Origin of the sequence: uncultured Flavobacterium sp. (assembly GCF_963925185.1) — a bacterium.
Taxonomy (GTDB): domain Bacteria; phylum Bacteroidota; class Bacteroidia; order Flavobacteriales; family Flavobacteriaceae; genus Flavobacterium.
The window spans coordinates 1-46989 of the sequence record NZ_CAWURC010000038.1 but is presented as its reverse complement, the minus strand read 5'-3'; the positions used below and the strand labels follow the sequence as shown (position 1 = coordinate 46989).

Below are 46989 nucleotides of genomic sequence, written 5' to 3'. Positions count from 1 at the left end.
TACAAACACAACTGCTATTGCAAGCAACGCCGCATCAATTTTATTAAAAGAAGATGTTTTTAACAAAAGTACAAATGTAGCCACAGATGCTGCATCAGATATAAAATACCCGAGTGTAAAAGCTATAAAAACGTATGTTGACAATCAAATAGCATCAGGCAATGCCGCGACCGCAACCCTAGCTACAACCGCAACTACCCTCGCTACCCCAAGAGCCATTAATGGGACAGCCTTTGACGGTAGTGCTCCAATCACCGTAACGGCAGATGCAAGTACGCTTACCGGATCCACGTTAAATGCAACCGTAACAGGATCCAGTTTAACCAGTGTGGGCACCTTAGCCAACCTCATCGTTACCAACCCAATAGCAGGAAGTGTGACCGGAAGTTCCGGATCTACCTCAGGCAATGCCGCAACCGCAACCCTAGCTGCAGCCGCGACTACCCTCGCTACCCCAAGAGCCATTAATGGGACAGCCTTTGATGGAAGTGCTCCAATCACGGTGACTGCTGCTGCGGAGACACTTACCGGTACAGTTGGGGTCACATCTGGAGGAACAGGAGCTGCTGATGCTGCAACGGCTAGAACCAATTTGGGTCTTGTAATAGGAACCCATGTGCAAGCTCCTTTAGCTGCTGGAACGGACTATTTAACACCCACAGGCAGTGCGGCTAGTTTAACGAACTTCCCAACTTTAAATCAAAACACAACAGGCAATGCGGCGACAGCAACAAAATTGGCCACGGCAATAAAAATAAATACGATAGATTTTGATGGAAGTGCAGACATCACCGTTACTGCTGCTGCAACGGCAGAAACATTGGAAGGAACGACAATAAAATCAACAGTAACAGGGTCTAGTTTAACCAAAGTGGGAACAATTACTACTGGCGTATGGAACGGAAGTAACATTGCTGTGAATAAAGGTGGCACAGGTGCAACAGCTGTAACAGGAACTGGAAAAAATGTATTGTCAAAAAATCCAATAATGGATGGTCTCACGAGTACTGCAAAAATTTTAGTCGGCCCAACTTCAGGGTCTTCTACTTCAGCAATTATTGAAGGTAATTCTACAACTCAGGGATTTTTACCCCCAAGAATGACTGATTATCAAAGATCTAAAATTTCAAACCCAGTTGCAGGTTTAATTGTATGGTGTAGAAATTGCGGTAGCAATGGAGAACTTAACGTGTATAATGGCAGTAGTTGGACAAATATGACTGGAGGCACTACTGGAGCTGCAGCAGCTGTAAAAGAGGTAGGAGAACCTTATCTTGGAGGAATAATTTTTTATGTTTTAGTATCAGGCGATCCTGGTTATGATGCGGCCACACCTCATGGATTAATAGGAGCTGACCCAGCTCATTATACTGCAACTACAAAGAAATGGTATGACACTACAACTACAAGTGTTTCTGGTACCTCACTTTTAATTGGTCAAGGAGCTGCTAATACAGAAGCTATCATAGGTACCTTAATAAATCCAGCAAATTATGCTGCAGGTTTTGCAGCAGCTTATAGAGACGCAAATAGTTATTCTGACTGGTATTTGCCAAGTAGAAATGAAATAAAAAAGTTTTACGATCAAAGAAGACTTTTTGTGGATATTTCTTTTGATATTGGCGATCCAGCTTTTTGGACTTCTTCTGAGTACGACGCAAGATTGGGATATGTGTTGGATTTTGGTGATGTTAATGATCTTAGTGCTGTTGCTCAGAAAAACAACTCTTTATATGTTTGGCCAATTAAGTCCTTTTAGGAATTTCAATAGGTTTAAAAAAACTCATTCGGACAGGAGATCTCATCTAGTTATCAAGATTACTCTTAACCTATCTAACCACAAACCAGTGCGAAAAATAAACCCAATCCTTATTACGCTTTGTCTCGCTTTAGGTGCGCAAGGACTTCAAGGTGCCGCAGGTAGGATTGGACTTATACCTTGGTACTAACAAGCTCTTCTAATTCCGGATCAGTCACCTTTGCTGCGACTGGATTTACTTTTACATACATGGGTACTGGTGTTATGATCTCCGGCAAAAAATACATCTATTCTTTTATTGTAGTTGGGATTGATATTTATGTAACTATGGCTACCCAAAACTAACTTATATGAAAAAGGCAATATTATTTTGTTTTCTACTAAATTTTTGTTCAATAAATATAATTCATGCGCAACTATTTGGTTGGCTAATAATAAGTTCAAATGCTTCCTCTTTGCCAATAATAACCACCACCGCAGTCAATACGATTTATTCTACTACTGCTAGTAGTGGAGGTGTAATAGTTTCGGCGGGAAATTCTGAAATAACAGCTAAGGGTGTTGTATATAGTACAACCCCACTTCCAACTATAGCGCTAACTACAAAAACAAATAATGGGACAGGCACTAATACATTTACATCAACTATTACTGGACTGCAAAAGGAAACGACATATTATTTACGTGCTTATGCTACAAATAGTTACGGGAGGACAAGTTATGGTGATGAAATCTCATTTACTACACTAGCATTATCAATTGGCGATGCATATCAAGGCGGAATAATTTTTTATATTTTACAGCCTGGTGGGTCTGTCAATAAGGAGACCACCTCGGAAATTAATTATGATCCAAACGTTGTGCATGGGTTAATCGCTGCAAATACAATGAGTAGTGCACAATTTAATAATGTGAAAAATGGGGTGGGGCCTACAGGTAGCCGAAGAGCTATAGGAGATGGACTGAAAAATACACTTGATTTAATAAGTTTAAATCCGGGTTTCCCATTATTCGCAGCGAGTGAGGCTAGACTCTTTAGAGGTGATGGATATGAAGATTGGTATCTTCCATCAAAAGATGAAATGGCAAATATTTATATAAATAGAAGTTTTTTTAATGGAATTTCTGGGGATTCGAAAAATTTTTGGACTTCTTCAGATAAGGGATATAAATTAGAGGGTTATTTATATACCTGGGGGGATAATGCTAGACTGGCGCCAAGAAGTAGTAATGGTTATGTAGTTTATGTACGCTCTTTTTAAAATAATCACCCCTTGCACTTCCAATTTATTTTAATAAGGAGAAGTTAATTAGTATTGAATAAGAAAAAGAATCAAACCAAGAAACTAATGAAAATGACCAAGTTAAACAGAGATTTTAAAAAATTCTAAATCGAACTTAGTTCTAGTGATAATCTCAGGGCAAAGACAGGGGCTGACCTAAGACGTAATGTGAAGATTAATGTATATGATACTAGTAAACGGTTCAGATCGGATAGGAAAGTGAATTATCTCTTTTGGTTATTAGGTAAGATGTAAATGGATATTTTATAAAAAAAGGTATGCTGAGCCCCATTTTTAAACAAAATATCCAATTAAATCAAGATAGTTTTGCACATATAAATTATCGATTATCCTGAATAATTTCTTCCAATAATTTCTTGGCGCGAAGCAGTTTGATTTTGACGTTGTTCAAAGGTTCGTCAATTTTGTTGGCAATTTCCTGATAACTCATCTCCTGAAAATAACGCAGCTGGATTACTTCCTGATAATGGGGCTTGAGTTCTTTAATGAATTGCAATAACTGCGAAAGGTTTTGCTCTGTAATCAATTCATCTTCTGCTGATGGAGTTGTGTCAGCAATATTATAGGCTTTTTGGCTTTCTTCATCAGTAATTTCGATGAAAAGTGATGATTTCTTTTTTCGTAATAAATCGATTTGTACGTTTTTTGCAATGGCAATCAGCCAAGTGTTGAACTGGAATTCAGGATTGTAACCGGCAATTTTGTCAAAGGCTTTGGAGAAAGTTTCAATAGTAATGTCTTCGGCATTGGTTTCATTTTCAGTGCGTTTCAATATAAAACCGTACACTTCATTCCAATAAAAATTCAATAGAAAAGTAAAGGCCGCTTGATTGCCTTTTTTAGCTTTTTCTATTTGTAGATTTATTTCCAATATACGGGTTTTGAGAAAATATTCGTGATAAAAATATTTAACTGTGTGAAGATAAGTACAATTTCAATAATTGGATACCAATACATCACATCTTTTTCTTTTAATTTTCCTGCCGAGAAACCAAGGCTTACCCAAGTAAACAAATATCGAAATCCAATTAAACTTAAAACAAGGATCCATTGGTATTGGAAAGCCAGTAAAACAAGAGCCAAAATCAAAAACAACAATTGTGAGATATAGAAAAGTGCCAGCTGAATTCTGTCAAATGATTTGTATAATTTGGCAGTGGAAACATGTCTTCTTTTTTGGGTAAACCAAGCTTTAAAAGTCGTTTTCGGTTGCGAATAAGTAAAACTTCCTGGTGCATAACAAATCGTCGTGTTCTTGCTTGTTGCTACTTCATTGATGAATAAATCGTCGTCGCCAGAGCGTATTTTTATATGATTTATAAATCCTTTTACATTATAAAATTCTTCTTTTTTGTAAGCCAGATTTCTGCCAATTCCCATATATGGATGTCCTGCTTTTGCCCAAGAAAAATACTGGATTGCAGTTAGCATTGTTTCAAAACGGATGATTTTGTTCAGGAATGAATTAGCCACTTTTTCATAAGCTCCATAACCCAAAACTACTGTTTTGTGCAATGTAAATTGAGAACTCATCGACGTAATCCAGTCATTAGAGGTAGGATAACAATCAGCATCAGTGAATATTAAATAGTCTTTTTGGGCGGCTTTTATTCCAAGTGTTAAGGCGTATTTTTTGTTTCCCCAAAAAGCTTCGTTATTTTCTACTTTCACCAACCTGACATTCGGATATTTTTTTTCGAATTCTTCGAAAATTCCCAAGGTGTCATCGCTTGAAGCGTCGTCAATCAATATAATTTCATAATCAGGATAATCTTGTTCGGCAAGAATTGGAACAAATCGAATAACGTTTTCTGCCTCGTTTTTGGCACAAACTATTACGGAAATAGGGATTCTTTTTGGAGTTATTTTTTGTGCTTTGGCGAAAGAAAATTTCCCAAAAACAAAAAGATAATAGGCAAGTTGAATCACAACTATACCAATAAACGCGTAAAAAATAAAGTTTAACATATGTAGGATCTCCTTTTTTTTAAAATCTGTGCGAAGGTAATTATCAATTGTCACACAAGCAAACATTCTTTTTGCGAACTGGAGAGTAATTATTCATCACCAAACTGCAATTCCTTTTTTTGTTTAAATCACGTTTACTTCGGCTTCAATGTGAATGCCAAAAGTCTTGAAAATTGTCTCCTGAATATCCTTTGAAACATTCAAAATTTCCTTTCCAGTTGCGTTGCCATAATTCACTAAAACCAAAGCTTGATTTTTATGAATTCCTGCATCGCCAAATCGTTTTCCCTTGAAACCGGCTTGTTCTATGAGCCAGCCTGCAGGAACTTTGACTTCGGTTTCAGAAATTTCATAGTATTTCATTTCTGGAAATTGCTGGTGAATTTTCTCGAAATCGGTTTTCAAAATAATTGGATTTTTAAAGAAACTGCCGCTGTTTCCTAATTCTTTGGGATCTGGCAACTTGCTCTGTCTAATGGAAATTACGGCATTGCTCACGTCTTTTAAAGTAGGAGTTACAATGTTATTTTTTGCCAATTCTACAGTAATGTCACCATAGGAAGTATTGATTTTATGATTGCATTTCGCCAGTTTAAAAACCACTGAAGTGATGATGTAATGGTCTTTCGCCTCGTTTTTAAAAACACTTTCTCGGTAACCAAAATGACATTCGGCTTTGGTAAACGTTTTCATTGCTTGGTTTTCAATTATCATAGCTTCACAAGAATCGAAAGTGTCTTTAATTTCGGTTCCGTAAGCGCCAATGTTTTGTATTGGAGTTGTGCCTACATTTCCCGGAATGAGCGACATGTTTTCCAGTCCGCCAAAGTTTTGGTCGATGGTCCAAATCACAAATTCGTGCCAGTTCTCGCCAGCCTGACTTTCGACCCAGACAAAATCATCGGTTTCCTTGATGATTTTTTTGCCTTTCAAATCAATGTGAATGACCAATGCATCAATGTCTTTAGTCAAAAGCATATTGCTTCCGCCGCCAAGAATAAACTTTTTTTGAAATTTATTTTGTTCCAAAACGGCTCTTAAATCAGCCACATTGTGAACGGCAATAAATTGTTTTGCCTTGGCTTCAATGCCAAAAGTATTGTAGTCTTTTAAAGAAAAATTATTTAGTATTTCCATAAAATAATATTTAAAATTAGCAACCGCAATTCAGAAATCTAATATAGGTTAGTCGTTTTTTGTTGTGTTAATTAAATTGCCAAATTTTTTAACCCTTTCATCCTGGCAAGTCCTTCAGCACAATAGGTTTCTTCTAGCAAAAGTATTTTTTTGAGAATTTCATAAATTATTCTTCGGAAGTTAATGCGCGATTAATAAAGTCGTTCAGGGGTTTCAGTAAGATTAGTTTTTCACTCATTTTTAAAACGAAATCTTCTTTGGAAACTTCGTTAATATCAAATTTATGGGAGGTTTCAAAACTTTTTAATTTTAAAAATTCTATTGCTGGATGGTCTTTTTCGTATCCTCTTGGAGGGTTTTTTAAAATATTTTTTTCGTTTCGGTCAAAATCACTAAATTCTTTTTTGAAGTTTTTAGCATTGAGAATTTCTTCTAAATCATCGTAGAAATAAGCAATTTCTTTTCGTACTTTTTTTAAATCTTCGGCTTCGGGGCAATAAAACCCTCCGGCTATAAAACTGTTTCCTTTTTCGATATGAATATAATATCCGGAACGATTCCAGCCTTTTACTCCGCTTGATAGCCAAATGCCTAAATGTGTCTTGTAAGGCGATTTGTCTTTCGAAAACCGAATGTCCCGATTGATTCTGAATGTGCTGTGTTTGATTTCTAGCATTTCCAGTGAAGGGTCCATTGGCTTCATCGTGTCGAGAAAATTACCTACTAATTGATGGTAGTCTTTTTTGAAAACTTCGTATCGTTTTTTGTTGTCTAAAAACCAATCCCGATTGTTATTGACTTTTAAATCTTCTAGAAATTGCAAACTGTCCTTTGAAAGCATATTTCGCTTAGTATTGTAATTGTTTTTTTAAGTCTTCCTCGCTGATATAGCCAGAATGTTTCCATTTTACTTCCTTGTTTTCATATAATATAAGAGTGGGAAGTTCATTAATTTTCATTTCATTAATTAAGGTTTTGTTTTCATCTGCATCTAATCGGATGATAACCACTTTATCGACCAAGTCTTTTTGCATTTGCAAAAGGTAAGGCGCCATTTTTTTGCAAGGGGCACACCATTCGGCATAGAAATCAATCAGTACTTTTTTATCTGTATTTAATAATTCAGCATATTCCTGGCTAAACATTCCGATGATTTGACTACTTGGTTTCGACATTCCGGCAGCATCCCATTTCATTATCCCACCACTTAATTCGTATATTTTTTCGAATCCTAATTCAGTTAATTTAGCAGCTGCTTTTGTACTCCTTCCACCACTTTTACAATAAACAAAAACCCGTTTCGATTTGTCTAATTTTTTAGTACCTGACACAAAATCATCTCCAAGCCAATTTACGTTTATAGCATTTTCAATATGTTCTGATGCAAATTCTTCGGGAGTTCTTACATCTAAAATTTGGGGTTTTGAAGTTTCATTTATTTTTTTTTCGAAAACTTCTGGAGTAACGATCTCGATATTTTTTGATGGTTGTCCATTGCAAGATGAAATTGCAAAGGATATGAAAAGGAAAAATAAGTGTTGAAATTTCATGGTGATTAGGTTTTAAATTTAAAGATGCTAAAATAAGTCATTCTCATTTGTGATCTAGAAAGAATGAGTTAAAGAAATTCTAAATTAGTCTAGTTTGTATTATCCGCTTTTGTTATAGGTACCTTTTTTTTTGTTGCTTTATAGTTTTGGACTCTCATAAGGGAATTTTTATTTATGTCTTCCCAAAACAAATTTACGTCGCCAGTATGGTAATTCCGCATCAAAAAAACTAAATATCTATAAGGAAAATGAGGTGCCGATATCCAGATTACACCATCTGCAAGATGAGTTGCAAAACTATTTTTATACATTTTTCCATTAGAATATAAAAAACCTTTGTGGAGTTCCCTTTCTGCAATTGCTGTTGTGTCCCAAGTCACGGGATTAATCACAGCTTTTCCTTTATACCACTTATAATCGTTCTTGTCATATTTTCGTTTAAAGGTGTTCCAAGTTACAAAACCTCCAATTTGACTGGGTTGATCCATAAAAGGAACTGTGCCAAATTGGTTTTTATCAAACCCAATTCCTGGAACATAAGCTGCAACCAATTGATTTTGCAAAGACTTACCATCAAAAAAATCGTGTAATAATGCTGCAATATGTGTGCTTCCTTGGCTATGTCCTGCCAAAATGATTCCACGACCATGATTATAATGTTCTAAATAATATTCGAATGACGCCTTCACGTCAGAATAAGAGAGTTTTAAAGCCGTGGTTCCACCATTTTTAAGATTGGAATAAGAACGAATGTGCGCTTGTCTATAATAAGGCACATACAAATCACCTGAACTCGCCCATGCCGAAGCTTGAAAACGGACAGCTGAATTGAGTACTTTTGCCTTTTGAATGCTGTCATCTATCGGAACGTTCCATCTTTCGTCCTTGTCCGAAATAATTAAGGTTGGGTAAACATAAAACACATCAATTGAATCCTGTGGATTTTGCACGGGATAATCTTTCAAACTGGCAGGGTAATTTCCAGGTAAAACTGCCCAATTTTCAGCATGAGAATAATCTATTACTCCCAATAACGTGTTTGAAATAGCACTGTTTTTTTCTGTGGAAGTTGTTATGGAATTTTTATTTTTTTGCGACTTGCAACCAGTAAATAGAAAACCGACAAACAGCAATAACAGAATTTTATTTTTCATTTTAGAATGTTTAACTTCACGTAAATATATGAATTATTGAAAAACTATAGATTAAATATCTTATAAGTTTGATGAGTCGATTTTACAATTTTCTCTGTGCGATCTGGATGTGTATCTGAAATAAACAGTTGTCCGAAAGTGTCACTGTTGACCATTTCTATTATTTTAGCAACTCGACTTTCGTCCAATTTGTCGAAAACATCATCAAAAAGTAAAATGGGTTTAAAGCCGCTTTGGGTTTTTAAAAATTCGAATTGCGCCAGTTTCAAGGCAATTAAAAAAGATTTTTGTTGGCCTTGAGAGCCAAATTTCTTTATTGGATAATTATCAATTTCGAACGATAAATCGTCTTTGTGAATTCCCACACTAGTGTAATGCAAAGCTCTGTCTTTATTAATGTTTTCCTGTAAAAGTAGTAACAAATCATTGTCAAATAAGTGACTTTCATAAACGAGTTGAACTTTTTCCTGTGACCCCGTTATGGCTTGGTGATGCGTGTTGAAAATGGGAATAAATTGTTCGATAAATTCTTTTCGTTTTTCGAAAATGTATTTTCCAAAACTATTTAGTTGTTCGTTGTAAATAGAAAGCGTGTCGTTTTCGAAAACATAATTTAGCGCAAAATATTTCAATAAAGCATTACGCTGACTCATTACTTTTTGGTATTGGATAAGCTGTTTCAAGTATTTGGAATCCAATTGTGAAATAACGCTATCCATAAATTTCCTTCGGGTTTCGCTTCCTTCAACAATTAAATCCCTATCGGCAGGAGATATTATTACCAAAGGAATGAAACCAACGTGCTCCGAAAATTTATCGTAGATTTTGCCATTGCGTTTCAGTATTTTTTTTTGTCCTTTTTTTAAACTGCAAATAATTTGTTCGTTCCTTTCGTTGATTTCGAATTCGCCGTCAATCACGAAAAATTCTTCTCCATGTCTTATATTTTGAACTGCTTGTGGGTTGAAATAACTTTTCCCGTAAGATAAATGGTAGATTGCATCAAGCACATTTGTCTTTCCAATTCCGTTTTTGCCTACAAAACAATTTATTTTGCTCACAAATTCAAAACTTGCCTCGGAAAAGTTCTTATAATTGAATAAAGAAATGTTTTTTAAATACATTGGTAAAGCTTGCTGATATTGAAAATCTTCCTGATTTCAGGTATTTTTTTTTAAGTGGGTGCAAATTATTGAAAAATATCGATAAAAGTGGTTTTAGATTTGAATAAATATTATATTTTTGCCACTCACTAAATTAAAATTTAAATGGCTACTTACAATAAAAGAGGATATAAACCCACAAAGGAAAAAGAAGGAAAAGAAGTTACCGAAAATATAAACGTTCTTGAAAAAAACAGCACAACTGCAGGTGTTTTTTCAACATTAGACGAAACTGCTTCAAAAACAGAGGATTTTGTAGCCAAAAACCAAAAAATCATTATTGGGTTCGTTGCAGCGGTTGCTTTAGTAACTATTGGTTATTTAGCGTATGAAAAATTTGTAGCTGCACCAAAACAAGATGAAGCCGCTAACGAAATGTTTGTTGCTCAACAAAACTTTCAAAAAGCTACTGACGGGGTAGCAAGTGATTCTTTATATAAATTATCTTTGAATGGTTCCGAAGGAAAATTTGGTTTTATTAAAATTGCCGACGAATATTCAGGAACTGATGCAGGAAATCTTGCTAATTATTACGCAGGAATTGCTTATTTAAATACTGGAAAATATACAGAAGCTATTGATTATTTAGGTAAATTCAAATCGGAAGATGTTGTTTTAAATGCTTTGTCAAAAGGAGCAATTGGAGACGCTTATTCTCAAAATAACCAGCCAAAAGAAGCTTTGGAAAATTATGTAAAAGCAGCTGAAGCTAATAAAAATGATTTTACTACGCCACGTTTCTTGTTGAAAGCAGGAAAAATGGCTTTGTTAACAGGAAATAAAGAAGATGCACTTAAATATTTCACAGACATTAAAGACAACTTTGAGAACTCTCCAGAAGCTGCCTCGGTAGATGTTTTAATAGGATTAGCACAGTAATATTAATTTAGGATTTTTCATTTAGATTTGGTATTTTTATACTTTAAATTCTGAATGTTTTTCCATATTTTTTATTTCTAAGTAAAATGGCAACTATAAATAAAAACTTATCTGAATACGATAAAAACTCAATCCCAAATGCGAAAAATTTTCGATTTGGGATTGTTGTTTCTGAATGGAATGACACCATAACCGAAGGGCTTTGTTTTGGGGCTGTTACAGGACTTTTGGACAACGAAGTGCCATCAGAACATATAATTCGCTGGAATGTTCCTGGAAGCTTCGAGCTGATTTATGGCGCAAAAAAAATGCTGCAAACCCAAAATGTCGATGCTGTAATCGCCATAGGTTGCGTAATCCAAGGAGAAACCAAACACTTTGATTTTGTATGCGAAGCAGTTTCACAAGGAATAAAAGACTTGAACGTAGAAACCGATGTTCCCGTTATTTTTTGTGTTTTGACTGATAATACAATGCAGCAATCCATCGAAAGAAGTGGAGGAAAACACGGTAATAAAGGAACCGAAGCAGCTGTTGCAGCCATAAAAATGGCTTATTTAAGGCATCAAGCAACCTTTAATCCCGAATTCAAAAACCAACAATTATTGACAACCGGTCCATTGCAAATCGAAGGTTTGAAGATGATAGAAGAATAAAACAAATTATACACATCTAAAGCCCATACTATTCTATTGATGGTATGGGTTTTTTTTTGTTTTATTTATGATTAATCCCAATAGAAATTTATTAAATTTGTGAACTTTGGGTTTAAACTTTAAACCTTAAACTTTAAACCATTTTTTTAATGCCAAGCATCATTCAATTACTTCCTGATCATGTTGCAAATCAAATTGCTGCTGGAGAAGTCGTTCAGCGGCCTGCTTCGGTTGTCAAGGAATTGTTGGAAAATGCTGTTGATGCTGGAGCTAACGACATTAAATTAATTCTGAAAGATGCCGGAAAATCATTGGTTCAGGTCATAGACAATGGTTTGGGAATGAACGACACTGATGCCCGTTTGTGTTTTGAGCGACATGCGACTTCAAAAATTCGCAAAGCCGAAGACTTATTTTCTTTGCATACTAAAGGATTTCGTGGAGAAGCATTGGCATCGATAGCCGCAATTGCCCATGTGGAATTGAAAACTAAGCAAGATCAAGACGAACTGGGAACGCATATCGTTATTGAAGGCAGTAAGTTTGTGTCACAAGACGTAGCAGTTTTACCAAAAGGAACCTCGTTTGGCATCAAAAACTTATTTTTTAATATACCGGCTCGTCGTAATTTTTTGAAGTCAGATACAGTCGAATACCGACATATCATTGATGAGTTTCATCGTGTTGCATTGGCACACCCAAATATATATTTTACTTTTTATCACAACGGAAGCGAAATGTTTAATTTGCATCCGTCAAGTTTGAGACAACGAATCGTCAATGTTTTTTCTGGTAAAACAAATGAAAAATTAGTTCCTGTTAATGAAGAAACCGAAATAGTGAATATTCAGGGCTTTGTTTGCAAACCAGAATTTGCTAAAAAAAATCGTGGTGAGCAGTTTTTCTTTGTCAACGATCGCTTTATAAAAAGTGGGTATTTGCACCACGCCGTAATGGCAGCTTATGACGGAATCCTGAAAGATGGAGCGCAACCCAGTTATTTTTTATATTTGACCGTACCTCCAAACACCATAGATATTAATATTCATCCCACAAAAACGGAGATTAAGTTTGATGACGAATCTACTTTGTATGCGATTTTGCGCTCTTCGATAAAACACAGTTTGGGACAATTTAATGTGGCGCCCATTTTGGATTTTGAGCGTGACTCTAATTTAGACACACCCTATCATTATAAAAATTTGGAAAGTACCACACCAACAATTCAAGTGGATGGTAATTTTAATCCTTTTTCTGAAGAAGATAAAGCCAACAGGCACTTCACGAATTACAGGAAACCGGAAGCCACGGCTAATTGGGAAAGTTTGTATGTAGAGTTAAAACAGGATTCGGAAGAAGAGGGAACTATGACTTTCGAAAATGATGAAGTTACTTCGTCTCTATTCAATAATGACGATGTGGAACAAGCCGTTCATAAAACGCATCAAATCCATAAAAAATATATTGTGAATCCCATAAAATCTGGGATGATAATCGTGGATCAAAATCGGGCGCATCAACGGATTTTGTACGAACAATTTCTTACGAATATTACGGTTAATTTGGCGTCAAGCCAACAATTATTGTTTCCGTTGCATTTGTATTTTTCGAAAAGTGAAATACGATTGATAAAAGAATTAAAACCTTCTTTAACTAATACAGGTTTTGTTTTCGAGGGGACTAACGATGACAGCGTTGTTATTTCAGGATTGCCAGTTAATGTTACGGAAAGCGAGGCTTCGCTGGTTTTAGAACAATTATTAAGCGATTTACAAGATGGGATTCCCGAAAGTAGTTTTAGTCAAAACGACACGATTGCCAAATCTATGGCACGGAGTTTAGCAGTAAAAACAGGGACGTATTTAACACAAAAGGAACAAGAAAACTTGGTAAACGGACTTTTCGCCTGTAAAGACCCCAATGTTTCCCCATTTCAAAAACCCACTTTCATCACGATGCGTGTGGAAGACTTAGACAAAAAATTTGCACTATGAGAAACGTAACCGAAACGGTAAAACAACTATTAATTATTAATGTCCTATTTTTTATTGGAACATTAATATCAGGAGATGTAGCCTATAAATTTCTGGCTCTTTATTTTCCCGAAAATCCAGATTTTCATGCTTGGCAAACCATCTCGCATATGTTTATGCACGGTGGTTATATGCATATTTTTTTCAATATGTTTGCCTTGTATTCGTTTGGATCCGCGTTGGAACATTTTTGGGGTGGTAAAAAGTTTTTATTTTTCTATATTTCTTGTGGTTTGGGAGCTGCAGCAGTAAATACAGCCATAAATTACTATTACTTTCAAGATGGTTTAAACACTCTTGTAGCCAATGGATTTCATAAGGCGGAAATTTTAGAAGTTTTAAACCAAGGAAAAATAAATACTCAATGGCAGGAACTTTTATCAGTTTCTGATTTTAAAAATCTCACATCTGCTTATCTTGGTTCGGTTGTTGGCGCTTCTGGTGCAATTTACGGAACTATTGTGGCTTTTGCTTTTATGTTTCCCAATGCTGAACTTGCTTTAATGTTTATTCCGGTTCCAATAAAAGCAAAATATTTTGTTCCAGGATTGGTTCTAATCGATTTTTATTTAGGAGTTTCGGGTGGTGAATCTATTTTTGGAGGTGGAGGAATCGCTCATTTTGCGCACGTAGGTGGCGCATTATTTGGTTTTATCATTATGTGGTATTGGAAGAAAAATCAGTTTAATAGTAATCGTTGGAATTAGCAACAAAATCTAAACTCTAAAATGAGCAGTATTATTGATGACTTGAAAATGCAGTATAAATTTGGTGGAATAACTCAAAGGTTGATTTATTGGAATGTGACTTGCTTTCTGATTTCATTGGTGTTTTTTTATCAATTCAGTGTTGGGGTTTTTTATTTTCCCAATTGGATTGCACTTTCTTCTGATCCTTCGGTTTTTATTTTAAAACCGTGGACTCTCTTGACATATGCTTTTCTTCACGATGGATTTGGGCATATATTTTTTAATATGATTGTTTTGAATTTCTCTAGCACTTTATTTCTTACTTTTTTTACTCAAAAACAATTGCTAGGTTTGTACGTTTTGAGTTTAATATTTGCTGGTCTTGCCTTTGTTTCTGGGTATTATTTTCTAAATTTTGCAGCTTCTATAGTTGGAGCTTCAGCTGCGATTATGGCAATTTTAGTCGCTACAACGACCTATCAACCCTTGATGAATGTGCGGTTGTTACTCATCGGAAACGTGAAACTTTGGCACATTACTCTAGTGATTCTTGTAATTGACCTAATGCAAATTCGTGTTGAAAATACAGGGGGGCATATTGCGCATTTGGCGGGTGCTTTTTTTGGCTATCTTTTTGTTGTACTACTTCGCAACGGCAATGATTTGAGTACGATAGTTTCAAACATAATAGATTTTTTCGTTAATTTGTTCGGAAAATCCAAATCTACTCCGTTCAAAAAGGTGCATAAAAATTACAAAAAGTCAATAGAGAAACCTATTTCAAAAATAATTACAAAGGACAAAACGCAACAACAAATAGATGAAATATTGGATAAAATTAGTCGTTCTGGATACGAATGTTTAACAAAAGAAGAAAAAGATTTTTTGTTTAAAGCGAGGAAGTAAGTGTTCAGTAATCAGTTTATCAGTAATCAGTAAAAAAATGAAAAACCTTTCTTGGTTTAATAAAGTGATGTTTCTTCTGAATATAGTGTTGACCGTGTCAACATTCATTGCGTACGTTTTACCATTTTTGGCACCGAAACTTTTCCCTTTTATGTCGGTGCTTACCTTGTTTATGCCGCTGTTTCTTATTTTGAATGTGTCGTTTTTTCTTTATTGGGCTATTCAATTCAAAAAGAGAATGATTTTGTCAGGTTTGGTACTTTTAATGGGAATTACCTTTATCAATAAATTTTATAAATTTTCGGCCAAAGATTATCCAAATGACGATAAAGGTTTTGTCGTGATGAGTTATAACGTGCGTTTGTTTAATGTTTTCAGATGGTTGGACAGTGAAGATGTCCCAGAGAACATCCTAGCATTTATTAATGATAAAAACCCCGATGTCCTTTGTATTCAGGAATATTCAAATTCGGCACATATTGATTTAAAAGTTTATCCCCATCGTTATATTTTTATGGAAGGAATTAAAATCAAAACAGGTCAGGCTATTTTTTCCAAATTTCCTATTATTGACCAAGGGCATATCGAGTTTCCTGACTCGAATAACAATGTTGTTTTTGCCGACATTAAAATTGGAAAAGACATTGTCAGAGTTTATAATATGCACTTGCAATCTATAAAAATATCTCCAGATGTAAGCGAAATAAACGAAAACATAGACGGTATAAATCAAGAGAAATCTCAACTGCTTTTTTATAGAATAAGCAAGGCTTTCAAAAAGCAACAGCAACAAGCCGAGATAATAAAAGAGCATAAAAAAGAATGTAAATATCCTATTATCATTTGTGGCGATATGAATAATAGTCCTTTTTCTTATGTTTATCGTAACATAAAAGGGAAGTTAAAAGATAGTTTTGAAGAGGCGGGAAAAGGTTTTGGAGCCACTTATAAATTCAAGTATTATCCCGCCAGAATTGATTATATTTTCGCAAATGAAAAAATGACGGTCAAACATTTTGATAGTTTTTCCGAATTTGAAAACTCTGACCATTACCCAATTATGGCTAAATTGTCAATCGAATAAAATTTTTAAAAATTTATTTAATAATTATTTTTTGCTTTTTTAAATAATCTAAAGCGTATTTTCCCTCATTAAATAATAAGTCCAAAACACTTAAATTATTCAAAAATCCATGTTTTTCTCCAAAAACTTGAGTGTACGATTCAAATTTGGAATCTTCTTTTTTTCCGTTTGCCAAATTTCTAAAATCTATAATTTTTTTAGAATCAATTTCGTGAAAATATTCTTGGGTGTTATTGTAATCTAATTTCATCCTCAGAGATTTTGAAATAAATGCTATGGTTTCGAAATTTAAGTCCAGTAAAAAAGTGTGTTTTTTTTCAAAAAGGGGGCGAATATCATCTTCAAAATATTCAAAAAATGGCGAACTTCTATAGGCTGCTTCCAATGATTTGAAATGCTGTTTTTGCCAGTCAAAATCAGTCTCTATTTTGACGTTCTTTGTTTTTTGGTGACGCTCAGCTGAATGCTTTACGGGAATATTTAATAACTGAATTCCATTTGGACTGTAAATATAAGTCCGGTTGCGATTCGTTTGCTTCTGAAAATTATCTTCTATTTCGAAAGTGATGCTATTTCCCTGAGCCATCGCTACAAAATGACTAATTGAAGGGAAATAAGTGGGATGAAATAAGCCACCTAACCCCAGAAGGGGGAATTCCTCGATTGTGTTGAAATTCGCCATTTTGTTTGTAGTTCTAAAATTGAATCTTTTTAACTTAACAGGGGTTTATTATCAAATGCTAAAACTCCCCCTTAGTGGGTTGGGGTACTTTTTCTTTTTTTCCAAAAATAGTCACCTACAAAAAAGACAAGTAAACCTAGTAAGAATAATTTGAAGTAAGATTGTGGTTGTCCATCACCGTCAACGGTGGTAAACAATCGTTCCCATCGAATTTTACTGAATCCTTTACCATTAGAGTCCCAGCTCATCCAGATGAAAACAGGTTTTCCAACTACATGGTCTTCAGGTGTATAACCAAAATAACGTGCGTCTAATGAATTATGTCGGTTGTCTCCCATCATCCAATAATAATTTTGTTTGAAGGTATAAGTTGTTGTTTTTTGGTCATTGATATAAATAGCATCACCAACTATTTCCAATTTATTCCCTTCATATTCATTAATAATTATTTTATAGAATGACAATGATTCTTTATCCAAAGCAATGGTTTTACCTGCTTGTGGAATATAAATTGGTCCAAAGTTATCACAACTCCAATTGTTTGTCACCGATGATTTCCCATCCTGAAAATCAGGAAAAATACCATCTTCAGGCCCTTTTCTAATTTCTCGTATAACTGCAGTAATCCCCGGTACATTTCTCATCCTTGCAGCATTTGTAAAGGTTAGGGCTGTTATTCCAATGGTATCCTTTTGCGTACTTACATAATTAACCCCGTCAGTAACATTCATATCTTTGAATAGATAGTCAAAATTAATTGGCGTTTTTCCATCTAAAACAAGTTTATAAGAATATTGAGGTTTTGCTCTATCAGGCACAATCAATTCTTTGCCATTAATAAAAACAATTCCATCTTTTATTTGCAAACTGTCACCAGGAATACCTACACAACGTTTAACATAGTTTGTTTTTTTGTCAACCGGCTTATCATATCTCTTGTCAGCTGCAATGTACATATTGAACAAAGTGTCTCTTGGCCAATTGAAAACAACGATATCATTATTTTTTATTTTTTCAAAACCTAGAAACCTACAATACGGCATTTGAGGCCAACTTAAATATGATTTTATTTTGGCAAACGGAATCGAATCGTGAACCATTGGCAAAGCAACCGCAGTCATAGGTACTCGTGGACCATAATTTATTTTGCTCACGAATAAAAAGTCGCCAACTAATAATGATTTTTCTAAAGAGGAAGAAGGAATCGTATAGGGTTGTATCAGATATGTGTGAACCAATGTGGCAACAATAATCGCAAAAAGCAAGGAGTTTATTGTATCGGCTGTTTTACTTTCTGGGTTCAAACTTCTATCAGAAATGTGTTTTAATTCCTGGGTATAATTAACATAAATAATATATAAACCACAAGTAATTATTCCTAAAAAAGTGTCTAAACTTGACCTTTTTCCAAAACTTCTTAAAGTTTCGACCCAAATAACCGGAAACATAATCAGGTTGATAATAGGAATGAAAAGCAACAGCGTCCACCAAGTAGGGCGTCCGATAATTTTCATTAAAACAATAGCATTATATACTGGAATTGCTCCCTCCCAGCTTTTTCTTCCGGCAGCTACATATAATTTCCAAGTTCCTAAAAAGTGAATTACTTGAACCATCAAGAAAAACACAAACCATTGATATAACGTCATATTATTTTTGTTTAAAGTTTAAAGTTTAGGTAGTTCAATTTAAAATTTCAAACCTAAAACGTGAAACAAGTTTATTTTAAGTCTAATACATCTTTCATAGTGAAAACACCTTGTTTTCCCAAAATCCATTCTGCAGCAATCACGGCGCCAAGAGCAAAACCATCTCGATTTTGTGCGGTATGTTTTATTTCAATTTCATCCACGGTGGACTTGTAAGTAACGGTGTGCGTTCCCGGAACATTTTCGGTTCTTATGGCTTCAATATGAATCTCGTTTGTTTTTGGGTGTTCTAATGTCCAATTAGTGTAACTGCTGTTTTCTATAACACTTTTCGCCAATGAAATTGCCGTTCCACTAGGGGCATCCAGTTTTTGGGTATGGTGAATTTCTTCCATTTCAACTTTATAAGAATCGAGTTTGGCCATCATTTTTGCTAAATATTCATTGAGTTCAAAGAAAACATTCACTCCTAAACTAAAATTAGAACTCGATAGAAAGGCACCTTTTGTTGCTCCACAAAGCGAAACCATTTCGTCATAACGATTCAGCCAACCCGTTGTTCCGGAAACTACTGGCAAATTATCATAAAAACAACTCGATATGTTATCAACAGCAACGGTTGGAATACTAAAATCGATGGCGACATCAGCATTCGAAAGTCCTTCATACGTATTGAATTCGTCTTTTCTTAAAACAATTTCATGTCCTCTTTCTATAGCAATTCTTTCGATTGTTTGCCCCATCTTACCGTATCCTAAAAGCGCTATTTTCATTCTTTTATTTCTAAAAATTATAATTAAATGTTAGACCCAAATTTGTATTTAATGTTACATCATTCCTATATAAATTTGGGCTAACCGATAAATTTTCGTTTACATTAAACTGAATCAAAGCTGCATCAACATTCGCATCTATAATATTTAAGACATAAAATCCAACAGCTATTAAAGCGGATAAATCTCGATTTCTCTGATAAAATTTTTGACCTGATATTAGCCGGCTATTGTCCAAATAGGAAAATTTATCATCAGTGTAACCTTCTAATCTTCTTTTGTAGGCATTCCTGTATTGGTTGTATTTTTTGTAGCTGTCAGAATAAAAATAAAGACTGGTTCCAATGGCGCCATAAACTAATGGAATTTTCCAATATTTTTTGTTATAAGCCTGACCTAGTCCTGGTAAAATAGCTGAATAGAAGGCGGCTTTTGCTGGCGTCAAAGGGTCAATATCATTTGATTTCAAAGTGTCTTTTGTGGCTAGGACAGTGTCAGTTTTCTTTTGTGAAAAAACGTCAGCATTTCCTGAAAAGAAAAGAATTAACATTATGAAAGCGATTTTATTCACTACTCTTTAATTAATTTAATTATCCTGTCGAAGTCTTCTTTAGAATGAAAAGGAATGGTGATTTTACCTTTACCATTTCCAGCTATTTTCACATCTACTTTTGTCCCAAAATAATTATTGAAATTTTTTTTCTCTGAATCAGAAATTTCAAATGATGTTGAATTTGTTTTAGCGGTGGGTTTCGGTTTTAGACTTTCTTGGTAATTTTTCACCAAGGCTTCGGTTTCACGTACTGATAAATTTTGGCTTACTATTTTTTGGTAGATATTGGTTTGAACGTCTTGATCTTCAATATTGATTATTGCTCGACCGTGACCCATACTGATAAATCCGTCACGAATTCCAGTTTGGATAATTGGATCCAGTTTCAAAAGTCTCAAATAATTGGCAATTGTCGAACGTTTTTTTCCCACGCGTTCGCTCATTTGCTCCTGTGTCAATTGAATTTCATCAATCAATCTTTGGTATGAAAGCGCTATTTCTATTGGATCTAAATCGTGGCGTTGAATATTTTCAACCAAGGCCATAATCAGGGATTCGTTGTCGTTTGCAATTCTGATATAAGCAGGAATGGTAGTCAATCCTACCATTGTAGAAGCACGAAGACGTCTTTCTCCCGAAATTAATTGGTATTTGTTAAAGGCTAATTTTCGAACGGTAATGGGTTGAATAACGCCCAATTCCTTAATGGAAGAACCTAATTCGCGCAAAGAATCTTCATTGAAATTGCTTCTAGGCTGAAACGGATTGATCTCGATGGTATCAATCTCAAGTTCAATTATATTCCCAACAACTTTGTCGGCATTTTTATCGTTTACAGATTTTATATCGTTGTCCGGATCTTTCAATAAAGCCGATAATCCTCTTCCTAACGCTTGTTTTTTTATTGCTTTTGCCATAAAATTATTTGCTGTTTTTCTTAATAACTTCTTGTGCCAAATGTAGGTAATTTGTAGCTCCTTTACTCGTAGCGTCGTAGTTTATGATGCTTTCGCCAAAACTTGGAGCCTCACTCAGTTTCACGTTTCTCTGAATTATCGTTTCAAAAACCATATCGTTGAAGTGTTTTTGTACCTCCTCGACCACTTGATTAGACAAACGCAATCTGGAATCAAACATCGTTAAAAGCAATCCTTCAATGTCCAAATCTGGATTGTGAATTTTCTGAATACTTTTTATAGTGTTCAACAATTTTCCTAAACCTTCGAGTGCAAAATATTCACATTGAATTGGAATTATTACGGAATCGGCTGCAGTCAAAGCATTCAAAGTAAGTAAACCAAGCGATGGCGCACAATCGATAATGATATAATCGTAATCATCTTTGATACTTTCTAATGCTTGTTTTAGCATATATTCCCTATCATCCTTGTCAATCAATTCGATTTCGATGGCAACAAGGTCAATATGAGATGGAATCACGTCCACATTTGGTGCCGAACATTTTATAATAGCTTCCTTAGGAGTGTTACTATGTTCGATTATTTGATAAGTTCCAATTTCGACTGTTTCAATGTCAATTCCCAATCCAGAAGTGGCATTAGCCTGAGGATCAGCATCGATAAGCAACACTTTTTTTTCTAAAACACCCAGTGAAGCAGCTAGATTTATCGACGTTGTAGTCTTTCCAACACCACCTTTTTGATTAGCAATCGCAATGATTTTGCCCATTTGTTTTTTCTAAATTTTGAATGGTAAAAATACAATTATTTATCGTTACTGAAAATCTATTTTGTTAACATTTGTTAAGGCTTGGTAAGCAGTTGTTTTTAGGAATAGAGTTATTTCGTTTTTAATTTTTTTTTCTGGAGCTTTTTCCTGCTTTTCGCTGCAATCTTTTTAAGGCTTCCAGCCTTTCAAAGGCTGAAAGCCTTAAAAAAAAAGAGGACCCAATGAGCTCTCCTTTTTTTCAATTATATTTCCTCTGCCGTCTGCAATCGAAACTTGCTAACTTCTCTTTTTCGCTTTAATCATCATTTCCAATTGATCCCAAAGTTCCTCCGGAATAGCTTCTAACATATTAAATTCCCCGGCACCTTTCAACCATTCTCCTCCATCGATAACTACAACTTCACCATTCATATAGGCTGAAAAATCGGAAACTAAATAAGCAGCTAAATTGGCCAATTCTTGATGATTTCCTACCCTTCCTAAAGGCACTTTTTTAGCCATATCAAATTTTTCAGCTAAGTCGCCAGGCATCAATCTGTCCCAAGCTCCTTTTGTTGGGAATGGTCCCGGAGCAATCGCATTGGATCTAATTCCGTATTTTGCCCATTCCACGGCAAGACTTCGAGTCATTGCCAAAACTCCCGCTTTTGCGGCAGCACTCGGCACTACATAAGCGGAACCGGTAAAGGCATACGTCGTCACGATATTCAATATTGTCGAAGTGGTTTGTTTGGTGTCAATCCAATGTTTTCCGAAAGCGAGCGTGCAGTTTTTGGAACCCTTCAACACGATGTCAATCACCGTATCAAAAGCGTTGGCCGACAATCTTTCGGTTGGCGAAATAAAATTTCCTGCCGCATTGTTCAATAAAACATCTACTTTTCCATAGACTTTCAAAACTTCTTTTAGCATATTTTCGACTTGGTCATAATGACGCACGTCACATTGAACCGCAAGACACGTTCCGCCAGTTTCGGTTTCCAGTTCCTTGGCCGTATTTTGCAGTTTTTCTAAATCACGCGAACTGATGGCTACTTTAGCACCCAGTTCCATAAAATATTTTGTCATTGCTTTGCCAAGACCACTTCCGCCACCTGTTACTACAATCACTTTGCCTTCGAGGGCATTATCACGAAGCATTTTTGCTGATAAATCCATAAGTTAGTTTTTAGAATTGTAAATATAAGGAAAAATAATTAGTATGCACGCATAGTAAAAACAGAAAAACGTATAACGATTTTCGGCTAGGCTATTTGGTGTTTTTTTTAGTACAAACGTTAAATAGAATTCCTAATGTTGAGCCTTGCACAAATATTTCATAGAAGCACTTCAGCTGCCATATTGAAAAAATGCTGTTTTGCGTTTGTTTTTCTTTATTTTTTTTTAAATATCATAGTCAAAATTCTTGGAATTGTATTTTTGTCGTTTTCGTCAAAATATTCGTTGATGTCTATTAACTGAAAATTATGTTTTTTGGCTGAATTTATATAGTCTGTAATGTTGTGATTAAAGCAAGTTACTACTTGAAGTCCATCAGCTGTTTCAAATCTTGCTTTTGTTCCGTTGTATTGTTTGAATGGATGCAATTCTCCAATGTAAATTATTCCATTTAAATTGATGGCTTCATTAAGTCTTTGAAATATTATATCTAAGTTTTCAATATGTTCTAATACAAGACTAAAAGTCGCTAAGTCATATTTTTTGTTGTCTGTGAAGCTCCATTCTTTGTTTATGTCAGCTTGAACAAATTTTACATTTTCTGAATTAATTTTCTGTTTAGCTTTCGACAACATTTCTTCCGATAAGTCAATAGCTAAAATGTTTTCAGCAATAGATATTAACCATTCTGTATTTTTTCCTGTTCCACAGCCTATTTCTAAACAATTACCAAATTTTTGTTCTTTTAAGTTTTGTCTAAGTGAAATTGCTTCTAAATCTCTGGTTTTATTTTCATTTGTGTCATATAATTCTGACCAAATTTTGTACGCTTCTTTTACGTTCATTTTTCTCTTTTTAGTTCTATAACGATTTGGTTTTACAATGAAGTATAACATCTCCCGGCTAAGCCGGGAGATGTTGGTAGAGAAGCCCGGAAGGATTTTCTACCATCTCGTTTATATGTATTATAGAATCATACAAAGACACCCAAATAGGGGTAGGTATGTATGACGAGCTTCATACTTTATTTTACTTCAAAAATATAAATAATTATTTATAAATGATCAAACTGTGCACAATCTTTTAGCAGCGTTTTCTAGCGTTTTATCATCTTTCGCAAAGCAAAACCGAATCAGTTTTAAGTCTTTGCCATCGGCATAAAAAGTAGAAATTGGAATGGCAGCCACACCGTGTTCAACGACTAAGCGCTTGCAAAAATCTAGATCATTTTCATCTGAAATAGCAGCATAAGAAACGACCTGAAAATATGTTCCCTCACAAGGCATCAATTCAAATCGGCTGTTTTTGAGTAATTTTCTAAAATAGTCTCTTTTTTTCTGATAGAATTTTCCAAGTTTATCTACCGAAATCACATCTATATAGTCGCTTATTGCCGCTTGAGCGATACCATTTACACTAAAAACCATATATTGGTGTACTTTTTTAATTTCTTTCATTAAATATTCTGGAGCAACGAGATAACCTATTCTCCAGCCAGTTATATGGAAAGATTTTCCAAAAGAGGAAACAATAATACTTCTATCTGCTATTTTTTTTCTTGAATGTATGGAAATGTGCTTTTGCTCGAATGTGATGAATTCATAGACTTCATCGGATAACAACAAAATGCGTGGGTTTTTTTCGAGCAAATTTTCCAAAGCTAAAAAGTCATTTTCTTTCCAAACTTTCCCCGTGGGATTGTGAGGGCTATTTATGATTAACATTCTGGTTTTGGTGGTGATTGCTTTTTCAATTCGCTCCCAATTGGGCGAATAATCATCGTTTAATTCTATACGAACGGCTTTGGCATTACACAATAAAGTGGGTGCTTCATAATTATCAAAACTAGGATCAAGAATGATGACTTCATCATCTGTTTTTATTAATGCCAAAATTGTTGTAAAAAGGGCTTGTGTTGCTCCAGTTGTAACTAAAATTTCGGTTTCGATCAATACTTTTCGTTGATAGAAATCTAGAATTAGTTTTGCAATTTTGGTCAAAAGCGGCGAATAACCTGCAATTGGCAAATATTGATGCACGTCTTTTTTAACAACTTCGGCCACGATAGTAGCTAATTTTTCATCCACAGCAAAATTTGGAAATCCTTGTGCTAAGTTTATAGCATTGTGTTCCGTTGCCAATTTAGTCATTGCAGCGAAAATGCTGGGGGTTACGTTGGGGAGTTTAGACATAATCTGATTTTAATACACCTGACAGTTTTTTTAGAACCCGTCAGGTGTGGTATATTTAATTTAGCAATATCTCCAAAATACTAATCGCGGCCTCACTAATTTTTGTTCCGGGACCAAAAACAGCTACTGCTCCGGCATCGAACAAGAACTGGTAATCTTGGACAGGAATCACGCCTCCCACGATGACCATAATATCTTCTCGCCCATATTTTTTGAGTTCTTCAATAACTTGTGGCACGAGGGTTTTGTGTCCTGCGGCTAGTGAGGAAATTCCAAGAATATGCACATCGTTTTCTACAGCTTGCTTGGCGGCTTCGGATGGTGTTTGAAAAAGAGGACCTATATCGACATCAAAACCCAAATCGGCATAACCCGTAGCGACTACTTTCGCTCCACGATCGTGTCCGTCTTGCCCCATTTTGGCAATCATAATTCTAGGGCGACGGCCTTCTTTTTTGGCAAATTCGTCGGCTAGTTGTTTTGCTTTTTCGAAGCTGCTGTCGTCTTTTATTTCTTTGCTATACACGCCGCTAAAGGATTTAATTTGTGCTTTATATCTTCCGAAAACCGTTTCTAAGGCTGTGCTAATTTCGCCAAGAGTTGCTCTATTTCTAGCAGCTTCAACGGCTAATTCTAGTAAATTGCCTTCGCCGGTTTTGGCACAAAAGGTTAATTTTTCGAGTGAAAGTTGTGTGTTTTTGTTGTCACGATTTGCTTTTATTTTTTCTAATTGTTCGATTTGTTGCCTACGAACCATTTGGTTATCAACATCCAATATTTGCAATGGATCTTCTTTTTCCAATCTAAATTTGTTGACACCCACAATAATATCTTGACCACTATCAATTCGTGCTTGTTTTCTGGCTGCTGCTTCTTCAATCCGCAATTTAGGAATTCCGGATTCAATCGCTTTGGTCATTCCGCCCAATTCTTCGACTTCTTCGATGAGTTTCCAGGCCTTTTGCGCAATTTCGTTGGTTAAACTTTCCACATAAAAACTACCTGCCCAAGGGTCTACAGTTTTGGTTATTTTGGTTTCTTCCTGTAAATAGATTTGGGTATTTCGGGCAATTCTTGCCGAGAAATCCGTTGGCAATGCAATGGCTTCGTCCAAGGCATTGGTGTGTAACGATTGTGTTCCGCCTAATGCAGCAGCTAAACCTTCGATGGTTGTTCGCGCCACGTTGTTAAAAGGATCTTGCATTGTTAAACTCCAACCCGAAGTTTGGCAATGGGTTCGTAAAGCCAATGATTTTTCGTCTTTGGGGTTAAATTGTTTGACCAATTTTGCCCAAATCATTCGACCGGCACGCAACTTGGCAATTTCCATAAAATGGTTCATTCCTATCCCCCAGAAAAAAGATAGGCGAGGAGCGAAGTCGTCGATTTTCATTCCTGTTGCCAGTCCAGTTCGGATGTATTCTAAACCATCAGCAAGTGTATATGCCAACTCAATATCAGCAGTTCCTCCGGCTTCTTGTATATGATAACCCGAAATGGAAATCGAGTTGAATTTCGGCATTTTTTTACTGGTATATTCGAAAATATCGGCAACAATTTTCATCGATTTCGCTGGCGGATAGATGTAGGTATTTCGAACCATAAATTCCTTCAAAATGTCATTTTGAATGGTGCCCAAAAGTTGTTCTGGTTTCACTCCTTGCTCTTCGGCAGCTACAATATAGAAAGCCATAATAGGCAGAACCGCTCCGTTCATTGTCATCGAAACAGACATTTCTCCTAACGGAATCTGATCGAATAATACTTTCATATCTTCGACAGAATCGATGGCGACTCCCGCTTTCCCAACATCTCCCACCACGCGTTCGTGGTCTGAATCATAGCCACGATGTGTAGGTAAATCAAAAGCTATGGAAAGCCCTTTTTGTCCTGCGGCAAGGTTTCTTCTATAAAAAGCGTTGCTTTCCTCTGCAGTCGAAAACCCTGCATATTGACGTATTGTCCAGGGACGGCGCACGTACATAGTGGTGTATGGACCGCGTAAATTTGGTGAAAAACCAGCTCCAAAATTAAGATATTCGAGATTTTCGATGTCTTGTTCTGTGTAAGTTTTTTTTAATGAAATTCCTTCGGCAGTTGCAAACACGTCAGTTTGTGTTTGTGTTTTTTTAGCAAATAACTTTTCAATTTTGATATGCTGTAATTTTTTTCGCATTACTGTTCAATAATTTTAAAAGTCCATCGATTGTCCGAATAATTAGAATTGAGTCCTTCAAGCAAACCAGCACTAATTGTTACGCTAGAGCCAGTTGTAAAAAGTAAGAACGCCCAATTACTTCCGCTTGAGGCAGCAACTAATAAACTACCCACAACAGCTAGTCCTGCAACCAAGACTACTGTTTTGATTGTTGCCAAGACTTTTGGTTGTTTTTTTATACTTTGTATGCTGTCAATTTCTATAGATTGATTCTTGATGACAATGGTTAAACTATCCGAAAACTTTAGGTTTCCAATGTATTTTTTACCGTCCAAAGTTCTTATTTTGCCGCGTTGATTTTCTTCGAAAATTTTTACTTTCGAAGTCTTGATGTTGGTGATTTCAACAACTTTTTGCTGTGAAAAAACGGCAAATAAAATAAAAAAAATCAATAAATATAATATGCTTTTCATTGTAAATAGATTTAATTATTTTTCTTCTTTAACTCTGTCATATTCCATTTGTTCGGCCAAACGTTTTTCGATTATGGGCGTAATTAAGGTTTTTCTTGGTTTTATTTTAACGAAAGGGAACAGTTCTAAATCTTCTTTCATTCTGTCATTTTTGTTTGGATATTTATTGGTTCCCAGGAGGATTTCTTTTCCGGAATCGAATAATTCCTGTTCCTTGTCGGCACTTTCTTGGATTTTTCTTTTGATGACACCTTCGTTAAGTTGTTTGAGAAAACCACCATTGGCTTCGATATCTTTGAATAAAGTTAATGCTTTTTCGGCTAATTGATTCGTTAAACTTTCTATGTAATAACTTCCGTCGGCAGGATTGTTGACTTTGTCGAAATAGCTTTCATGTTTGAGAATCAACAACTGGTTTCTGGATATTCTGTCGCCAAATTCGTTATCTTTATGATATAAGGCATCGTAAGGCAGATTAGCAACGGCATTAGCTCCGCCAAGAATGGCACTCATGCATTCAGTTGTGGTGCGCAGCATATTTACGTTATAATCGTAGATTGTTTTGTTTCGTTTTGTGGGTAAAACCAGCAAATGACAATCTAATTTGTGGTTGTATTCCTTGGCAATTAGTTTAAAAAGCAGTCGTAAGGCACGGAGTTTTGCAATTTCGAAAAAGTAATTAGATCCTACCGAAACTTCAAAAACAATGGGTTTGTTTATTGTCGAAATTTTGTTAAAATATTCGTTGGCGTGAGCGAGGCTATAGGCAATTTGCTGAACCATATTGGCACCGGCATTTTGATATAAACCACCATCAATACTGATAAACGAAACGGAAGATGTTGCCGCTGAAATCAAATTGAGTGTGTCGAAGTTGTTTTTTTCTTTGTTTGTAAACCAGTTTCCTTCTTTGGCTAATTGCCCAATAGGATCTAGATTACAGAATATCGTAGCGTTTTTTTGTTTGGCAATTGCGTCGATTTTCTTCATGAAATCGATTGAAATAAACGATAAATTTAAGTACGTGATTGCTTTTTCTAATGGTAGATTTTCTAGTAATTTTTTAATGTCAGTTTTTTCGTCTTCAATCGTAAATCGGATGCTTTCTGCACCACGATTAATGCTGTCGACGGCTCGAAGAATTGATTTTTTAAGGTCGTGAACGAATATGTTTTGGCAAATATTAAATTTTTGGGCTTTTGTATTTACATCTACAATTCCTTGAAATTCATCTTTGTGGTAAAAGGGTTTAACCTGAATGTCTTCTGGTGAATTCCAAATCAAGGTTTCATTATAGTCGGCACCATCGAGCTCAAACTGGATGCGTTGTTTCCACTGTTTGGAGGAAATTGGGTTAAAATCTTGGAATAGTTTTTCCATTTTTTAAAAATCTATTTTTTAATATTTTTTTCAATTGTGTCGCCTTCGAATTCGATTAAATAGATGTCTTCGCTATCTTTTTTCATATAGTATTTTTCCCGGGCATATTTCTCTATTTGCTCTGGGTTTTTGAGCTGTTTGATGTTTAGCTGGTCTTTCTTAATTTCGTCCTGATAGTATTTTTTGTTGTCCTGAAGTTCCTCGATTTGTTTGTCCAAAATGTGATGGTCAAAATAGGAATAGTTGTCCAAGAAAATCATCCAGGTCGAAAAAAATAACAAAACCCAAATGTATTTGTTGCTAATAAATTTGAACCAGGATTTGTCTTTATAGGATTTCGTCATTTGTAATTATTTTTATTTAAGCCCCCGATTACGGTAAAAATAGATTTTTGTGGTTTTTACCAATAAAATTATTACTTCACTTAATTTTTATTTTTACTGGAGTTAGCAAACTTCATTTGTAGCGTAAAACGGGAACTAGCTCCTGAGAAAACTACGCAATAAATTTACAATAATTTTATAGAATCCGTTGGTTTATTACTGCACGAACCACATCGATGGCGACAGTGTTGAATTTGTCATTTGGGATGATAATGTCGGCAAAGGCTTTAGTAGATTCTATAAATTGCTGGTGCATAGGTTTTAAGGTAGTTTGATAACGGTTTAAAACCTCTTCCATGTCGCGCCCACGTTCTGCAATATCACGCTTTAAACGACGGATTAAACGCTCGTCAGAATCGGCATGTACAAATATTTTAATATCAAATAAATCGCGAAGTTCAGGGTTAGAAAGAATCAAAATTCCTTCTACAATCATTACTTTTCGTGGATGTGTCACTATAGTATCGTCGGTTCTGTTATGTGTGGCAAAGGAATAAACAGGCTGGTTGATCGTGTTTCCAGCTTTGAGTTCCTTGAGATGTTCGACCAGTAACTCGAAATCGATTGCTCTGGGATGGTCAAAATTTGTTTTAGAGCGTTCTTCGTAGCTCTGGTTTTTGGATTCTTTATAGTAGGAATCTTGGGCAATAATCCCAACTTCGGTATGTGGTAATTCATTCATTATCTGATGAACTACAGTTGATTTTCCTGATCCTGTTCCGCCGGCAATTCCAATTATTAGCATAAAATAGTTATATTGTGTTTTTCTGTTAACAAAAATAGGGTTTTATCTTTTTAGATTTATATATTTTTACAAATTACAAAAACGGGTTTTTTATTGTTTTATAAAAACAAAGTCCCTTTTGCTGAAAAAAAGGGACTTTATGGATTTTTTCTTTTTGGTTTAAAAAGAAATACGTTTAGATTGTAAGATCTTTCTCAATATTAGAAAAAAGCTTTTTTTATTTATTCCAAAACTTTTAATATAAGTTTCCCCAATTTATTACCGCTAAAAAGGCGCAGAAAGGTTTCGTGAAAATTTTCAATTCCGTCATATATGTCTTCATTACTTTTAAGTTTTCCGTCTTTCATCCATTGTAAATAATCGATAATAGCTTCATCATATTGTTTTGCGTAATCAAAAACAACCATTCCTTTCATAGTTGCTCTATTTACTAATAATGACATATAATTACCTGGTCCTTTTGGTTTTTCAGTAACATTATATTGTGAAATGGCTCCGCAAATTACAACACGCGCATGCATTCGTAATTTTAATAGGGCTGCATCTAAAATTTCTCCACCCACGTTATCAAAGAAGATGTCAATTCCATCTGGGCAGTGTTTTTTTAAGCCACTATAAATATTTTCACTTTTATAGTCGATAGCTGCATCAAAGCCCAATTCATTTACCAGATAATCACATTTGTCTTTGCCGCCAGCTATTCCAACTACACGACAGCCTTTTATTTTAGCAATTTGACCTACCAAACTTCCTACTGCACCGGCTGCTCCAGAAACCAGTACTATGTCCCCTTCTTTTAATTCCCCTACTTTAAGAATTCCAAAATAGGCTGTCATGCCTGGCATTCCCATAGTACCTAGATACATTGGTAATGGAGCTATTGTCGGGTCTATTTTATGATATCCTTTTGCATTGGTAGTAGTAAATTGTTGCACTCCGCCCCAACCTGAAATAAAATCCCCCACTTTAAACTTTGGATGGTTATGTGCTTTTATAACTTCTCCTACTGTTCCAGCACGCATGACGTCTCCAACTACTACTGGCTCTATGTACGATTTTCCGTCTCTCATCCAGCCTCTCATAGCGGGATCTAAAGAAATGTAATGCTGCTTAATTACCACTTCGCCTTCTTTTGGTTCTTGGATTTCAACTTCTTGAAATATCCACGTTGATTTAGTTGGAAGCCCATCTGGGCGTTGTGCTAAGAGTACTTGCTTGTTCATTAGATTTTGTCTTTAAAATTCGTTTAATTATGTTTTTTATCCGATGGCACCATTTTGTCATTTTGTTCAAAAGCTAAATTGACTTTTAAAGTAGGTTTGCTTTGTGGATATAATTTTTTTTTCTAAAATAGTCGTTTTAAATTTATTGCTTTCAATTTGACAAACTGCTTCTCAATTCCTTCAAACTATATCAAAACTTGAAGAAAAGTAAATCAAGCAGCAATTTACAATAATTAATGAATTATCTACAAATATTTGAAACTCTAATAGGGCTATTTATATTTGAGTTTCAATAAAATGGATTATGGGTAAATAATTTGGGCGCTAATTTAGTAACTAAGGGGAAGAAATATTTAAAAAGCTGAAGACACTGTTTGCATTTATCTTGAATTTGTTTGTGTCGTAGTATGCTGTACCCATTTTTCCGACAGAAATCTCAACGATTTAAGATAGGTTTTTAGTTTAATATTCCATCATCTTGGCTGAACCCAACGTTTTAGCGACATTTCTACTCTTTGGCTGTCTACGGTTATCCGGACATAGATTGGAACTGTATCGTCTTTGGTTTTATTAACCCGAATAATAAACTGTATTCCGAAGGTGTTTTTTGAAATCATAACTCATTTAATTTAAGTTGTTTTAAAGCGATTTAATCGCTCTTGAAGAGAACAGCACGAAACAGTTCACCCAAATGATTCCAAAACAGTGCAAATGAGTACAAAAATGGGAGGAGTCTAATTCTCAGCAACCCTGTTATTTAAAGGAGTTTGCATCGTTCTGGTGACCTAAAAGTAGGTTTTAATTTGGTTCACCGTTTAGGTCTCATTTTATTTGAAATAACTTAAATTAGTTTAAATTACAAAAAATAGAAAAGGCTGTAAATCATACGATTTACAGCCTTTTGATATGGATTGACAACATAGTTGTCGGGGTGGCAGGATTCGAACCTGCGGCCTCCTGCTCCCAAAGCAGGCGCGATAACCGAGCTACGCTACACCCCGAAAGCGAGTGCAAATATAAAACTAATTTTGGGTTTGACAAGAGATAATATAAAATGAATGTTATTATTTTTAAATAGTAAAAAGGGATTGTTTTTTGACCTAAAAATTTAATAAAAAACATACATTTGTAGCTTTAAAAAAGCTAAAAAATACATTATGTCTATTACAATCGAAAAAATTAAATGCCTTATTATAGGTTCTGGCCCAGCAGGTTATACAGCTGCCATTTATGCTGCAAGAGCTAATATGAATCCGGTTTTATACCAAGGAATGCAACCTGGCGGGCAACTGACGACCACTAACGAGGTAGAAAATTTCCCAGGTTATGTTGATGGAGTTTCAGGTCCAGAAATGATGGTTCAATTGCAAGCTCAAGCGGAACGTTTTGGTGCTGATATTCGTGATGGCTGGGCAACCAAGGTTGATTTTAGCGGTGATGTGCATAAAGTGTGGATTAATGACACCATCGAATTGCATTGTGAAACCGTAATTATTTCAACTGGTGCATCGGCTAAATATCTAGGATTGCCATCAGAACAACATTATTTAAAAATGGGTGGCGGAGTTTCGGCTTGTGCGGTTTGCGACGGGTTTTTCTACAGAAACCAAGATGTTGTAATTGTAGGTGCGGGAGACTCCGCTTGCGAAGAAGCTCATTACTTGTCTAAATTATGTTCAAAAGTCACGATGCTCGTTCGAAGCGAGAAGTTCAGGGCTTCAAAAATTATGGAAGCTCGCGTTCGCAAAACCGAAAATATTACAATTTTAATGAACCACGATACCGTTGAGGTTCTAGGAGACGGTCAAGTAGTTACTGGCGTGAAAGCAAAAAATAAAACTACGGGAGCTATTTTTGATATTCCTGCCACCGGTTTCTTTGCAGCCATTGGACACAAACCTAATACGGATATTTTCAAGGACTTTCTAACTCTTGATGAAACGGGATATATTATCAATGTTCCAGGAACTTCAAAAACAGCTGTCGAAGGAGTTTTTGTGGCTGGTGATGCTGCTGACCATGTTTACCGTCAGGCGATTACTGCTGCTGGGACAGGATGTATGGCAGCTCTGGATGCCGAAAGATATTTGGCTTCAAAAGAATAATTCAAAATAAAAGAAGTCTCAATGTAATGATTGAGACTTCTTTGTTTGTGTTTATTTTGTTGGTTTCTTAATCAAGATCGCAGAATCAATAAATCGTTTGATTTCGATTTTAGGGTTACCATAGATTTTGATTTCTGAATTTCCCGAAACATCAATATTTAGATTTCTATTGACATTGACACTGCCACTTGAAAAGCTTTCGGCAATTAATTCGGCATTTTTTAAAACAAGATTGTTTGCTGTGAAATCAGCATTATTATCGAGGCGAATAATGGCATTAGTCACATCGCCTTCCAGATTTGCTTTCGATTTTTGGTACAAATCACACTTTAGATCTATGGCGTTAATCAAAGCTTTTAAAGAAGCATTTTTACTCAATTCGATGGTTGCGTTTTCAGATTTTAAGTTCAATTCCGTTTTCGATTTCCCGTCTGAATACAAGATGAAATTTCTTGAATTAACGTTTAAATTTAATTTAGAATTATCGAAAGTTTTAAATGTAATGTCATCCAATTGAATTTCCTGAATGGCATTTATAACAGATTCGTTTTTAGATATCACCAGATTCAAATCCTTTGTATAGGTAATTCGCACGATTAGTTTTTTGTAATTTATAGCTTCTTTTGATGTATTTATTCGAAGCGTATTCGAGCTTGAATCTATGACAATAATACTTTGAAGATTGTCGTCAGCTTCGATTTTTAATTCGCTTTTTTCGCCTCTATCCAGAAACACTTCAATATTATCGCCCACTTCGAGCGCATCAAAATTGTTAATTTTCTTTTGTTCAATGGTGACAATTTTGGATCCTTTTACCTTTTCTTTTTTTTGCGCTAATGCAACTGTGGAAATTAATAGAATTAGAAGTAGAGAAGTGTATTTTTTCATTTTTGGTTGAATTAAGTATTATACAAATATAGAAAAATCATCCACTTTTGATGAATGATTTCCCTGATTTTTGGTAAATTAAATTCTTATTCTTGTTCGACGCTTCCGCCAGAACTTGTTCTTTTTTCTATTCTTTTTGGCGTGACATTATAGTTTATGTCTCCACCACTCGAAGCTTTCGCATCCAAATTTACAATTGGATGTACATTTATCGAACCCCCACTCGATGCTTTGGCAATCACCTCATTGACCAACAAATCTTTGGCATCAATAGTACTTCCACTAGAAGAATTTGTCTCCAATTTCAATGCTTTTCCATCAATATTTATGGAGCTTCCGCTGCTTGCTTTGCAATAAATGGCATCAAATTCGAGACTCAAATTAACATCAGCTGCGCTCGATGCTTTTAAATCAATGTTTTCACCTTTTAAGGTATTCCTGCTTTTAATAGTAGAAGCACTTGAAGCTTGTAATCCATTAATTATTGGCATTTTTACGATAACTTTTCTAGATTCAACATCGATTAAAGAACTGTATTTACAGGCGATGATTAGGACTCCATTTTCTACTTTTGTAGTAATCTCATTTTGTAAATTGTCATCGGCTTCTACAATAATTTCGGTTTTTCCGGACTGTTCCACCTCAAGATCAATAGCGTTGCTAACTTCAATGCTCTTGAAACTTCCTTGTACCATTCGATTTTCTGAGGTCACGTGACCACTTCCTGTTATTGATTTCAAATCTCTTGAAAAGATACAAGAAGAAAAAAATAAAGCAATCAACGTAACAATAATAAATTTTGTAATAATCGTGATGACTTTTATCATGGCTAATTGGTTTTGATTATAACTCCGTTTTCATCAATACTTAAACTGCTTGAATTAGTTCTTGTTTCAATTATATTTTTTCCGTTTATTTTTAAAATAACTTCTTTTATGGTGTCATTTTCGTTGCCATCCTCAAGGTCATTGTATTCGTTTTCAGGACAATTTTGGCATTTTATTTTATTGCTTTTGACTTTGTAAACTGCGTCTGTGTAATCAGGATTCCATAAAAAATAGTTTCCATCTGTACGGTCATAATTTGCCATTGATTTGTCAATTCTTAAAATAGTTTCTTGTGGCAAAAATAATGTAATTTCTATTTCTTGGTCTCGAAATTTATTTTTCAAATCCGTCAATAGATAATTATCAAAAATTAATTGGTTTCCAATGATTTTGTAACCGTATTTTATTTGTTCGGCCCTTTGTTTTGCTTCGGACATAGTTTTTCCATTTGCCTCTTTTTCAATTTTTATATAAGGTAACTTCGCCTCTGTTTTTTCTATTTTAAAGCTTATATTGTTCGAATAGATTACATCTGTTTTAGTAGAATCTTGGGTTAATTTGAAATCAGTATGTTCCTCTACATTTTTAGCAAAATAATCATTGTGCTTGAATTTGATATAAAGGGTGTCAGTTGGTTTCAGGTTAAGATTTTCTTTTTGAACCACTCTTCCATCAATTGCAAAGGCTGATGCTTGCTTTATTCCAATGGCAATTGCTAATGAAACCGATATTAACCAAACAGCGAGCAAGGTATATTTCGCAATAGTTCCAATTGATTTCATATTTGGCGACAATAGTTTGAAACCCAATATAGCTAAGAAAAAGAAAGGAATTCCAACCGCAAAAAACATCAATAATCCAAAAGTCCAAACGGGATAATCTGTAAAATTACCTGCTTCAATAAAGTCTTGCCACGGCACACTAATAAAAGATGATGAGCCCAAAGTGAATACACCAATGAATAAGGCAACAAGTGTTATTAACCCTGTCATTATCAAAATTACTCCAAGAAATTTAGAAAAAGCTCTCAAAACCGCAATGATGAAATCACCAAAATAACTTCCTATTTTTTCAGCTCCCGTTTTTATCTGATTGCCATATTTGTCATAATCTACATTTTTTAGTTTTTCGGAAACGGTATCAAATTCTTCACGAACCTTTTTTTCTATGTTCGAAATAGTTACTGGTTCCCCAGTCATTTCTAGTTTTTGGGCAGTTGTTTTAGCTTCTGGTATTACAATCCAAAGAATTATATAGGCTAAGAAACCTGTTCCTCCAGCAAAAAGTAATATCAAAATAAAAATTCGTAACCAAACTTTATCTATTCCAAAATAATATCCCAAACCGGCAAGAACACCACCAATCATCCCGTGTTCTGTATCTCGATACAGTTTTCTTGTTTTTGAAGAAGAATAATTTGTTGAAGGATTTTCCGTTCCTTCTTCATCAATTCTATAATCTTCGGGTTGACCCATTACCGTAATAACTTCATCAACGTCTTTCATCGCCACAACATGTTTCTCCGATTTTTGTTTTTCAGTCAACAATTCAGAAACACGCATTTCAATGTCTTTTATGATTTCGTCTTGTCCAGAAGAATTAGATAACGAACGTTTTATGGCATCAAAATACCGTGTTAACTTTTGATATGCATCTTCATCAATATGGAAGAACATTCCGCCTAAGTTTATGTTTACAGTTTTGTTCATGACTATTTTTTTTGTTTTGTGATTAGGTTTACGGCATCGGACAATTCAGTCCAGGTACCATTTAATTCGTTTAAAAATGCGTGTCCAATTTCGGTCAGGCCATAATATTTTCTTGGCGGACCTGATAAAGATTCTTCCCAACGATAGTTGAGTAATCCGTCATTTTTTAATCGGGTGAGCAACGGATAAACCGTTCCTTCCACAACCAGTAATTTTGCGGTTTTCAAGGTGTCCAATATTTCCGATGTATATGCTTCTTTATCTTTTAATACAGACAAGATACAAAACTCGAGAACACCTTTACGCATTTGGGCTTTTGTATTTTCAATGTTCATGATTCTCTCTTTGTTTTTTGTATTTAATTAAACTGTTCATTTATTGATTGATGATTTTTTATTGCGAGGCACGAAGCAATCTTTTAATTGTAATGCCTAGTTTATTGAGCTTTATCCAGCTTTCCGTTGCAATCTTTTTATTTTTTAAAGAAAAAAAATAAAAAGGATTTTCACTTCAATCTGGGCTATTTTATATAGTATCGACCCGTTTTATTTTATAAATTTAATGGTCAACGGATAGTTGTATTTTTCTCCATTCGATGTTTTTACCGCGGCATAAATGATCAAGAAGAATTCCGTAACCTTCAAACCAATAAAAGTGAAAATTGCAATTAATGCCACAATTATAATTCCACTTATGTTCTCTAAACTCAAATGATCAACAAAAAAGTCATGGTCTTTTAGTATTGCGTCGAAAGAAATGTTGCTAAAAACTGTAAGTATAAAAATAGGGATTGCAATCATGGCAAGAACTAATGAATATAATAACAAACTCAATTGAAAATTAAGTACTTGTTTCCCATTATAATCTATAAATTCTGATTCCTCTTTTTTTGAACTCCAGATCAATATTGGAAAAATATAATTCCCAAACGGAAAAAAAATACTGACTTAAAGTGCTCAAATGAATGAAGGTTGCTGTGTTATTCTGACTTGTTGTTTCCATGATGTAAAAATATATAGTAATTTCTTATGCAAATATATATCTATTAGACGGTATCTTGTATTGCATAGTATTATATATTAACAAAAATTTAACGTTTTTATTAGGCTAAATATTTAATGTTTTTTTTTAAAATCTCATAGAATAATGTGTTTAAGTAGAATTTTATAAATAATAGTAGTGTCTAAAACTTATTATTTTTTTTGTTATTTTTACAAAAAAAATATAAATAATGAAAATTTCAGTTTCTAGTTTAAATAAATTCCTGCTCTTCAAACTCCCATCCGCATTTATTTGTGGTGTTAGGGTGAAACAAATGGATGAAGAAAAGTGTACAGTAACAGTCAAACATCGCTGGATTAACCAAAACCCATACAAATCTATGTATTGGGTCGTTCAAGGCATGGCCGCAGAGCTAGCTACAGGCGCTTTGGTTATGCTTCAAATTCAAAAAAGTGGTAAAAAAATATCGATGTTGGTAGCCAACAATAAAAGTAACTTTAGTAAAAAAGCTACAGGGAGAATAACTTTTGTTTGTAATGACGGCCTATTAGCACAACAATCCATTCAAGAAGCAATTGCAACAGGAGAAGGTCAAGCGTTTTGGATGAAATCTATTGGAACGAATGAAAAAGGAGAAAAAGTTTCCGAAATGGATTTTGAATGGACCGTCAAGATGAAAATGGAATAAGGAGGAATTCTGCTTCAAATAAAAAAAGCTTCGTTAATTAAACGAAGCTTTTTTAATATTAAGGTATAGTGAATTAATAATTATTTAGAAGCCTGCAAGCTAACCTTAAGTTCAAATTTAAAATCTATTAAATAATTGAATCTGTACAAATTTATACAAACAAAAACGTGTTAGTCTTAAAATTATATTAAATTTTCCGCAAATAAAAAACTTCTTTTTTCTACCCCAAATATTAAATTGTAGCCCTCAAATAAAAACAGTGACAATTTGACATTTTTAAAGATTTGGCAGTACTTTTGCAATCTAAACGAAAGTATAAAAATGAAGTTTAAGAATATTTTTAAAAATAATACGAGAATGACTACTGAAAACACTATAAATGAAGAAATTGTTGATCAAGCCCCAATTGATAACAATGAAAATAATTCCGATACCTTAGACTCCACTATTGAAGAGAAAGTAGAAGAAATAACAAGAGAAGAGCAATTGTCTCAAGATTTAGTTTCCGAAAGAGATAAATTTCTTCGTCTATTTGCTGAATTTGAAAACTACAAACGAAGAACTACAAAAGAGCGTATCGAGCTGTTTAAAACTGCAAACCAAGAAGTTTTGTCTGCCATGCTTCCAGTTTTGGATGATTTTGACAGAGCATTGACCGAAATCAAAAAAACCGATGACAATATTTTAATTCAGGGTGTTGAGCTCATTCAAGAAAAGCTAAAAAACACTTTGGTTTCAAAAGGCTTAGAAGAAGTAGACATAAAAGCGGGAGACACTTTCGATGCTGATTTTGCCGAAGCAATTACTCAAATTCCTGCTCCATCTGCCAAGATGAAAGGAAAAATTGTAGATGTAATAGAAAAAGGATACAAATTAGGCGATAAAATCATTCGTTTTCCAAAGGTTGTAATTGGAAATTAAATCCTAAATCAAAAAATGAAAAAAGATTTTTACGAAATACTAGGCATTAGTAAAAGTGCAGATGCTGCCGAAATAAAAAAAGCATACAGAAAAAAAGCGCTCGAATTTCATCCTGACAAAAATCCTGGAAATGCTGCTGCAGAAGAGAAATTTAAATTGGCTGCCGAAGCTTATGAAATATTAAGTGATTCTAATAAAAAAGCAAAATATGATCAATACGGTCATCAAGCTTTTGATAATGGTGGCGGTGGCGGTCACGGAGGTTTTGGTGGTGGCGGAATGAATATGGATGATATTTTCAGTCAATTTGGAGATATTTTTGGCGGAGGATTCGGCGGAGGTAGTTTTAGAGGTGGCGGATCACGTCGTGTGAAAGGAAGTAATCTTCGCATAAAAGTGAAGCTGACTCTCGAAGAAATTGCCAATGGCGTCGAGAAAAAAGTAAAAGTAAAAAGAAAAGTCCAAGCTCCCGGAGTATCCTATAAAACGTGTTCTACCTGTAACGGTCAAGGTCAAGTAATGCGAGTAACAAACACCATTTTAGGCCGTATGCAATCCGCTTCAACATGTCCTACTTGTGGAGGTTCAGGTCAAATATTGGACAGAAAACCAGCAGATGCAGACTCGCAAGGAATGATTCTTGAAGACGAAACAGTTGCTATAAAAATTCCTGCAGGTGTGGTTGATGGAATGCAATTGAAAGTTTCCAACAAAGGAAATGACGCCCCTGGAAATAGTGTTCCCGGTGATTTAATTGTTGCCATCGAAGAAATTGAACATGAGTTTCTGAAACGTGAAGGCGAGAATTTACATTACGATTTGTATATTAGTTTTGCCGAAGCAGTTCTCGGAATATCAAAAGACATCGAAGCTATAAACGGAAAAGTGAGAATTAAACTCGAAGAAGGAATTCAATCCGGTAAAATCCTAAGATTAAAAGGAAAAGGAATTCCTAATATCAACGGTTATGGAACAGGAGATTTGTTAGTTCACGTAAATGTTTGGACACCTAAAATACTTAACAAAGACCAAAAACAATTTTTTGAAAAAAATATTGCCGATGAGAATTTCATTCCAAATCCTGAAAAAGGCGACAAATCCTTTTTTGAGAAAGTCAAAGATATGTTCTCATAATTTTTAATTATGTGAATTTTTCCCATCCTTGTGAAAATAGGGGTGGGTTTTTTTGTTTTATTTAACAGCTTATTAGCGCTATTTTCCTATTTTTACAGACCCGAGATCATAAGGCCAAACAGATGAAATAAATCATAAATTAGAATGGGTAATATACTTGAAGTTAAAAACGTTTTCAAAAAATATGGTGATTATGTGGCGCTTAACGAAGTTTCACTTACGGTTCCAAAAGGAAGTATTTATGGACTTCTGGGGCCAAATGGAGCTGGTAAAACATCACTAATCCGAATTATCAATCAAATCACAATGCCCGATAGCGGCGAAATCATCCTTGATGGCGAAAAATTAAGCCCAAATCACATTCAACACATTGGCTATTTGCCAGAAGAACGAGGATTGTACAAATCTATGAAGGTAGGCGAACAATGCTTGTATTTAGCTCAAATGAAAGGACTATCTAAAGCCGAAGCAAAAAAGCAATTAGAATATTGGTTCGAAAGATTGGGAATTCAAGGTTGGTGGAACAAGAAAATTCAGGAACTTTCAAAGGGAATGGCGCAGAAAGTACAATTCGTAGTTTGCGTTTTGCATAAACCAAAATTATTGATTTTCGACGAGCCTTTTTCAGGATTTGATCCTGTAAATGCCAATATAATCAAGGATGAAATCCTCGAATTAAGAAACCAAGGTTCTACCATAATCTTCTCCACGCACCGGATGGAAAGTGTCGAAGAATTGTGCGACCACATTGCATTAATTCATAAATCGAATAAACTAATTGAAGGAAGATTAAATGATATTAAACGTAAATTTAGAACCAATAGTTTTGAAGTAGGTATTTTGTCTGATAACATTGAAGGGTTGATGTACGATATCACACAGAAATTTAAAGTGGGTCAAACTAATTTTAAATCATTAAACAATGAATTAAAATTAGAAATTCAGCTAGGAAATGCAACCCCAAATGAACTATTGAATGTTCTTGTACAAAGAGGTCAAGTCACTCATTTTATGGAAAAAATTCCAAGTGTAACCGATATTTTCATTCAAGCAGTTAGCGAAAAGTAATTATTCTATGACTCTAAACTTATAACCCTTTTTAATGAGCATCATATCACTAATAATACAAAGAGAATTTGTCGCTAAAGTGCGCAATAAATCATTTATAGTAATGACTTTCTTGAGTCCGTTACTTTTTGTGGGAATTGCTGCTTTTGTAGGCTATTTGAGTACGATGAAAGCGGATACAAAACGAGTTGCTATTCACGACGAAAGCGGTTTGTTTATTAATGAATTTAAAGCCCTGAACAGCAAAGATGGAGAATATGTTTACCAAGATTTATCATCAATTGACGTCAAATCTTTAAAGGATAGCATCACAAAAGAGAGCTTCGAAGGATTGCTTTATATCCCAAAAGTGGCAAGCGCAAAGGAATTAGAAAATAAAATTCAGTTCATATCAAACGAAAGTCCAAGTATTTCATTCATAGAAAGCGTGCAAGGAATAATTGCAAAAAAACTTACCCACGATAATTTTGAAAAAGCCAAATTAGACACGTTAGCAATTAAAAATGCCCAAGCTAAAGTTAGCATAAGCCTTGCAAAAGCTTCTGGGGAAGAAAGTCTAAAAGGACTCAACGAAATCAAAATTGCTATTGGTGGCGCATTTGGCTATCTCATTATGATGTTTATCATTATTTACGGAAATATGGTAATGCGTAGCGTTATCGAAGAAAAAACGAATCGCATTGTCGAAATCATTATTTCCTCGGTAAAACCGTTCCAATTAATGATGGGGAAAATCATAGGAACATCATTAGCAGGATTGCTACAATTCTTTATTTGGGCAATTCTTGGATTGATATTTATGTTTGCCGCTTCCGCTTTTTTAGAAATTGATGCTAGTCCAGCAGCTAAACTTCCACCAGATGTGATTCAAGCCGCACATCAAGAATTTGCAGGAACCGCACAAATGTACATTAAGGAATTATGGGGATTGCCCATCGCTACAATTCTGATATGTTTCGTGATATATTTCATAGGAGGCTATTTTTTATACAGCTCGTTTTATGCTTCAATTGGAGCCGCAGTTGATAGTGAAACCGACTCGCAACAGTTTCTTTTGCCAATAATAATGCCATTAGTTTTGGCAGTTTACATTGGGTTTTTTACCGTTATGAACGATCCACACGGCACAGTCGCTACTGTATTTTCGATGATTCCACTTACGTCTCCCATTGTCATGTTGATGCGAATTCCGTTTGGCGTACCTTGGTGGCAGTTGGCCATTTCCATCACCTTGCTTTTTGCAACCTTCTTTTTCGTGGTTTGGTTTGCATCAAAAATATATCGAGTAGGAATATTAATGTACGGCAAAAAACCAACTTGGAAAGAATTATACAAATGGTTGAAATATTAAATAATCAAAAATGAGCAAGATACTTATAATAGAAGACGAAGCCGCCATTCGAAGAGTACTCACAAAAATACTTTCCGAAGAAAGTGACACCTATATTGTAGAAGATGCCGAAGATGGAGTTCAAGGTTTGGAAAAAATAAAAAACAACGATTACGATCTTGTGCTGTGTGACATCAAAATGCCAAAAATGGACGGAGTAGAAGTGCTTGAAGCTGTCAAAAAAATAAAACCCGAAATCCCAATGGTTATGATTTCCGGTCATGGAGACATGGAAACTGCCATTCAAACGATGCGTTTGGGTGCTTTTGACTACATCTCGAAACCGCCTGATTTAAATCGATTATTGAATACCGTTCGTAATGCTTTGGACAAAAAACAACTCGTTGTTGAGAATAAATTTCTCAAGAAAAAAGTTAGCAAAAATTATGAAATGATTGGCGAAAGCGAACCCATAAATCATATCAAATTGATGATTGAAAAAGTCGCTCAAACTGAAGCCAGAGTTTTGATTACGGGACCCAACGGAACCGGAAAAGAACTAGTTGCTCATCAATTGCACGAAAAAAGTCAAAGAGCTATTTTTCCTTTAATCGAGGTAAATTGTGCTGCAATTCCTAGTGAATTGATCGAAAGTGAATTGTTTGGTCACGTAAAAGGCGCATTTACATCGGCGGTGAAAGATCGTGCCGGTAAATTTGAAGCTGCTGATAAAGGAACTATTTTCTTGGATGAAATTGGCGATATGAGTCTTTCGGCTCAAGCCAAAGTGTTACGTGCTTTACAGGAAAGTGTGATTACTCGCGTTGGTGCAGATAAAGACATCAAAGTCGATGTTCGCGTGATTGCCGCCACTAATAAAGACTTAAAAAAAGAAATTACCGAAGGTAGGTTCCGGGAGGATTTGTATCATCGATTGGCAGTGATTCTGATTAATGTTCCTTCGTTGAATGAAAGACGAAATGATATTCCAATACTGATTTCACATTTTGCCGAAAAAATTGCTACAGAACAAGGAAATGTGATCAAACATTTCTCGGCAGCAGCAGTCAAATTGTTGCAAGAATACGATTGGACAGGAAACATCCGCGAATTGCGTAATGTGGTTGAACGATTAATTATCCTTGGTGGAAACGAAATTTCTGAGAATGATGTACAGCTATTTGCATCTAAGTAGACCAGCTAATAACCAAAAGGCATTAGTTTTAGAATAATGTCGATGAATTTAAATTTCACTAATGGCTTATGCCTTTTGCCAAATTACTAAATAATGAAACTAAAAAAAATAAACGAAAATCTTCAACAAGCACTTATTGAAAACGGTCTGACCGAAGCTAATGAAATGCAACAAGAAACATTTTCGACACTAAAAAGTGGCGCCGATTGTATTATAATTGCTCCACAAGGAAGTGGAAAAACGACAACCATTGTGCTAAATGTAATTCAAAAATTAACAGGTGCAAATGAGGAATCACCTCGTGCCTTGATTATTGTTGAAGACAAAACCAAGGTTTTAGAAATGGAAACACTTTTCGAAAAATATGGAAAGCATTCTAATTTAGAAGTTTATGGTGTTCATGACAAAGGCGATATGGAATACGATAAGAATTATATTTCGACCGGAATCGACGTTTTGATTGGTACGCCAAACAAATTGGGTGAAATGTTTACCACGGCAGGTTTTAACATAAACCGATTGCGTATGTTTATTCTTGATGATGCCGATCCCATTTTGAAACTGCGTCACGAAACCAAAATCATGCGTATTTCGAATAGTATTACCAAGACACAACGCATTATTTTTTCGGATGTTTACACAGAAAGAATAGAAATTCTTGCCGAAAAAATGCTCGTCGAGCCTTTTGAATTCGATTTTGAGGAAGACGAAGAAATAGAAGAATAAATTTAAAAATAAAATAGTATGGGATTGATGAAAGTGTTTTCGGGAAGTGAAATTTTGGCGCTAGCCTTACAACAAAAAATAGAAGAAATATCTGTGAATACTGTAATTAGAAACAATAATCAATCCAATGTTTTGCCAAGTATATCAAGTACAAAACCAGTTGAATTGTTTATTCAAGAAACAGATTTCTCAAAAGCAAATGAAGTGATTGAAGAATTTAGGTTGAGTTTATAAGAATTTAGCAACATATCACAAAGTAAATCGAAAACTTTTTGGATTGAATAACTTGGGTCAGTAAAATTTATTTTATTCTTAAAATGGATGGAGAGATTCTTATTTCTTTGAACTTTTATCCTTTTTTTTACTATTTATAATCAATTCTTTTTCTGGAATAGCTGTTATAAAACTTATTTTTTGTAATAATGTTACTAAAGTAATTTCTCTTCTTTTTACAATTGATGAAAAATTTTCTGAGTTGTTTCCATTCACAAATAAATGATTGAGATCATTTAGCGATTCAAATCGCAATGCGTTTTTTGCCAAATAGTTTAATAAGAGAAACTCTGGTTCCTCCAGATTTACTATCAATTTTTTTGTATTAGTACTTACCCGTTTCTTTTATTAAAGCGATTCCGTTAAAGGGTAGTAATCTATACTCTTTGTTTTTATTAAAAAAGATTGCAATTCCTAATACCAAAAAAGTTTTTCCTTATATGGAATAACTTACATAATGCCATAATTTATCAGGATATCCAGTATGATTGTATTTTGTTTTTCTTGGAGGTTTCCTTTGTAAAGGATAGAATCCTTAAGAATTAATATTGACAAGGTGGGTTTTGCGTCTTGAAATAAAACGCAATTCTCATCAAACTGAATGTCTTGAGCTTCGATTTTATTGACGAAAAGTAAAAGAATACAAAAGAATAGAAACCTAATCATAAAATTATTTTGCTTTAAATAATTGTACCCAACGGGTTATATTAATCAATATAAAGTCTTAATAGTTTTAAGGAAATTCGATTTTTTTTATTTAAAGATTAGTTACAAAGGGTATTATAATAAACCCATATCTTTGACTATAGCAATAAGGTGTGCCGAATTCTTTGCATTAAATGAAATTCTAAGTTTATTAATGTTTTTCTCTATACTACTTTCGCCAAAGGGTTTTATTTTCAATTTTTTGAAGTCTTTTGAGATTTCATCTAATCTATAGCCAAAAGACACTAATTTTAGAAGGGAATGGTCATACTCTGTAATATTAACTGAATACTTATGGTATAATAGTGCTTCAAATTCTGATACAGGTTTAATTTTCTCAACAAAAGTAGCTTGAATCGCCTTCTCTAATTCAATCAGGCTGTTTCTTCCTTTGTAAACAAAGGCGTTGATGTTATAATTATTAAAAAGGGACTGTATTCTATATGTTTTTACTTCTTCTGAGAATACAATTATTTTAATATCTGGTTGTATTTTTTTTATTGCCGATATTAATTCCTCACCTGAATTCAATTTAGAATTTCTGTAATCATCTTTGAAGTTCAAACTGCTAATTAATAATTTATAGGGTTTATTATCATAAATTGCTTTTTTAATTTTCAAAAAAGCATCATCGCAACATTTAGCCTCATTAGTCTCAAAAAAATTATTTTTGTTAAGAGTTTGCTGAACTGATAAACTGATGCAGTCAAAATAATCTGCTATTAAAACTTTATTATTCATAATTATTGGGGATTAATTATAGTTTTTTTTCAAAATTTTCAAGTCTTTTGGATAGTCATTTTATTATTTCAAATTTCAAAAAAATTATCTAAAGCTTATAAAATAACATGCGAAAATGTACTTTCTTGTATTTTAAATAATATAAAAATGTAACTATTAACCCGTTGGGTGTAATTATTAAAAACGTCTATTCGATTGTTTTTTGTGCAGTAAAACGGAACAAAAAATGTATCGAGAATCGTTTTTAACGAAATTTTTCTTGTTCTCGATACGATTTTCATACAAAAACTAATCACACCGACTAAAAATTCCCATTAAAAACTAATTACACCCAACG

48 protein-coding genes and 1 tRNA gene are annotated in these 46989 nt (G+C 34.6%); 17 read left to right on the top strand and 32 right to left on the bottom strand.

Annotation, left to right across the window (positions count from 1 at the left end; translation table 11 throughout):
- Together AABM59_RS09045 and AABM59_RS09040 are read left to right on the top strand one after the other, a co-directional pair.
- Positions 1 to 1759: hypothetical protein (locus tag AABM59_RS09045; RefSeq protein WP_338408644.1), on the top strand; the 1759-nt coding region annotated here is incomplete at its 5' end.
- A 350-nt stretch (positions 1760 to 2109) separates the two neighbouring features.
- Positions 2110 to 3021: a hypothetical protein gene (locus tag AABM59_RS09040; protein ID WP_338408643.1), complete on the top strand. Its 912-nt coding sequence runs from the start codon at positions 2110 to 2112 to the stop codon at positions 3019 to 3021.
- Between the two features lie 361 nt (positions 3022 to 3382).
- Here AABM59_RS09040 and AABM59_RS09035 read toward each other — a convergent pair whose 3' ends face one another.
- The 7 genes from AABM59_RS09035 to recF form a co-directional block, all read right to left on the bottom strand.
- The gene (locus tag AABM59_RS09035) at positions 3383 to 3934 is read right to left on the bottom strand and encodes a sigma-70 family RNA polymerase sigma factor (protein ID WP_338408642.1); all 552 of its coding nucleotides are present in this window, start codon (positions 3932 to 3934) and stop codon (positions 3383 to 3385) included.
- Positions 3925 to 5031, bottom strand: coding sequence for a glycosyltransferase (locus AABM59_RS09030; RefSeq protein ID WP_338408641.1), 1107 nt, complete (start codon positions 5029 to 5031; stop codon positions 3925 to 3927). The genes AABM59_RS09035 and AABM59_RS09030 overlap by 10 nt, the downstream gene beginning before the upstream one ends.
- A gap of 123 nt (positions 5032 to 5154) precedes the next feature.
- On the bottom strand, positions 5155 to 6168 hold the full coding sequence (gene murB, locus AABM59_RS09025; RefSeq protein ID WP_338408640.1) for a UDP-N-acetylmuramate dehydrogenase: 1014 nt from the start codon (positions 6166 to 6168) through the stop codon (positions 5155 to 5157).
- A 166-nt stretch (positions 6169 to 6334) separates the two neighbouring features.
- Entirely contained in the window at positions 6335 to 7009 is a 675-nt protein-coding gene (locus tag AABM59_RS09020; protein ID WP_338408639.1) for a DUF2461 domain-containing protein, read from the bottom strand.
- 7 nt (positions 7010 to 7016) lie between these two features.
- Complete coding sequence (locus tag AABM59_RS09015; protein WP_338408638.1) at positions 7017 to 7718, bottom strand: thioredoxin domain-containing protein; 702 nt, start codon at positions 7716 to 7718, stop codon at positions 7017 to 7019.
- A gap of 89 nt (positions 7719 to 7807) precedes the next feature.
- Entirely contained in the window at positions 7808 to 8872 is a 1065-nt protein-coding gene (locus AABM59_RS09010; protein WP_338408637.1) for a DUF3089 domain-containing protein, read from the bottom strand.
- A 44-nt stretch (positions 8873 to 8916) separates the two neighbouring features.
- Positions 8917 to 9996: a DNA replication and repair protein RecF gene (gene recF, locus AABM59_RS09005; RefSeq protein ID WP_338408636.1), complete on the bottom strand. Its 1080-nt coding sequence runs from the start codon at positions 9994 to 9996 to the stop codon at positions 8917 to 8919.
- Between the two features lie 144 nt (positions 9997 to 10140).
- Here recF and AABM59_RS09000 point away from each other — a divergent pair, with 144 nt between their 5' ends.
- The 6 genes from AABM59_RS09000 to AABM59_RS08975 all read left to right on the top strand — a co-directional run bounded on the left by AABM59_RS09000 (position 10141) and on the right by AABM59_RS08975 (position 16282).
- Entirely contained in the window at positions 10141 to 10914 is a 774-nt protein-coding gene (locus AABM59_RS09000; protein ID WP_338408635.1) for a tetratricopeptide repeat protein, read from the top strand.
- 86 nt (positions 10915 to 11000) lie between these two features.
- Positions 11001 to 11570, top strand: a complete 570-nt coding sequence (ribH, locus tag AABM59_RS08995; RefSeq protein WP_338408634.1) for a 6,7-dimethyl-8-ribityllumazine synthase — start codon at positions 11001 to 11003, stop codon at positions 11568 to 11570.
- Positions 11571 to 11719: 149 nt separating this feature from the next.
- A complete protein-coding gene (gene mutL, locus AABM59_RS08990) occupies positions 11720 to 13564 on the top strand; it encodes a DNA mismatch repair endonuclease MutL (RefSeq protein ID WP_338408633.1) in 1845 nt (614 codons plus the stop codon).
- A complete protein-coding gene (locus AABM59_RS08985; protein WP_338408632.1) occupies positions 13561 to 14310 on the top strand; it encodes a rhomboid family intramembrane serine protease in 750 nt (249 codons plus the stop codon). The genes mutL and AABM59_RS08985 overlap by 4 nt, the downstream gene beginning before the upstream one ends.
- Before the next feature lie 21 nt (positions 14311 to 14331).
- Entirely contained in the window at positions 14332 to 15198 is an 867-nt protein-coding gene (locus AABM59_RS08980) for a rhomboid family intramembrane serine protease (RefSeq protein WP_338408631.1), read from the top strand.
- A gap of 37 nt (positions 15199 to 15235) precedes the next feature.
- The gene (locus AABM59_RS08975; protein ID WP_338408630.1) at positions 15236 to 16282 is read left to right on the top strand and encodes an endonuclease/exonuclease/phosphatase family protein; all 1047 of its coding nucleotides are present in this window, start codon (positions 15236 to 15238) and stop codon (positions 16280 to 16282) included.
- A gap of 13 nt (positions 16283 to 16295) precedes the next feature.
- On the opposite strand, the gene AABM59_RS08970 is transcribed toward AABM59_RS08975, so the two are convergent.
- From AABM59_RS08970 to AABM59_RS08890, 17 genes are all read right to left on the bottom strand, one after another.
- Positions 16296 to 16964 (bottom strand): WbqC family protein, encoded by a 669-nt coding sequence (locus AABM59_RS08970; RefSeq protein ID WP_338408629.1) that lies wholly within the window; start codon positions 16962 to 16964, stop codon positions 16296 to 16298.
- 71 nt (positions 16965 to 17035) lie between these two features.
- Positions 17036 to 18613: a signal peptidase I gene (gene lepB / locus AABM59_RS08965; RefSeq protein WP_338408628.1), complete on the bottom strand. Its 1578-nt coding sequence runs from the start codon at positions 18611 to 18613 to the stop codon at positions 17036 to 17038.
- Between the two features lie 71 nt (positions 18614 to 18684).
- Entirely contained in the window at positions 18685 to 19386 is a 702-nt protein-coding gene (gene dapB / locus AABM59_RS08960; RefSeq protein WP_338408627.1) for a 4-hydroxy-tetrahydrodipicolinate reductase, read from the bottom strand.
- Positions 19387 to 19396: 10 nt separating this feature from the next.
- Positions 19397 to 19936 carry a DUF5683 domain-containing protein gene (locus AABM59_RS08955; protein ID WP_338408626.1) on the bottom strand — a complete coding sequence of 180 codons (540 nt, stop codon included), beginning with the start codon at positions 19934 to 19936 and terminating at the stop codon, positions 19397 to 19399.
- A 20-nt stretch (positions 19937 to 19956) separates the two neighbouring features.
- Entirely contained in the window at positions 19957 to 20856 is a 900-nt protein-coding gene (locus AABM59_RS08950) for a ParB/RepB/Spo0J family partition protein (protein ID WP_338408625.1), read from the bottom strand.
- 4 nt (positions 20857 to 20860) lie between these two features.
- Complete coding sequence (locus AABM59_RS08945) at positions 20861 to 21628, bottom strand: AAA family ATPase (RefSeq protein ID WP_338408624.1); 768 nt, start codon at positions 21626 to 21628, stop codon at positions 20861 to 20863.
- 276 nt (positions 21629 to 21904) lie between these two features.
- The gene (locus AABM59_RS08940) at positions 21905 to 22786 is read right to left on the bottom strand and encodes an SDR family oxidoreductase (protein ID WP_338408623.1); all 882 of its coding nucleotides are present in this window, start codon (positions 22784 to 22786) and stop codon (positions 21905 to 21907) included.
- 215 nt (positions 22787 to 23001) lie between these two features.
- The gene (locus AABM59_RS08935) at positions 23002 to 23631 is read right to left on the bottom strand and encodes a class I SAM-dependent methyltransferase (RefSeq protein ID WP_338408622.1); all 630 of its coding nucleotides are present in this window, start codon (positions 23629 to 23631) and stop codon (positions 23002 to 23004) included.
- Positions 23632 to 23850: 219 nt separating this feature from the next.
- Positions 23851 to 24978, bottom strand: a complete 1128-nt coding sequence (locus AABM59_RS08930; protein WP_338408621.1) for a methionine aminotransferase — start codon at positions 24976 to 24978, stop codon at positions 23851 to 23853.
- Positions 24979 to 25033: 55 nt separating this feature from the next.
- The gene (scpA, locus tag AABM59_RS08925; protein ID WP_338408620.1) at positions 25034 to 27154 is read right to left on the bottom strand and encodes a methylmalonyl-CoA mutase; all 2121 of its coding nucleotides are present in this window, start codon (positions 27152 to 27154) and stop codon (positions 25034 to 25036) included.
- Positions 27154 to 27609 carry a hypothetical protein gene (locus AABM59_RS08920; RefSeq protein WP_338408619.1) on the bottom strand — a complete coding sequence of 152 codons (456 nt, stop codon included), beginning with the start codon at positions 27607 to 27609 and terminating at the stop codon, positions 27154 to 27156. Before AABM59_RS08920 ends, scpA begins: the two co-directional genes overlap by 1 nt.
- 15 nt (positions 27610 to 27624) lie before the next feature.
- Positions 27625 to 28989, bottom strand: a complete 1365-nt coding sequence (locus AABM59_RS08915; RefSeq protein WP_338408618.1) for a methylmalonyl-CoA mutase subunit beta — start codon at positions 28987 to 28989, stop codon at positions 27625 to 27627.
- Positions 28990 to 29000: 11 nt separating this feature from the next.
- Complete coding sequence (locus tag AABM59_RS08910) at positions 29001 to 29333, bottom strand: septum formation initiator family protein (protein WP_338408617.1); 333 nt, start codon at positions 29331 to 29333, stop codon at positions 29001 to 29003.
- Between the two features lie 175 nt (positions 29334 to 29508).
- On the bottom strand, positions 29509 to 30117 hold the full coding sequence (gene udk / locus AABM59_RS08905) for a uridine kinase (protein ID WP_338408616.1): 609 nt from the start codon (positions 30115 to 30117) through the stop codon (positions 29509 to 29511).
- Between the two features lie 221 nt (positions 30118 to 30338).
- Complete coding sequence (locus AABM59_RS08900) at positions 30339 to 31340, bottom strand: NADP-dependent oxidoreductase (RefSeq protein ID WP_338408615.1); 1002 nt, start codon at positions 31338 to 31340, stop codon at positions 30339 to 30341.
- A gap of 473 nt (positions 31341 to 31813) precedes the next feature.
- On the bottom strand, positions 31814 to 31957 hold the full coding sequence (locus AABM59_RS08895; protein ID WP_338408614.1) for an Arm DNA-binding domain-containing protein: 144 nt from the start codon (positions 31955 to 31957) through the stop codon (positions 31814 to 31816).
- A gap of 309 nt (positions 31958 to 32266) precedes the next feature.
- A tRNA-Pro gene (locus tag AABM59_RS08890) sits at positions 32267 to 32341 on the bottom strand.
- 156 nt (positions 32342 to 32497) lie between these two features.
- On the opposite strand from AABM59_RS08890, the gene trxB reads away from it, so the two are divergent.
- Positions 32498 to 33445, top strand: coding sequence for a thioredoxin-disulfide reductase (gene trxB / locus AABM59_RS08885; RefSeq protein ID WP_338408613.1), 948 nt, complete (start codon positions 32498 to 32500; stop codon positions 33443 to 33445).
- Positions 33446 to 33496: 51 nt separating this feature from the next.
- Here trxB and AABM59_RS08880 read toward each other — a convergent pair whose 3' ends face one another.
- The 5 genes from AABM59_RS08880 to AABM59_RS08860 form a co-directional block, all read right to left on the bottom strand.
- A complete protein-coding gene (locus AABM59_RS08880; protein WP_338408612.1) occupies positions 33497 to 34333 on the bottom strand; it encodes a DUF2807 domain-containing protein in 837 nt (278 codons plus the stop codon).
- 86 nt (positions 34334 to 34419) lie between these two features.
- A complete protein-coding gene (locus AABM59_RS08875; RefSeq protein WP_338408611.1) occupies positions 34420 to 35160 on the bottom strand; it encodes a head GIN domain-containing protein in 741 nt (246 codons plus the stop codon).
- A gap of 2 nt (positions 35161 to 35162) precedes the next feature.
- Complete coding sequence (locus tag AABM59_RS08870; RefSeq protein WP_338408610.1) at positions 35163 to 36869, bottom strand: PspC domain-containing protein; 1707 nt, start codon at positions 36867 to 36869, stop codon at positions 35163 to 35165.
- Between the two features lie 2 nt (positions 36870 to 36871).
- A complete protein-coding gene (locus tag AABM59_RS08865) occupies positions 36872 to 37204 on the bottom strand; it encodes a PadR family transcriptional regulator (RefSeq protein ID WP_338408609.1) in 333 nt (110 codons plus the stop codon).
- 210 nt (positions 37205 to 37414) lie between these two features.
- Entirely contained in the window at positions 37415 to 37774 is a 360-nt protein-coding gene (locus AABM59_RS08860) for a DUF4870 domain-containing protein (RefSeq protein ID WP_338408608.1), read from the bottom strand.
- A gap of 326 nt (positions 37775 to 38100) precedes the next feature.
- On the opposite strand from AABM59_RS08860, the gene AABM59_RS08855 reads away from it, so the two are divergent.
- From AABM59_RS08855 to AABM59_RS08820, 8 genes are all read left to right on the top strand, one after another.
- Positions 38101 to 38559: a DUF4442 domain-containing protein gene (locus AABM59_RS08855; protein WP_338408607.1), complete on the top strand. Its 459-nt coding sequence runs from the start codon at positions 38101 to 38103 to the stop codon at positions 38557 to 38559.
- Between the two features lie 321 nt (positions 38560 to 38880).
- Positions 38881 to 39480, top strand: a complete 600-nt coding sequence (locus tag AABM59_RS08850) for a nucleotide exchange factor GrpE (RefSeq protein WP_338408606.1) — start codon at positions 38881 to 38883, stop codon at positions 39478 to 39480.
- Positions 39481 to 39495: 15 nt separating this feature from the next.
- Positions 39496 to 40614: a molecular chaperone DnaJ gene (dnaJ, locus tag AABM59_RS08845; protein ID WP_338408605.1), complete on the top strand. Its 1119-nt coding sequence runs from the start codon at positions 39496 to 39498 to the stop codon at positions 40612 to 40614.
- A 144-nt stretch (positions 40615 to 40758) separates the two neighbouring features.
- Positions 40759 to 41682, top strand: coding sequence for an ATP-binding cassette domain-containing protein (locus tag AABM59_RS08840; protein ID WP_338408604.1), 924 nt, complete (start codon positions 40759 to 40761; stop codon positions 41680 to 41682).
- A gap of 34 nt (positions 41683 to 41716) precedes the next feature.
- On the top strand, positions 41717 to 43033 hold the full coding sequence (locus AABM59_RS08835) for an ABC transporter permease (RefSeq protein ID WP_338408603.1): 1317 nt from the start codon (positions 41717 to 41719) through the stop codon (positions 43031 to 43033).
- 10 nt (positions 43034 to 43043) lie between these two features.
- Positions 43044 to 44207, top strand: a complete 1164-nt coding sequence (locus AABM59_RS08830; RefSeq protein WP_338408602.1) for a sigma-54 dependent transcriptional regulator — start codon at positions 43044 to 43046, stop codon at positions 44205 to 44207.
- A 93-nt stretch (positions 44208 to 44300) separates the two neighbouring features.
- Positions 44301 to 44933 (top strand): DEAD/DEAH box helicase, encoded by a 633-nt coding sequence (locus tag AABM59_RS08825; RefSeq protein ID WP_338408601.1) that lies wholly within the window; start codon positions 44301 to 44303, stop codon positions 44931 to 44933.
- Between the two features lie 18 nt (positions 44934 to 44951).
- The gene (locus tag AABM59_RS08820; RefSeq protein WP_338408600.1) at positions 44952 to 45167 is read left to right on the top strand and encodes a DUF2007 domain-containing protein; all 216 of its coding nucleotides are present in this window, start codon (positions 44952 to 44954) and stop codon (positions 45165 to 45167) included.
- A 99-nt stretch (positions 45168 to 45266) separates the two neighbouring features.
- Here AABM59_RS08820 and AABM59_RS08815 read toward each other — a convergent pair whose 3' ends face one another.
- The 3 genes from AABM59_RS08815 to AABM59_RS08805 form a co-directional block, all read right to left on the bottom strand.
- Positions 45267 to 45476 carry a hypothetical protein gene (locus AABM59_RS08815; RefSeq protein ID WP_338408599.1) on the bottom strand — a complete coding sequence of 70 codons (210 nt, stop codon included), beginning with the start codon at positions 45474 to 45476 and terminating at the stop codon, positions 45267 to 45269.
- Between the two features lie 180 nt (positions 45477 to 45656).
- On the bottom strand, positions 45657 to 45872 hold the full coding sequence (locus tag AABM59_RS08810) for a hypothetical protein (protein ID WP_338408598.1): 216 nt from the start codon (positions 45870 to 45872) through the stop codon (positions 45657 to 45659).
- Positions 45873 to 45986: 114 nt separating this feature from the next.
- The gene (locus tag AABM59_RS08805; protein WP_338408597.1) at positions 45987 to 46652 is read right to left on the bottom strand and encodes a response regulator; all 666 of its coding nucleotides are present in this window, start codon (positions 46650 to 46652) and stop codon (positions 45987 to 45989) included.
- Positions 46653 to 46989 lie beyond the last annotated feature (337 nt).

Excerpts from the sequence above, each read along its gene's own strand:
- recF (WP_338408636.1), bottom strand. The coding sequence starts at position 9,996 with ATGTATTTAAAAAACATTTCTTTATTCAATTATAAGAACTTTTCCGAG.
- AABM59_RS08840 (WP_338408604.1), top strand. The coding sequence starts at position 40,759 with ATGGGTAATATACTTGAAGTTAAAAACGTTTTCAAAAAATATGGTGAT.
- AABM59_RS09040 (WP_338408643.1), top strand. The coding sequence starts at position 2,110 with ATGAAAAAGGCAATATTATTTTGTTTTCTACTAAATTTTTGTTCAATA.
- scpA (WP_338408620.1), bottom strand. The coding sequence starts at position 27,154 with ATGCGAAAAAAATTACAGCATATCAAAATTGAAAAGTTATTTGCTAAA.
- AABM59_RS08970 (WP_338408629.1), bottom strand. The coding sequence starts at position 16,964 with ATGGCGAATTTCAACACAATCGAGGAATTCCCCCTTCTGGGGTTAGGT.
- AABM59_RS08895 (WP_338408614.1), bottom strand. The coding sequence starts at position 31,957 with ATGATTTCAAAAAACACCTTCGGAATACAGTTTATTATTCGGGTTAAT.
- ribH (WP_338408634.1), top strand. The coding sequence starts at position 11,001 with ATGGCAACTATAAATAAAAACTTATCTGAATACGATAAAAACTCAATC.
- AABM59_RS08875 (WP_338408611.1), bottom strand. The coding sequence starts at position 35,160 with ATGATAAAAGTCATCACGATTATTACAAAATTTATTATTGTTACGTTG.
- AABM59_RS08910 (WP_338408617.1), bottom strand. The coding sequence starts at position 29,333 with ATGACGAAATCCTATAAAGACAAATCCTGGTTCAAATTTATTAGCAAC.
- trxB (WP_338408613.1), top strand. The coding sequence starts at position 32,498 with ATGTCTATTACAATCGAAAAAATTAAATGCCTTATTATAGGTTCTGGC.
- AABM59_RS08825 (WP_338408601.1), top strand. The coding sequence starts at position 44,301 with ATGAAACTAAAAAAAATAAACGAAAATCTTCAACAAGCACTTATTGAA.
- AABM59_RS08880 (WP_338408612.1), bottom strand. The coding sequence starts at position 34,333 with ATGAAAAAATACACTTCTCTACTTCTAATTCTATTAATTTCCACAGTT.
- AABM59_RS08985 (WP_338408632.1), top strand. The coding sequence starts at position 13,561 with ATGAGAAACGTAACCGAAACGGTAAAACAACTATTAATTATTAATGTC.
- AABM59_RS08955 (WP_338408626.1), bottom strand. The coding sequence starts at position 19,936 with ATGTTAATTCTTTTCTTTTCAGGAAATGCTGACGTTTTTTCACAAAAG.
- AABM59_RS08900 (WP_338408615.1), bottom strand. The coding sequence starts at position 31,340 with ATGAACAAGCAAGTACTCTTAGCACAACGCCCAGATGGGCTTCCAACT.
- AABM59_RS09015 (WP_338408638.1), bottom strand. The coding sequence starts at position 7,718 with ATGAAATTTCAACACTTATTTTTCCTTTTCATATCCTTTGCAATTTCA.
- AABM59_RS08915 (WP_338408618.1), bottom strand. The coding sequence starts at position 28,989 with ATGGAAAAACTATTCCAAGATTTTAACCCAATTTCCTCCAAACAGTGG.
- lepB (WP_338408628.1), bottom strand. The coding sequence starts at position 18,613 with ATGACGTTATATCAATGGTTTGTGTTTTTCTTGATGGTTCAAGTAATT.
- AABM59_RS09010 (WP_338408637.1), bottom strand. The coding sequence starts at position 8,872 with ATGAAAAATAAAATTCTGTTATTGCTGTTTGTCGGTTTTCTATTTACT.
- AABM59_RS08855 (WP_338408607.1), top strand. The coding sequence starts at position 38,101 with ATGAAAATTTCAGTTTCTAGTTTAAATAAATTCCTGCTCTTCAAACTC.
- AABM59_RS08865 (WP_338408609.1), bottom strand. The coding sequence starts at position 37,204 with ATGAACATTGAAAATACAAAAGCCCAAATGCGTAAAGGTGTTCTCGAG.
- AABM59_RS08930 (WP_338408621.1), bottom strand. The coding sequence starts at position 24,978 with ATGTCTAAACTCCCCAACGTAACCCCCAGCATTTTCGCTGCAATGACT.
- dapB (WP_338408627.1), bottom strand. The coding sequence starts at position 19,386 with ATGAAAATAGCGCTTTTAGGATACGGTAAGATGGGGCAAACAATCGAA.
- AABM59_RS08830 (WP_338408602.1), top strand. The coding sequence starts at position 43,044 with ATGAGCAAGATACTTATAATAGAAGACGAAGCCGCCATTCGAAGAGTA.
- AABM59_RS08920 (WP_338408619.1), bottom strand. The coding sequence starts at position 27,609 with ATGAAAAGCATATTATATTTATTGATTTTTTTTATTTTATTTGCCGTT.
- AABM59_RS08870 (WP_338408610.1), bottom strand. The coding sequence starts at position 36,869 with ATGAACAAAACTGTAAACATAAACTTAGGCGGAATGTTCTTCCATATT.
- murB (WP_338408640.1), bottom strand. The coding sequence starts at position 6,168 with ATGGAAATACTAAATAATTTTTCTTTAAAAGACTACAATACTTTTGGC.
- AABM59_RS08975 (WP_338408630.1), top strand. The coding sequence starts at position 15,236 with ATGAAAAACCTTTCTTGGTTTAATAAAGTGATGTTTCTTCTGAATATA.
- AABM59_RS08980 (WP_338408631.1), top strand. The coding sequence starts at position 14,332 with ATGAGCAGTATTATTGATGACTTGAAAATGCAGTATAAATTTGGTGGA.
- AABM59_RS08945 (WP_338408624.1), bottom strand. The coding sequence starts at position 21,628 with ATGGGCAAAATCATTGCGATTGCTAATCAAAAAGGTGGTGTTGGAAAG.
- AABM59_RS09030 (WP_338408641.1), bottom strand. The coding sequence starts at position 5,031 with ATGTTAAACTTTATTTTTTACGCGTTTATTGGTATAGTTGTGATTCAA.
- AABM59_RS08950 (WP_338408625.1), bottom strand. The coding sequence starts at position 20,856 with ATGGCAAAAGCAATAAAAAAACAAGCGTTAGGAAGAGGATTATCGGCT.
- AABM59_RS08935 (WP_338408622.1), bottom strand. The coding sequence starts at position 23,631 with ATGAACGTAAAAGAAGCGTACAAAATTTGGTCAGAATTATATGACACA.
- udk (WP_338408616.1), bottom strand. The coding sequence starts at position 30,117 with ATGCTAATAATTGGAATTGCCGGCGGAACAGGATCAGGAAAATCAACT.
- mutL (WP_338408633.1), top strand. The coding sequence starts at position 11,720 with ATGCCAAGCATCATTCAATTACTTCCTGATCATGTTGCAAATCAAATT.
- AABM59_RS08820 (WP_338408600.1), top strand. The coding sequence starts at position 44,952 with ATGGGATTGATGAAAGTGTTTTCGGGAAGTGAAATTTTGGCGCTAGCC.
- dnaJ (WP_338408605.1), top strand. The coding sequence starts at position 39,496 with ATGAAAAAAGATTTTTACGAAATACTAGGCATTAGTAAAAGTGCAGAT.
- AABM59_RS08835 (WP_338408603.1), top strand. The coding sequence starts at position 41,717 with ATGAGCATCATATCACTAATAATACAAAGAGAATTTGTCGCTAAAGTG.
- AABM59_RS08850 (WP_338408606.1), top strand. The coding sequence starts at position 38,881 with ATGAAGTTTAAGAATATTTTTAAAAATAATACGAGAATGACTACTGAA.
- AABM59_RS08940 (WP_338408623.1), bottom strand. The coding sequence starts at position 22,786 with ATGGATTTATCAGCAAAAATGCTTCGTGATAATGCCCTCGAAGGCAAA.
- AABM59_RS09020 (WP_338408639.1), bottom strand. The coding sequence starts at position 7,009 with ATGCTTTCAAAGGACAGTTTGCAATTTCTAGAAGATTTAAAAGTCAAT.
- AABM59_RS08810 (WP_338408598.1), bottom strand. The coding sequence starts at position 45,872 with ATGATTAGGTTTCTATTCTTTTGTATTCTTTTACTTTTCGTCAATAAA.
- AABM59_RS08805 (WP_338408597.1), bottom strand. The coding sequence starts at position 46,652 with ATGAATAATAAAGTTTTAATAGCAGATTATTTTGACTGCATCAGTTTA.
- AABM59_RS09000 (WP_338408635.1), top strand. The coding sequence starts at position 10,141 with ATGGCTACTTACAATAAAAGAGGATATAAACCCACAAAGGAAAAAGAA.